Origin of the sequence: Phycicoccus sp. 3266, assembly GCF_031456495.1 — a bacterium.
Taxonomy (GTDB): Bacteria; Actinomycetota; Actinomycetes; order Actinomycetales; family Dermatophilaceae; genus Pedococcus.
In genome coordinates this window covers 1,814,427-1,871,233 of record NZ_JAVDUW010000001.1, presented here as the reverse complement: position 1 = coordinate 1,871,233, position 56,807 = coordinate 1,814,427, and the positions used below count along the sequence as shown (strand labels likewise).

The 56,807-nt window shown below is 73.6% G+C and carries 51 protein-coding genes and 2 tRNA genes (2 of these 53 cut by a window edge); 23 read left to right on the top strand and 30 right to left on the bottom strand.

Annotation, left to right across the window (positions count from 1 at the left end; all coding sequences use genetic code 11):
- Positions 1–857, bottom strand: the 5' portion of a protein-coding gene (gene folP / locus J2X64_RS08990; protein WP_310152625.1) for a dihydropteroate synthase. The gene continues 70 nt to the left of window position 1, outside the view; the window shows 857 of its 927 coding nt (coding positions 1–857); the start codon lies at positions 855–857; the stop codon falls past the left edge of the window.
- A 35-nt stretch (positions 858–892) separates the two neighbouring features.
- Here folP and J2X64_RS08985 point away from each other — a divergent pair, with 35 nt between their 5' ends.
- On the top strand, positions 893–2,119 hold the full coding sequence (locus tag J2X64_RS08985; protein WP_310152622.1) for an acyl-CoA dehydrogenase family protein: 1,227 nt from the start codon (positions 893–895) through the stop codon (positions 2,117–2,119).
- On the top strand, positions 2,116–3,153 hold the full coding sequence (locus J2X64_RS08980) for a phosphotransferase family protein (protein WP_310152620.1): 1,038 nt from the start codon (positions 2,116–2,118) through the stop codon (positions 3,151–3,153). The genes J2X64_RS08985 and J2X64_RS08980 overlap by 4 nt, the downstream gene beginning before the upstream one ends.
- Before the next feature lie 126 nt (positions 3,154–3,279).
- Here the strand turns inward: J2X64_RS08980 and J2X64_RS08975 are convergent, their stop codons facing one another.
- From J2X64_RS08975 to J2X64_RS08965, 3 genes are all read right to left on the bottom strand, one after another.
- Positions 3,280–4,665, bottom strand: coding sequence for an FAD-dependent oxidoreductase (locus J2X64_RS08975; RefSeq protein WP_310152616.1), 1,386 nt, complete (start codon positions 4,663–4,665; stop codon positions 3,280–3,282).
- 63 nt (positions 4,666–4,728) lie between these two features.
- Positions 4,729–6,099, bottom strand: a complete 1,371-nt coding sequence (locus J2X64_RS08970; RefSeq protein ID WP_310152614.1) for an aspartate aminotransferase family protein — start codon at positions 6,097–6,099, stop codon at positions 4,729–4,731.
- Entirely contained in the window at positions 6,099–7,589 is a 1,491-nt protein-coding gene (locus J2X64_RS08965) for a CoA-acylating methylmalonate-semialdehyde dehydrogenase (RefSeq protein WP_310152612.1), read from the bottom strand. The genes J2X64_RS08970 and J2X64_RS08965 overlap by 1 nt, the downstream gene beginning before the upstream one ends.
- 61 nt (positions 7,590–7,650) lie before the next feature.
- Between J2X64_RS08965 and J2X64_RS08960 the strand changes: the two genes are divergently transcribed.
- The 8 genes from J2X64_RS08960 (at position 7,651) to J2X64_RS08925 (ending at position 16,839) form a co-directional block, all read left to right on the top strand.
- Entirely contained in the window at positions 7,651–8,997 is a 1,347-nt protein-coding gene (locus J2X64_RS08960; protein WP_310152608.1) for an aminotransferase class I/II-fold pyridoxal phosphate-dependent enzyme, read from the top strand.
- Between the two features lie 300 nt (positions 8,998–9,297).
- Positions 9,298–9,384: transfer RNA gene (locus tag J2X64_RS08955), tRNA-Ser, on the top strand.
- A gap of 241 nt (positions 9,385–9,625) precedes the next feature.
- Positions 9,626–10,555, top strand: a complete 930-nt coding sequence (locus J2X64_RS08950; protein WP_310152605.1) for a DMT family transporter — start codon at positions 9,626–9,628, stop codon at positions 10,553–10,555.
- A 46-nt stretch (positions 10,556–10,601) separates the two neighbouring features.
- Positions 10,602–10,934, top strand: coding sequence for a YtxH domain-containing protein (locus J2X64_RS08945; protein ID WP_310152603.1), 333 nt, complete (start codon positions 10,602–10,604; stop codon positions 10,932–10,934).
- A gap of 529 nt (positions 10,935–11,463) precedes the next feature.
- A complete protein-coding gene (locus J2X64_RS08940; RefSeq protein ID WP_310152601.1) occupies positions 11,464–13,077 on the top strand; it encodes a S8/S53 family peptidase in 1,614 nt (537 codons plus the stop codon).
- Positions 13,077–13,667, top strand: coding sequence for a sigma-70 family RNA polymerase sigma factor (locus tag J2X64_RS08935; protein WP_310152599.1), 591 nt, complete (start codon positions 13,077–13,079; stop codon positions 13,665–13,667). The genes J2X64_RS08940 and J2X64_RS08935 overlap by 1 nt, the downstream gene beginning before the upstream one ends.
- Complete coding sequence (locus J2X64_RS08930; RefSeq protein WP_310152597.1) at positions 13,667–14,182, top strand: hypothetical protein; 516 nt, start codon at positions 13,667–13,669, stop codon at positions 14,180–14,182. Before J2X64_RS08935 ends, J2X64_RS08930 begins: the two co-directional genes overlap by 1 nt.
- Positions 14,183–14,211: 29 nt before the next feature.
- Complete coding sequence (locus tag J2X64_RS08925) at positions 14,212–16,839, top strand: CHAT domain-containing protein (protein ID WP_310152594.1); 2,628 nt, start codon at positions 14,212–14,214, stop codon at positions 16,837–16,839.
- Here the strand turns inward: J2X64_RS08925 and cysE are convergent.
- Together cysE and cysK are read right to left on the bottom strand one after the other, a co-directional pair.
- The gene (gene cysE, locus J2X64_RS08920; RefSeq protein WP_310152592.1) at positions 16,800–17,399 is read right to left on the bottom strand and encodes a serine O-acetyltransferase; all 600 of its coding nucleotides are present in this window, start codon (positions 17,397–17,399) and stop codon (positions 16,800–16,802) included. The two genes, J2X64_RS08925 and cysE, sit on opposite strands and share 40 nt — an antisense overlap.
- Positions 17,400–17,416: 17 nt before the next feature.
- Positions 17,417–18,343 carry a cysteine synthase A gene (gene cysK, locus J2X64_RS08915; RefSeq protein WP_310152590.1) on the bottom strand — a complete coding sequence of 309 codons (927 nt, stop codon included), beginning with the start codon at positions 18,341–18,343 and terminating at the stop codon, positions 17,417–17,419.
- Positions 18,344–18,507: 164 nt separating this feature from the next.
- Here cysK and J2X64_RS08910 point away from each other — a divergent pair, with 164 nt between their 5' ends.
- From J2X64_RS08910 to J2X64_RS08900, 3 genes are read left to right on the top strand one after another with little or no spacing between them, the layout of a single operon-like run.
- Positions 18,508–19,245, top strand: a complete 738-nt coding sequence (locus J2X64_RS08910; protein ID WP_310152586.1) for a hypothetical protein — start codon at positions 18,508–18,510, stop codon at positions 19,243–19,245.
- Positions 19,242–19,853: a sigma-70 family RNA polymerase sigma factor gene (locus J2X64_RS08905; protein ID WP_310152583.1), complete on the top strand. Its 612-nt coding sequence runs from the start codon at positions 19,242–19,244 to the stop codon at positions 19,851–19,853. Before J2X64_RS08910 ends, J2X64_RS08905 begins: the two co-directional genes overlap by 4 nt.
- A 10-nt stretch (positions 19,854–19,863) precedes the next feature.
- Positions 19,864–22,239 carry a (Fe-S)-binding protein gene (locus J2X64_RS08900; protein ID WP_310152580.1) on the top strand — a complete coding sequence of 792 codons (2,376 nt, stop codon included), beginning with the start codon at positions 19,864–19,866 and terminating at the stop codon, positions 22,237–22,239.
- Positions 22,240–22,368: 129 nt separating this feature from the next.
- Here J2X64_RS08900 and J2X64_RS08895 read toward each other — a convergent pair whose 3' ends face one another.
- The 6 genes from J2X64_RS08895 to J2X64_RS08870 form a co-directional block, all read right to left on the bottom strand.
- Positions 22,369–23,139 carry a lysophospholipid acyltransferase family protein gene (locus J2X64_RS08895; protein WP_310152577.1) on the bottom strand — a complete coding sequence of 257 codons (771 nt, stop codon included), beginning with the start codon at positions 23,137–23,139 and terminating at the stop codon, positions 22,369–22,371.
- Positions 23,140–23,242: 103 nt separating this feature from the next.
- Positions 23,243–25,669: a LuxR C-terminal-related transcriptional regulator gene (locus tag J2X64_RS08890; protein WP_310152575.1), complete on the bottom strand. Its 2,427-nt coding sequence runs from the start codon at positions 25,667–25,669 to the stop codon at positions 23,243–23,245.
- A gap of 241 nt (positions 25,670–25,910) precedes the next feature.
- The gene (locus J2X64_RS08885) at positions 25,911–26,843 is read right to left on the bottom strand and encodes an ABC transporter substrate-binding protein (RefSeq protein ID WP_310152572.1); all 933 of its coding nucleotides are present in this window, start codon (positions 26,841–26,843) and stop codon (positions 25,911–25,913) included.
- Between the two features lie 32 nt (positions 26,844–26,875).
- Positions 26,876–27,661: an ABC transporter permease gene (locus J2X64_RS08880; RefSeq protein WP_310152568.1), complete on the bottom strand. Its 786-nt coding sequence runs from the start codon at positions 27,659–27,661 to the stop codon at positions 26,876–26,878.
- Positions 27,658–28,305: an ABC transporter permease gene (locus tag J2X64_RS08875; RefSeq protein WP_310152559.1), complete on the bottom strand. Its 648-nt coding sequence runs from the start codon at positions 28,303–28,305 to the stop codon at positions 27,658–27,660. The genes J2X64_RS08880 and J2X64_RS08875 overlap by 4 nt, the downstream gene beginning before the upstream one ends.
- Positions 28,302–29,420 (bottom strand): ATP-binding cassette domain-containing protein, encoded by a 1,119-nt coding sequence (locus tag J2X64_RS08870; protein WP_310152557.1) that lies wholly within the window; start codon positions 29,418–29,420, stop codon positions 28,302–28,304. Before J2X64_RS08870 ends, J2X64_RS08875 begins: the two co-directional genes overlap by 4 nt.
- Before the next feature lie 99 nt (positions 29,421–29,519).
- Here J2X64_RS08870 and J2X64_RS08865 point away from each other — a divergent pair, with 99 nt between their 5' ends.
- On the top strand, positions 29,520–30,998 hold the full coding sequence (locus J2X64_RS08865; protein ID WP_310152554.1) for an aromatic amino acid ammonia-lyase: 1,479 nt from the start codon (positions 29,520–29,522) through the stop codon (positions 30,996–30,998).
- A 30-nt stretch (positions 30,999–31,028) separates the two neighbouring features.
- Here the strand turns inward: J2X64_RS08865 and J2X64_RS08860 are convergent, their stop codons facing one another.
- Together J2X64_RS08860 and dcd are read right to left on the bottom strand one after the other, a co-directional pair.
- Positions 31,029–31,655: an alpha/beta fold hydrolase gene (locus tag J2X64_RS08860; protein ID WP_310152549.1), complete on the bottom strand. Its 627-nt coding sequence runs from the start codon at positions 31,653–31,655 to the stop codon at positions 31,029–31,031.
- Between the two features lie 76 nt (positions 31,656–31,731).
- Positions 31,732–32,307, bottom strand: coding sequence for a dCTP deaminase (dcd, locus tag J2X64_RS08855; RefSeq protein ID WP_310152547.1), 576 nt, complete (start codon positions 32,305–32,307; stop codon positions 31,732–31,734).
- A gap of 95 nt (positions 32,308–32,402) precedes the next feature.
- On the opposite strand from dcd, the gene J2X64_RS08850 reads away from it, so the two are divergent.
- Both J2X64_RS08850 and J2X64_RS08845 read left to right on the top strand, forming a co-directional pair.
- Positions 32,403–32,473: transfer RNA gene (locus J2X64_RS08850), tRNA-Gly, on the top strand.
- 515 nt (positions 32,474–32,988) lie between these two features.
- Positions 32,989–33,819, top strand: coding sequence for a hypothetical protein (locus J2X64_RS08845; protein WP_310152545.1), 831 nt, complete (start codon positions 32,989–32,991; stop codon positions 33,817–33,819).
- Positions 33,820–33,976: 157 nt separating this feature from the next.
- Here J2X64_RS08845 and J2X64_RS08840 read toward each other — a convergent pair whose 3' ends face one another.
- From J2X64_RS08840 to J2X64_RS08830, 3 genes are read right to left on the bottom strand one after another with little or no spacing between them, the layout of a single operon-like run.
- Positions 33,977–34,516, bottom strand: a complete 540-nt coding sequence (locus J2X64_RS08840) for a hypothetical protein (protein WP_310152542.1) — start codon at positions 34,514–34,516, stop codon at positions 33,977–33,979.
- The gene (locus J2X64_RS08835; RefSeq protein ID WP_310152539.1) at positions 34,516–35,988 is read right to left on the bottom strand and encodes an SPFH domain-containing protein; all 1,473 of its coding nucleotides are present in this window, start codon (positions 35,986–35,988) and stop codon (positions 34,516–34,518) included. Before J2X64_RS08835 ends, J2X64_RS08840 begins: the two co-directional genes overlap by 1 nt.
- A gap of 30 nt (positions 35,989–36,018) precedes the next feature.
- Positions 36,019–36,528: an NfeD family protein gene (locus J2X64_RS08830; RefSeq protein WP_310152536.1), complete on the bottom strand. Its 510-nt coding sequence runs from the start codon at positions 36,526–36,528 to the stop codon at positions 36,019–36,021.
- Between the two features lie 286 nt (positions 36,529–36,814).
- Here J2X64_RS08830 and J2X64_RS08825 point away from each other — a divergent pair, with 286 nt between their 5' ends.
- The 3 genes from J2X64_RS08825 to J2X64_RS08815 are packed head-to-tail and all read left to right on the top strand — an operon-like array spanning position 36,815 to position 40,020.
- Entirely contained in the window at positions 36,815–37,465 is a 651-nt protein-coding gene (locus J2X64_RS08825) for a TetR/AcrR family transcriptional regulator (protein WP_310152534.1), read from the top strand.
- A gap of 24 nt (positions 37,466–37,489) precedes the next feature.
- Entirely contained in the window at positions 37,490–39,733 is a 2,244-nt protein-coding gene (locus J2X64_RS08820; protein WP_310152531.1) for an MMPL family transporter, read from the top strand.
- Positions 39,634–40,020 carry an MMPL family transporter gene (locus tag J2X64_RS08815; RefSeq protein ID WP_310152525.1) on the top strand — a complete coding sequence of 129 codons (387 nt, stop codon included), beginning with the start codon at positions 39,634–39,636 and terminating at the stop codon, positions 40,018–40,020. Before J2X64_RS08820 ends, J2X64_RS08815 begins: the two co-directional genes overlap by 100 nt.
- 104 nt (positions 40,021–40,124) lie before the next feature.
- On the opposite strand, the gene J2X64_RS08810 is transcribed toward J2X64_RS08815, so the two are convergent.
- The 4 genes from J2X64_RS08810 to J2X64_RS08795 all read right to left on the bottom strand — a co-directional run bounded on the left by J2X64_RS08810 (position 40,125) and on the right by J2X64_RS08795 (position 42,427).
- Positions 40,125–40,430, bottom strand: coding sequence for a hypothetical protein (locus tag J2X64_RS08810; protein WP_310152523.1), 306 nt, complete (start codon positions 40,428–40,430; stop codon positions 40,125–40,127).
- A 124-nt stretch (positions 40,431–40,554) separates the two neighbouring features.
- Positions 40,555–41,871, bottom strand: coding sequence for a hypothetical protein (locus J2X64_RS08805; protein ID WP_310152520.1), 1,317 nt, complete (start codon positions 41,869–41,871; stop codon positions 40,555–40,557).
- 138 nt (positions 41,872–42,009) lie between these two features.
- Positions 42,010–42,201, bottom strand: a complete 192-nt coding sequence (locus J2X64_RS08800; RefSeq protein WP_310152517.1) for a hypothetical protein — start codon at positions 42,199–42,201, stop codon at positions 42,010–42,012.
- 64 nt (positions 42,202–42,265) lie between these two features.
- Complete coding sequence (locus J2X64_RS08795) at positions 42,266–42,427, bottom strand: hypothetical protein (protein ID WP_310152514.1); 162 nt, start codon at positions 42,425–42,427, stop codon at positions 42,266–42,268.
- Between the two features lie 326 nt (positions 42,428–42,753).
- Here J2X64_RS08795 and J2X64_RS08790 point away from each other — a divergent pair, with 326 nt between their 5' ends.
- Positions 42,754–44,001, top strand: a complete 1,248-nt coding sequence (locus J2X64_RS08790; RefSeq protein WP_310152511.1) for a GH12 family glycosyl hydrolase domain-containing protein — start codon at positions 42,754–42,756, stop codon at positions 43,999–44,001.
- A gap of 274 nt (positions 44,002–44,275) precedes the next feature.
- Positions 44,276–44,770: a hypothetical protein gene (locus tag J2X64_RS08785; RefSeq protein ID WP_310152509.1), complete on the top strand. Its 495-nt coding sequence runs from the start codon at positions 44,276–44,278 to the stop codon at positions 44,768–44,770.
- Between the two features lie 18 nt (positions 44,771–44,788).
- Here the strand turns inward: J2X64_RS08785 and J2X64_RS08780 are convergent, their stop codons facing one another.
- From J2X64_RS08780 to J2X64_RS08765, 4 genes are all read right to left on the bottom strand, one after another.
- Entirely contained in the window at positions 44,789–46,423 is a 1,635-nt protein-coding gene (locus J2X64_RS08780) for a cell wall-binding repeat-containing protein (RefSeq protein WP_310152505.1), read from the bottom strand.
- A 171-nt stretch (positions 46,424–46,594) separates the two neighbouring features.
- The gene (locus J2X64_RS08775; RefSeq protein WP_310152503.1) at positions 46,595–47,269 is read right to left on the bottom strand and encodes a uridine kinase; all 675 of its coding nucleotides are present in this window, start codon (positions 47,267–47,269) and stop codon (positions 46,595–46,597) included.
- Positions 47,254–47,844, bottom strand: coding sequence for a DUF6584 family protein (locus J2X64_RS08770; protein WP_310152501.1), 591 nt, complete (start codon positions 47,842–47,844; stop codon positions 47,254–47,256). The genes J2X64_RS08775 and J2X64_RS08770 overlap by 16 nt, the downstream gene beginning before the upstream one ends.
- A gap of 81 nt (positions 47,845–47,925) precedes the next feature.
- Positions 47,926–48,555 carry a heme-binding protein gene (locus J2X64_RS08765; protein ID WP_310152498.1) on the bottom strand — a complete coding sequence of 210 codons (630 nt, stop codon included), beginning with the start codon at positions 48,553–48,555 and terminating at the stop codon, positions 47,926–47,928.
- A gap of 178 nt (positions 48,556–48,733) precedes the next feature.
- Here J2X64_RS08765 and J2X64_RS08760 point away from each other — a divergent pair, with 178 nt between their 5' ends.
- Positions 48,734–50,611: an acyl-CoA dehydrogenase gene (locus J2X64_RS08760; RefSeq protein WP_310152496.1), complete on the top strand. Its 1,878-nt coding sequence runs from the start codon at positions 48,734–48,736 to the stop codon at positions 50,609–50,611.
- 89 nt (positions 50,612–50,700) lie between these two features.
- Here the strand turns inward: J2X64_RS08760 and J2X64_RS08755 are convergent, their stop codons facing one another.
- From J2X64_RS08755 to J2X64_RS08745, 3 genes are all read right to left on the bottom strand, one after another.
- A complete protein-coding gene (locus J2X64_RS08755; protein ID WP_310152493.1) occupies positions 50,701–51,471 on the bottom strand; it encodes a CHAP domain-containing protein in 771 nt (256 codons plus the stop codon).
- A gap of 255 nt (positions 51,472–51,726) precedes the next feature.
- Positions 51,727–51,996, bottom strand: coding sequence for a DUF6458 family protein (locus tag J2X64_RS08750; RefSeq protein ID WP_310152490.1), 270 nt, complete (start codon positions 51,994–51,996; stop codon positions 51,727–51,729).
- A gap of 244 nt (positions 51,997–52,240) precedes the next feature.
- The gene (locus tag J2X64_RS08745) at positions 52,241–54,121 is read right to left on the bottom strand and encodes an NHL domain-containing thioredoxin family protein (RefSeq protein ID WP_310152487.1); all 1,881 of its coding nucleotides are present in this window, start codon (positions 54,119–54,121) and stop codon (positions 52,241–52,243) included.
- 170 nt (positions 54,122–54,291) lie between these two features.
- On the opposite strand from J2X64_RS08745, the gene J2X64_RS08740 reads away from it, so the two are divergent.
- Positions 54,292–54,528, top strand: a complete 237-nt coding sequence (locus J2X64_RS08740; protein ID WP_310152485.1) for a hypothetical protein — start codon at positions 54,292–54,294, stop codon at positions 54,526–54,528.
- 80 nt (positions 54,529–54,608) lie between these two features.
- Here J2X64_RS08740 and J2X64_RS08735 read toward each other — a convergent pair whose 3' ends face one another.
- Both J2X64_RS08735 and J2X64_RS08730 read right to left on the bottom strand, forming a co-directional pair.
- Positions 54,609–55,418 (bottom strand): carbon-nitrogen family hydrolase, encoded by an 810-nt coding sequence (locus J2X64_RS08735; RefSeq protein WP_310152483.1) that lies wholly within the window; start codon positions 55,416–55,418, stop codon positions 54,609–54,611.
- Positions 55,415–56,807, bottom strand: partial view of a cytochrome c oxidase assembly protein gene (locus tag J2X64_RS08730; protein ID WP_310152481.1) — the 3' portion only. It continues 602 nt past the right edge of the window; 1,393 of the gene's 1,995 nt are visible here — the last part of the coding sequence; the start codon falls outside the window, past its right edge; it ends in the stop codon at positions 55,415–55,417. The genes J2X64_RS08735 and J2X64_RS08730 overlap by 4 nt, the downstream gene beginning before the upstream one ends.

Genomic DNA, 56,807 nt, shown 5'->3' with positions numbered 1-56,807 from the left:
CGGGTCGCGCGGACGTCGTGCGCGCGGAACACGGTCGCGCCCAGCCACGCCGCGACGGCCGTGGACGCGAGCGTGCCCTCGAGCCGCTCGTCGGGCTCGAGCCCCAGCGACTCCCCCACGAAGTCCTTGCGCGACAGCGCCTGCAGGATCGGGAAGCCGAGGGCCGCGATGTCGGCCGTGTGCCGCAACACCTCCAGCGAGTGCGCGGTCGTCTTGCCGAAGTCCAGCGTGGGGTCCACGAGGATCCGCTCAGCGGGTATGCCGGCCTGCTGGGCGGTGCGTGCCCCGGCGGCCAGGGTCCGCAGCACGTCGCGGACGACGTCGAGTGGGTCCGGCCCGTAGGTCACCTTGACCGGGTCGGTCCGCGGCGGGAGGCCGCCGGTGTGGGACACCACGACACCGGCGCCGATCCGCGCGGCGACACCGACCAGCTCGGGGTCGTGGCCCGCCCAGGTGTCGTTGACCAGGTCGATGCCCACGGCCCCGGCCTCCCGCGCGACCTCCGAGCGCCACGTGTCCAGCGACAGCGCCAGGTGGGGGTAGGTCTCGCGCGCGTGCGCGAGAAAGGGAAGGACACGGTCGACCTCCTGGGCCGCGCTGACGTGCTCACCCTCCTGGCCGGCCCGGACACCGCCGACGTCGACGATGTCGGCCCCGGCGGCGACGTGGGCGTCGAGGGCACGCTTGGCCGAGTCGAGGTCGGCGTGCCGGTTGCCGGCGAAGAACGAGTCGCTCGTGCGGTTGATGATGCCCATGACCGCCGGCGAGCCGGCGTCGAACGTGCGGCCACGCAGGACGAGCGGGGGCGTGCGCGGCAGGACCAGCGGCTGCGGCTCGGGGGACGTCACGCCGGCCATCCTCGCACCCGCACCCGGGTGGGTAGGGTCGGCTCGTGGCCTTCGACTTCAGCATCAGCCCCGCCCTGGAGGAACAGCGCCGCCGGGTCGCCGAGTTCGTGGCGACCGAGGTGGTCCCGCTGGAGCAGCGGGTGTTCCGTGACGGCATGACCGACGACCTGCGGCGCGACCTGCAGGGGCGGGCGAAGGCGGCGGGGGTGTTCGCCCCGCAGGCGCCAGGCGAGCACGGCGGCGGTGGCTTCCGGTTCGACGAGTCCGCGGTGCTGCTCGAGGAGGCCGGCTACTCGCTCCTCGGCCCGCTCGCGCTGAACTGCGCCGCCCCCGACGAGGGCAACATCCACCTGATCCACCTGACGGGCACCCCCGAGCAGCACGCGGCATACCTGCACCCGCTCGTGTCCGGCGAGGTCCGGTCCTGCTTCTCGATGACCGAGCCGCCGCCCGGCGCCGGCTCGGACCCGTCCGCGCTGCGCACCACCGCCCGACGGGTCGACGGCGGATGGGTCCTCGACGGCGACAAGTGGCTCATCACCGGCGCCGACGGCGCGGCGTTCTCGATCGTCATGGCACGCAACACCGGTGAGGACGCCCCCGAGGGCGCGACGATGTTCCTCGTCGACGCCGACAACCCCGGGTTCGTCGTCGGTGACCACATCGACACCATCGACGCGACCGGGATCGGCGGGCACTGCCGCGTCACCATCCGGGACTGCTTCGTCCCCGACGACCGGGTGCTCGGCGAGCCCGGTCGCGGCTTCCAGAGCGCCCAGGTGCGGCTCGCCCCCGCCCGCCTCACCCACTGCATGCGCTGGCTCGGCGCGGCCCGCCGTGCCCACGACATCGCGCTCGAGCGGGCCGTTGGGCGCGAGCTGTTCGGGTCGCGGCTGGCGGACCTCGGCATGGCGCAGGCGCTCATCGCGGAGAACGAGATCGACCTCGACGCCGCCCGCACCGTCGTCCGGCACGCGGCCTGGCAGATCGCGGAGGGGTCGCGCAGCAGCGAGGAGTCCTCCCGCGCCAAGGTGTTCGTGAGCGAGGCGGTCTGCCGCGTCGTCGACCGCGCGGTGCAGCTGGCCGGCGGCATGGGCACCTCCGAGGAGCTCGTCCTCGGCCGGATCTACCGCGACATCCGCTCGTTCCGGATCTACGACGGCGCCACCGAGGTGCACAAGATGTCCATCGCCCGGCGCGCTGCCAAGCGGGCCGCCGAGCGGCTCGCCGCCCGCGGTGAGTCGGTCGGGCGCGAGGGCTCCGGCGCGTGAGCGTGCCCGAGGAGGTCCGCGGCATACCCCGCGCGTCGTTCACGGCGTGGGCGGCGCAGGTGCTGCCCGGCCTCGGCGAGGACTGGCGCGCCGAGGTCATCTCCGGCGGCCTGTCCAACATCACCTACCGCGTCACCGGCGCCGACCGCACCGTCATCGTGCGGCGGCCACCGATGGGCAAGCTGCTCCCGAGCGCGCACGACATGGCGCGCGAGCACCGGGTGCTGGCCGCCCTGCAGGACACCGCGGTCCCCGTGCCCGAGGTGCTGGCGCTGTGCGAGGACCCGGAGGTCGTCGGGGCGCCGTTCTACGTCATGGCCGAGGTCACCGGCGACGTGCACCGCGAGCCGGAGGAGGCGGCCGGCCTGACCGAGGAGCAGCGCGACGCGTGGAGTGACGCGCTCGTGGCGGTCCTCGCCGAGATCCACGCGGTCGACCTCGACGCGACCGGCCTGCGCGACTTCGGCCGCCCGTCGGGCTACCTCGAGCGCCAGCTGCGCCGCTGGTCCGGCCAGTGGGAGGCCAGCCGCACCCGCGAGCTGCCCGCGATGGACGAGCTCGTGCGCCGGCTCGAGGCCGGGCGGCCGCAGGAGGGCGAGGTGACGCTCGTCCACGGCGACTACCGGCACGACAACACCCTCGTGCGAGTCGGCCCCGCGGGCCGGCCGGAGGTCGCAGCGGTGGTCGACTGGGAGCTGAGCACGCTGGGCGACCCGCTCGCCGACCTCGCCACCTGGCTCACCTACTGGACCGGCCGCGACGCCGAGGGACGGCCGCTCATCGTGGGAGCGGGGGTCCCGGCGATGCCCGGCTTCCCCTCCGCGGAGGAGCTCGCCCGCCGGTATGCCGCGGCCACCGGGCGCGACGTGTCGCACCTGGACTGGTACCGCGCCTTCACCGACTTCCGGCTCGCCGTCATCGCCGAGGGAGTGCACGCGCGCTACCTCGCCGGCGCCGCGAGCGGTCCCGGGTACGACCGTGCCGGCGCCTCGGTGCCGCTGATCGTCGACCGCGCCCTGTCCCACCTGGCCTGACCCAGCCGCTCGGCCGGGCACTCGGCATTGGGGGCCTGAGCGCACGCAGATCCGCGCGCTCAGGCACCCAAAGCCCGGAGAAGCCCGGAGCGACCCGAAGAAGCGCGGCCGGCCGGGCCGTGGCGGTCAGGAGTCGAAGCCGAGGCCGGCGGCGTCGAGGGCGCGCAGCCACAGGTTGCGGCGTCCCTGCCGCTCGTCGGCGCGGGCGAGTGACCAGCGGGTCAGCTCGATCCCGGCCCAGGCGAAGGGTTCCGGCGGGAACGGCATCGGCATCTCGCGCACCATCTGCAGCCGCGTGCGCTCGGTGGTCCGCGCGTCGAGCAGGTCGAGCATGACCTGCGCGCCGAAGCGGGTCGCACCGACGCCGAGCCCGGTGTACCCGAGGGCGTAGGCGACCCGGCCGTCGAGGGCCGAGCCGTAGAAGGCGCAGAACCGCGTGCACGTGTCGATGGCGCCGCCCCAGCGGTGGGTGAAGCGCAGGCCCTCGAGCTGCGGGAACGTCTCGAAGAAGTGGCCTGCAAGGCGGTCGAAGGTCTCGGGCCGCTGGTCCAGCGAGGGCGCCAGCCGGCGGCCGTAGTGGTAGATCGCGTCGTAGCCGCCCCACAGGATCCGGTTGTCGTCGGTCAGCCGGTAGTAGTGGAACTGGTTGTTCATGTCGCCGACACCGGCACGGCTGGCCCACCCGATCGACGCGAGCTGCTGGTCGCTGAGCGGCTCGGTCATGAGGACGTAGTCGTAGACCGGCACGGTGTGCAGCCGCACCCGGCGCAGCAGGGACGGAAAAGCGTTGGTGCCCAAAGCGACCCGACCTGCGCGGACGACGTGCCCGGTCGACGTCGCGACCTCCACCCCGGCCCCGTGGCTCCGCAGCCCGGTCGCCCTGGTGCCCTCGACGATGCGGACCCCGAGCGACTCAGCAGCCCGGGCCAGGCCCCACGCGAGCCGGGCGGGGTCGACCATCGCGGTCTCGTCGCGGTCCCAGACGCCGGCGACGTACGTCGGTGAGTCCAGGTGGGCACGCACGGCGTCGCGGTCGAGGAACTCGCCCGGCTCGTCGGCCAGCCAGTCGACCTGGTGCGGCTCGGTGGCCACGGTCAGCGCGCCCGACCGCCGGAAGTCGCACTCGATCCCGTACCGGCCGACGGTGGCCTCGATGCCGTCGAGGTTGTCGCGGCCGAGGCGGCGCAGGGCGTCCATCTCCTGCGGCCACCGGGCGCGGCCGTTCGCCTCGCCGTGGGTGAGGCTGGCGGCGCAGAACCCGCCGTTGCGACCCGAGGCGGCCCACCCGACCGACCCGGCCTCGAGGACGACGACGTCCCGGGACGGGTCGGCCTCCTTCGCCAGCAGCGCCGTCCAGAGGCCGCTGTAGCCCGCGCCCACCACGAGCAGGTCGGTGTCGACCGACCCGTCGAGCGGCGGCCGCGGCGCGGGACGGTCCGGGCGGTCGAGCCAGAAGACGGACGGCGCGGAGTCGGCGAGCGCGGGGTGGACCGGCCGGGGCTCAGCAGGCACGGTCGACCCCGTGGCCGGCCGGGCACCCGGGCGTCGTGCGGCGCATCGCGGTGCTCCTCGGGGTCAGGCGTCGGCGCCGGTGTAGTGCCGGTCCGCCACCGCGAGCGCCTCGTCCAGGATCGCCAGGCCCTCGCGCACCTCGTCCGCCGTCGTCGTGCACGGCGGGACGACGTGGGTCCGGTTGAAGTGCGTGAACGGCCACAGGCCGCGTTCCTTGCACGCGGCGGCGAAGTCGTTCATCGGCTTGGCGTCGGCCCCACCGGCGTTGAACGGCACGAGCGGCTCACGGGTGGCGCGGTCACGCACGAGCTCCACCGCCCAGAACGCGCCCAGCCCACGGACCTCGCCGACCGACGGGTGCCGCTCGGCCAGCTCGCGCAGCCCGGGGCCGATGACGTCGGCGCCCAGGGAGCGCGCGTGCTCGACGATGCCCTCCTCGCGGAACACCTCGATCGAGGCGACCGCCGACGCACAGGCCAGCGGGTGGCCCGAGTACGTCAGGCCGCCGGGGAACGGGCGGGAGTCGAACGTCTGGGCCACGCGCTCGGAGATGACCACGCCGCCCAGCGGGACGTAGCCGCTGTTGACGCCCTTGGCGAAGGTGATGAGGTCCGGCGTGACGCCCCAGTGGTCCACGGCGAACCACTCGCCGCAGCGGGCGAACCCGGCCATGACCTCGTCCGCGATCATCACGATCCCGTGCGCGTCGCAGATCTCGCGCACGCCGGCGAGGTAGCCCGGCGGCGGCACGAGGATGCCGTTGGTGCCGACGACCGTCTCGAGGATGATCGCCGCGACCGTGTGCGGCCCCTCGACCATGAGCAGGTCGCGCAGGTGCTGCAGCGCCCGCTGCGACTCCTCCTCCTCGGTGGTCGCGTGGAACGCCGAGCGGTAGAGGTACGGGCCCCAGTAGCGCACCACACCCGGCATACCGGGCTCGGAGGGCCAGCGACGCGGATCCCCTGTCAGGGCAATGGAACCCGCGGTCGCACCGTGGTAGCTGCGGTACGCGGCGAGCACCTTGTTGCGGCCGGTGTGCAGACGCGCCATGCGGATCGCGTTCTCGTTCGCCTCGGCACCACCGTTGGTGAAGAACACCCGGTTGAGGTCGCCCGGCGCGATCTCGGCGATGAGCCGGGCCGCCTCCGAGCGGGCGTCGTTGGCGAAGGCCGGGCTGATCGTCGTGAGCCGGGCGGCCTGCTCCTGGATCGCGGCGACGAGCTTGGGGTGCTGGTAGCCGATGTTGACGTTGACGAGCTGGCTGGAGAAGTCGAGGTACCGCTTGCCCGAGTAGTCGGTGAAGTACGAGCCCTGGGCGGACGCGATCGGCAGCGGGTCGATGAGCGCCTGCGCCGACCAGGAGTGGAAGACGTGCGCACGGTCGTCCCGCCGGACCCGCTCCTCCGACGCGGTCGTCAAGACGTCGAGGCTCATCAGCGGGTCCTGGGGAAGCCGAGGTCGACCGAGGACGTGGCCGGGTCGGGCCAGCGCGAGGTGACGACCTTGCCGCGGGTGTAGAAGCTGATGCCCTCGGGCCCGTACATGTGCGTGTCGCCGAAGAGCGAGTCCTTCCAGCCGCCGAACGAGTAGTACGCGACCGGCACGGGGATCGGCACGTTGATGCCGACCATGCCGACCTGCACGTCGTACTGGAACTGCCGGGCCACGCCGCCGTCGCGGGTGAAGATGGCGGTGCCGTTGGCGTACTGGTTGGAGTTGATGAGCTCCAGGCCCTCCTCGTAGGTGTCCACCCGGACCACCGAGAGGACCGGCCCGAAGATCTCGTCGGTGTAGACGGTCATCTCCGGCTGCACGTGGTCGAGCAGCGTGGTGCCGAGGAAGAAGCCCTCCTGCGGGTGCTCGCCGGTGCGGCCGTCGACGACGACGCTCGCGCCCGCCGCCTCGCCCGCGTCGACGTAGCCGGCCACCTTGTCGCGGTGCTCGGCGGTGATGAGCGGCCCCATGTCGGTGTCGGGGTCCGCGCCGTCGCCCACGGTGAGCTTGGGCAGCCGGGCGGCGATGGCGTCGACGAGCGGCTGCGCGACGTCACCGACCGCGACCGCGACGGAGAGCGCCATGCACCGCTCGCCGGCAGCGCCGTATGCCGCGGAGACCACCGCGTCGGCCGCCATGTCGACGTCGGCGTCGGGCAGGACCAGGGCGTGGTTCTTCGCGCCGCCGAGGGCCTGCACCCGCTTGCCGTTCGCCGTGCCGCGCTCGTAGATGTACTTGGCGATCGGGGTCGAGCCGACGAAGCTCACGGCCGACACGTCCGGGTGGTCGAGCAGCGCGTCGACGGCGAGCTTGTCGCCCTGGACGACGGTGAAGACGCCGTCGGGCAGGCCGGCCTCCTTCCACAGCTCGGCGAGGAACAGCGCGGCCGAGGGGTCCTTCTCGCTCGGCTTGAGGACGAACGCGTTGCCGCACGCGATCGCGTTGGCGCACATCCACAGCGGCACCATCGCCGGGAAGTTGAACGGCGTGATGCCGGCGACCACACCGAGCGGCTGGCGGATCGAGTACACGTCGACCCCAGTCGACGCCTGCTCGCTGTAGCCGCCCTTGAGCAGGTTGGGCACCCCGGTCGCGAACTCGACGTTCTCGAGGCCGCGCGCGATCTCCCCCGCCGCGTCCGAGAGCACCTTGCCGTGCTCGGCCGTGATGATCGCGGCCAGCTCGTCGGTGCGGGAGTGCAGCAGCTCGCGCATCGCGAACAGCACGGCCGAGCGCTGCGACAGCGAGGAGTGCCTCCACTCCCGGGCCGCGGCGAGGGCGCTCGCGACGGCCGTGCCGACCTCCTCCACGGAGGCGAGGTCGACCTCGCCCGACGTCTCGCCGGTGGCCGGGTTGTACACGGGGGATGTCCGGCCGGAGGTGCCCTCGTGGCGCCGGCCGTCGACCCAGTGGGGGATGCGCGTGGTCATGCCGCCCACGATACGAACCACTCGCTGGTCACACAATACGTCGATTGCTACGGTACAAAGCGTGACCGCCGTCCTGTCCGCCCTCGAGGAGCGCCTCGAGGACCCCACTGCCAAGGGGCTGGCGCACGCCGTCTCCGCCGCCGTCCGCGACGGCGTCCTGCGCGCGGGCGACAGGCTGCCGCCCATCCGCGTCGTCGCCACCGAGCTGGCGATGTCGCCGACCACCGTCAGCGCCGCGTGGGGGCTGCTCACCCGGTCGGGCACCGTCGCCACCGACGGCCGCCGCGGCACGCGCGTGCTCGAGCAGGGCGTCCCGGGCGCCGGCGGCCGGTACCGCACGGCGCTGGACCGGCACACGGCATTCGCCCTCGACCTGTCCACCGGCGTCCCCGACCCGGCGCTGCTGCCCGACCTCGGCGCCGCCCTGCGCAGCCTGCCTGCGACGCCCGCCACCGGCAGCTACCTCGACGACCCGGTGCTGCCTGCGCTCGCCGAGGTGCTGCGCGCGGACTGGCCGTACGACGCCGACGAGCTCACCGTCGCGGACGGGGCGATGGACGCGATCGACCTCGTCGTGCGGACGACGCTGCGCTTCGGTGACCGGGTCGTCGTCGAGGACCCCGGTTTCCCGCCGCTGCTCGACCTGCTCGAGTCGGTCGGAGCGCAGGTCGTGGGCGTGCCCGTCGACGACGAGGGGCTCGACCCCGACGCGCTTGCCGCCGCCCTGCGCGACGGCGCGCGGGACGTCTTCCTCCAGCCGCGCGCCCAGAACCCCACCGGCGTCGGGACCAGCGAGCGCCGGGCGCGGGCGCTGGCCCGGCTGCTCGAGGGCTCGGATGCGCTCGTGGTCGAGGACGACTCGGCATACGGGCTGTGCACCAGGCCCCTCGTCAGCCTGGGGCGCTGGCTCCCGGGCTCGACCGTGCACGTCCGGTCGTACTCCAAGGCGTACGGGCCGGACCTGCGGCTCGCCGCGATGAGCGCGCCGCCGGAGGTGCACCGTGCGGTGACCGCGCGCCGCCAGCTCGGTCAGGGGTGGTCCAGCCGGCTGCTCCAGCAGGTGCTCGTCCAGCTCCTCACCGGCGCCGGCGAGGAGGTGGCCGGGGCCGCGAGAACGTATGCCGCGCGGCGGGCCGCGCTCGTGACCGCCCTGCGCGAGCGCGGGGTCGAGGTCGGCGGCTCCGAGGGGCTCAACGTGTGGGTGCCCGTCGGCGACGAGACCGCCGCGGTCGTGCGGCTGGCCAGCCAGGGCATCGGCGTCGCACCCGGGCGGCCGTTCCGGGTCGGGGCCACCGGGGAGGCGGGGCACGTGCGTGTGACCGTCGGGCTCGTGGACTCCGGCGTGCCGGAGCTGGCCGACGCCCTGTCCGCAGCCGCCCGGTCGACCGGCTGGCGGGGCGGGCGCTGAGTCCTCGGCCCGGGCCGTGAGGGGGCCTCATCGGTGAGGAAAGCGGGGCTCGTGGCCGCGTCGGTCGAGGTCTCCCGGCCCCGGACGGCACGAAGGCCGGGCTGCAGGGTTGCCCGGCCTTCGGCCATCCACCCGAAGGTGGACGACTGTGTTCCCCGGTCCTCAACGCTAGAGGGCGGTCACAGTGGACGACTCCCACAATTGTTGTACCCACTCGCGCCCCGACGCACGTGAAGCGGGGGATGTCCCCGGGAGCCGTCGCACGCCACCTCCACCCGGTGCGGCACAATCGCTGCCGAAGGAGGGCTCGCATAGTGGCCTAGTGCGGCGGTCTTGAAAACCGCTATGGCGGCGACGTCATCGTGGGTTCGAATCCCACGCCCTCCGCGCGCAGGGTTCGGGCGGGCCGAGGTACGAGGCCCGTCCGGTTCCTGCGCATCGAGCAGGCGGGATTCGGGAGGAGCGGCGAGGAACGAGCCGCGACGGTTCCCACGCCCTCCGCCAAGCTGCCGCCGGGAGGCGGAGCGTCCTCGCGCAGCAGGCGGGGGCGGGGATGAAGGGGAGCGAGCTCGCGAGGCACGAGCGAGCCCGCGGAGTCCCACGACCTCCGCCAAGGTAGCGTCGGCGCGTGTCCCTGGCCGTGGCCCTGCCGTGCGCCGTGCTGTCGGCCGTCGCGTACGGCACCTCGACGGCGGTGCAGCACCGTGCCGCGCACCGGGGTACGGGACGGGCCGACGCGCGCGGGGTCCTGCGCCTGCTGCGCGACCCGCGCTGGCTGGCCTCGGTGGGCGGAGACACCCTCGGCCTCGTGCTGCAGGTCGTCGCCCTCGCGACCGGGCCGGTGCTCGTGGTGCAGCCGCTGCTCGTCCTCGCCGTCCCGGTGGCGCTGCCGGTCGGCCGCCTCCTCGGCGGACCTGCTCCCGGCTGGCGCGACTACGTCGCCTGCGGTGGGATCCTCGCCGCCCTCGCCGCCTTCTTCGCCCTCGTCGGCGACCCCGGCCACGCCCGCCCGCTGCCGGCCGCCGAGGCCGCGTGGGCCGTGGCGATCGCCGCGGTGGTCGGCGCCGTGCTGATGCTCGCCGTCCGCCGCGCGTCCGCGACGGCCCGGGCGGCGGTGTACGGCGCGGTGGCCGGTGCCGGGTTCGGCCTCGTCGGCGTGCTGCTCGACGCCGTGGCCGGTCGCTGGCAGCGGGCCGGACTGCCCGGACTCGCGGAGGCGGACGGCTGGGTGCCGCTGCTGGCCCTGCTGCTCACGGGGGCAGCCGCGCTCGTCCTGACGCAGGTCTCGTTCCAGGTCGGCGCCCTCGGCGCGAGCTTCCCGGCCAACGAGGTCGCCGCACCGGTCGTGGCCGTCGTCCTCGCGGCCGCCCTGCTGCACGAACGGCTCCCGGTCACGCCGGGGCACCTCGCGGCATACCTGCTCTGCGTGGCCGTGCTCGCAGCCGGCACCGTCCAGCTGGCCCGCGGGATGTCCTCCCCCATACCCGAGGCCGGACCGGAGCCCGCGACCGGACCCGGGCCCACCACGCACCCCGACGATCGCTCGACGAGCCCCTGACCAGCGCCTTTGTTAGGGTCGAACGATCCCTACAGGAGGCTCCACCATGGCAAAGCTGTCCTTCCTCGCTGGTCTCGCGGCGGGCTACGTGCTCGGCGCCAAGGCCGGCCAGAAGCGCTACGAGCAGATCAAGGGCAAGGCAACCCAGGTCTGGTCCAGTGACCCGGTCCAGTCGAAGGTCGACACGGTCGTCCAGACGGTCAAGGACCAGGCACCCGTCGTCGCCGCCAAGGTCGGCGACGCCGCCAAGACCGCAGGCTCGGCCGCGCGCGAGCGCGTGACGGGCGAGCACCTGCCGGAGACGCTGCACCGCGGCACCGACGGCCGGCTGCACGCCGACACCACGGGCTTCGGCCCGGGGCCCGGCAAGCTCCCCTAGCCCGGGACACCCCCGGCAGGCAGACGGGAGCGGCGCGACCCACCCCTGGAGTCGCGCCGCTCCTGCGTCCCCTCACCGTGCGGCACCCTCGAGCCGCACGCCGTCCTGCTCTAGCGGCGCCGCCGGGCGGGCCCGACCGGGCGCGTGCTGGGAACCCCCGACCAGCACCTTCCACGACCGAACCCACCCGACGACGTGCCCCGAGGGGCGTGGCGGTGACGCGTTCCCGACGCCGACCGCCGGGACCAGTGACACCCCTGTTGCCACCGGTCCAGCATCGGACGACCACCCCGGACCTTCATGCCCCTGCACGACATCCCGGGCGTCCTTCCTGTGTTCCCGCCTCGTCCCCCGACCAGGCTGACGAACGGAAAGAGCAGTCCGGGCCGGCCCTGATACACCCCTGCCGGAAAAAGTTGCCGAGCTCTCGCGGGTATCACCCGGACCTCGCCGTTCTCCTGTCAGGTGACGCGATCGCTCACTACGCTGACCGTGCACCAGCGCGGTCCGCACCAGGCCAGGAGAACCGATGACCGCAGACGTCCCGCCCCCGCAGGGGAGCCCCGGGCGCATCCCCCGCGTGGCCGTGCCCCGCTCGGCCGAGCGCCGCCTCGACGTGCGCGTGCTCGACCCGGCCAAGGCCGTTCGCCTCGACGGCGACGACGCGCTCAGCCCGACGATCTACAGCGGCAACCGGCTCATCGTCCCGGGTCTGCTCAACCGGTCCGGCGACGGCCCGATCCGCGCCCTGAGCGAGATCGCCGAGCGCCTGGGGTATGCCGCGGTGCCGCGCCGCGACGAGCAGCTCGAGGCGCTGCTCGACCGGTACGAGCTCGGCGACGAGGCGGACGCCGTCGCGGCCACCGTGGTGGAGTTCCGGCCGCTGCCGGACCGCCCGGTCGAGGCCCCCGACGCGTGGCTGATCCTGCAGACGTTGCGGGCCGAGGACCCTGCGGCCGCCGAGGGCGTCAGCCTGAGCCACATCATGACCGCCTCCGGGTACGGCGACGGCGTGGGCTACGGCGACGGCGTCGGCTACGGAGACGGTGTCGGGTACGGAGACGGCGTCGGCTACGGAGACGGCGTGGGCTACGGCGACGGCGTCGGGTACGGCGACGGGGTCCAGCTCCCCGGCGGCGGGCCCTCGGCCCGGCGACCGGTCGTCTGGGCCGCCCCCGACCCGCGGCCCCGTCGCGTCAAGGACGGCCCGGTCGTGGCGCTGCTCGACACCGGCATCGGCCGGCACGACTGGTTCCGTCACGGCGTCGTCCGCGACGTCGAGGTCGACGGCATCCCCATCGGCCTGCGCTTCACGCCCGAGGACGACCCGGAGCTCACCGGCTGCACCCTCGACCGCGTCAACGGCGTCCTCGACAGGTGCGCCGGGCACGGCACGTTCATCGCCGGGGTCGTCCGGCAGCACTGCCCCTCGGCGACGTTGCTGGTCGTCCCCGTCATGTACGGCGACGGCGTCGCGGACGAGGCCTTCCTCGTCGAGACCCTCCAGCTGCTGTGGGTCCGCCAGGTCCTGACCCACCGGGGCAAGCACGAGGGCCCACTCATCGACGTGCTGTCGCTCTCGCTCGGCTACTACCACGAGACCCCCGGCGCCTTCGACGACGAGCCGGCGTTCCTCTCGGTCCTGCGTGCGCTCGCCGCGACGGGCGTGGCGATCACCGCGGCCGCGGGCAACGGCGGCACCGACCACCCGTTCTACCCGGCGGCGTTCGCGCTCGCCGGTGGGTTCGAGGTGCCGCTCGCCAGCGTCGGCGCCCTCAACCCCGATGCCCGCTCGGTCGCCGTGTTCTCCAACACCGGCCGCTGGGTGCGGGCGTACCGCTGCGGCACCGCCGTCGTCAGCACCATGCCGGTGACCTTCGACGGCAGCCTGCGCGGCTCGATCTACCACCACCCGAGCCCCAACCCGCCGCGCGGCGCGTCCAAGCCCGACGGCTACCGGCTCGGCTTCGGGATGTGGAGCGGCACCTCGTTCGCCGCGCCCGCCCTGGCCGGCGAGTATGCCGCGCAGCTCGCCGCGAGCGGCGCGCACCCGCAGGCGGCTCCCGACCCCGATGCGCGCCGGAAGCACCTCGCCGAGGTCGTCGAGAAGGTTCTCGCCGAGACGGTCGGGGGTGGGGAGTGATGCAGGCGGAGGGTGGTACGCGCAGCCTCGCCGAGGAGGCGGCGGCGGCGTTCACGGCATACCGCGACGGGCACGCGGAGGCGATGGGGACCCTGGTCGACGCACTCACCCCGCTGCTCTGGCACACCGCACGGGCCCAGGGGCTCGGGGCCGCGCAGGCCGAGGACGTCGTGCAGAACACCTGGCTCCAGCTGCTCCAGCACCAGCACGGCATCACCGAGCCGGGCGGCGTGCTCAAGTGGCTCCTCACGACCACGCGGCGCGAGGCGTGGGCGAGCAGCCGCAAGACGCGACGCGAGGACTTCCGCGAGGACCTGACCGACGCGGGCGAGTCGGCCGGCAGCGGCTCCGACGAGACCCTCGACGTCGTGCTGCGCAGCCAGGACCAGGGCCTGCTGTGGCGGCACTTCAAGGAGCTGCCCGAGCGGTGCCAGGCCCTGCTGCGGGTCATCGCGCTGGCGGAGCGCCCCGACTACGCCCAGGTCGCGCAGGCGCTGGGCATGCCGGTGGGGAGCATCGGCCCGACGCGGGGTCGGTGCCTCGCCAAGCTGCGGAACGCCCTCGTGGGCGACCCGGGATGGGCGGCGTGATGAGTCCGATGGACCAGGACCCCGTGACCGGCCCCGTCGACGGCGAGGACGGCGCGCTCGACGACCTCGACCTGCGCGCCCTCGCGACGCTGCGGACCGTGTGGCAGGCGAGCGACCCGGTGCCGAGCGGGCTGGCCGACCGGGCGAAGTTCGCGATGAGCGTGGCGGCCCTCGAGGCCGAGGTCGCCGAGATCACCACGACGACGGCAGAGCTGGCCGGGGTGCGCACGACCGCGTACGACCGCGCCGGCACCGTGACGTTCTCCAGCGACCGGCTCAGCGCCATGATCACCATCGAGGTGGTCGACGGCACGAGCGCCCGGATCAGCGGCTGGGTGACGACCGGCCCCACGGCGGTCGAGCTCCGGGAGCGCTCGGGCACGCAGGAGACCACCACCGACGAGGCCGGGCGGTTCACCTTCGCCGCGGTCGAGCGCGGCCTGGTGCACCTCGTCATGCGGCGCCTCGACGAGCCCGACGGCAAGCCGGTCATCACGCCGGCGATCGAGGTCTAGGACCTGCCATCGAGGTAGCCGACCCCCGCGTGCTGCAGCTGCTCGAGCAGGGCCGCCACCTCAACTCGATCGGTCGCTTCCGCGACGCCGAGCGCTGCCTGCGCCGGGCGCTTCGGCTCGCCGAAGGCCTCTCCGGCGAGGCCCGCGAGCTCGCCCGGGGTCGGGTGCTCATCACCCTGGCGTGGTCGACGGTCGCGCTGCACGGCCGTGACCGCGCGCTCGCCCTGCTCGAGGACGTCCGCACCTCCACCATGTCGCCCCGGCTGCTCGCCCTCACCGGGGTGCAGGAGGCAGTCGTGCAGGTGGCCTGCCAGGACTGGCGCGGCGCGCTCGCCGCCCTGGCCCGGGTCGAGCGGCCGGACGAGCTCCTCACCCCGCGCGAGCAGGTCTCGGCGCTGCTCAACGGCGGCCTGGCCCACCTGTCGCTGCTCGAGCTGGACCCCGCACGCGAGGAGCTCGAGCGGGCCCTGGCGATCGCCGTCGCCGAGGGGGTGCCCGAGCAGGAGTTCAAGGCGCGCCACAACCTCGGCTGCCTCGCCTTCTACGCAGGCCGACTGCCCGAGGCCATCACCCTCATGCGCGAGGCCGACGCCATGGAGGCACCGGTCGGGCGGGTCCGGGCGCAGCACGACCTGGCCCTCGTCCTGCTCGAGGCCGGCCTGCTCGACCAGGCGCGCGAGACCCTCGCGCGGGCGCTCGGCGAGGCCCTGGCCGAGGGCCACCGGCTCGAGGAGGCGGACCTGCGGGTCGACCTCGCGACCTGCGCGCTGCTGCGCGACGCCCCGGCCGCGGCCCGCGAGCACCTGGGCGCGGCCGTGACGGCCTACCGGGCGCGTGGGGCGACCGACCGGCAGCGGTATGCCGCGCTGCTGCGGTCCTCGGTCGACCTCGCCGAGGGCGTCGTCCCTCGGGGGCTCAACCGGGTGGTCGCCCCGTGGCACGAGGTCGCGCGGCCGGTGCTTCCGGACGAGCGGCTCGCGGCCCGGGTGGAGGTGGAGGCGGCCCTGCTGCGCGGTGACGTCCACGCGGCAGGCACGGCGGTCGGCCGGCTCGAGGGCCGCGTGCGGCAGGGGCTGGCCGCCGACATGCACGAGCGGCTGCTGGTCGCGAGGGTCGCCGTGGCGCAGGGCGACCGGGCGCGTGCCCGCCGCACCGTCCGGACCGCCCTGCAGCGGCTCACCGACCGGGTCGCGCCCACGCAGAGCCTGGAGATCCGCTCGGCCCTGGCACTGCACGGCCAGCGGCTGGCCGACTTCGACGTCACCGACGCGCTCGCCGACGGCACCGTGGGCCGGGTGTTCGACTCGGTCGAGCGCTGGCGCGCCGTCTCGCACCGGCTCGCGCCGGTGACGGTGCCCACCGACTCCCGGGCGGCGTCCCTGCTGGCGGAGCTGCGGCAGGCCCGGCGCGAGGCGGCGGACAGCGCCGACGGCAGCGACGCGGCACGACTTCGTTCCCGGGCGGCCGACCTCGAGTGGCAGGTCAGCCAGCTCGACTGGGCCACGGCCGAGGACCGCGGCGCCGCAGGCGGGGGCGCACCCACGGCATACGGCACGGCTCGGCGGCTGCTGCACGACCGGGGTGAGCAGGCGGTCGTGATGTTCGCGCACGACGGCGGGCAGCACGCGCTGGTGGTGGGCGCGAGGTCGTCGTCCGTGCACCACCTCGGTCCCGCTGCCCGGGCGGCGGAGCTGGCCGACCGGCTCTCTCGCGACCTGCGGGCGCACGCGTTCGCCGGCCCGCACCCCGCCCTGCAGGCGGCCGTCGGCCGCGCCGTCGAGGAGTCGCTGGGCGCCCTGGGCGACCTGCTGCTCGGCCCACTCCCGCTCGAGGACGGGCCGGTCGTGGTGGTGCCCGGCCTGACGCTGCGCTCGGTGCCGTGGGGCATGCTGCCGTCGCTGGCGGGCCGGGCGGTGACCGTCGCGCCGTCGGTGACCCGATGGTCGGCGCCGCTGCTGGAGGACGGCCCTGGGCCGGAGGGGACGTTCACCGTCACCGCGCTCACCGGTCCGCGCCTGCGCCGTGCCGACGTCGAGGCCGGGCGCGTGGGCGAGCACTGGGACGCCGCGGGTGTGCAGTCACGTGTCGTCCTGCAGGCGGAGAGCGGTGACGTGCGCGGCGCTCTGGGCGCCGACGGCCTGGTGCACGTGGCTGCACACGGGACGCACGAGCCGCAGAGCCCGTGGTTCTCCTCGCTGCACATGGCCGACGGGCCGGTCTTCGCGCACGAGCTCCCACGCCCGGCGGCACCGCGGCACGTCGTGCTGTCGGCCTGCGACGTGGGACGGATCGACCCGCGACCGGGCGACGAGCCGCTCGGGCTCACCGCGGCGCTCCTCGGCCTGGGCGTGCGCAGCGTGGTCGCCGCCGTGGCACCGGTCAGCGACGAGGTCGCCGCCACCGCGATGGAGGCGTACCACGCCGGCCTGGCGTCAGGCCGGTCCGCGTCGGCAGCGCTCGCCGCCGTGGTGGCGCAGGAGCCGGCAGCCGGCGCGTTCTGCCTCTACGGCACCGACTGGCAGCCGCCGACGGGCACGGACACGTCCCGTGCGACCGGTGACGGCGCAGCGGGAACCGAGGAGGCGCGCCCGGGAGTCGCGGGCCGCCGGTTCGGCGCTCAGATCCAGAGCGCCGGGTCGCGGAACATCGCCTCGTAGGGGTCCTCGCGGCCCTGCGGGAAGCGGATGGTCGCCGGCACGCCGGTCGCGATCGCCCCGGCCGGGACGTCCTTGACCACCACGGAGTTCGCGCCGATCTGCGCGTCGTCGCCGATGTAGACCGGACCGAGGACCCGGGCGCCGGCGCCGATGGTCACGCGTGAGCCGACCGTCGGGTGGCGCTTGACCTTCTCCAGCGACCGGCCGCCCAGGGTGACGCCGTGGTAGATCATGACGTCGTCGCCGACCTCGGCGGTCTCGCCGATGACGACGCCCATGCCGTGGTCGATGAAGAAGCGCCGGCCGATGACGGCGGCCGGGTGGATCTCGACGCCCGTCACGGAGCGGACGGCCGTCATGAGCAGCCGGGCCGCGGGCTTCCAGGCGCCGCCGCGCAGCCACATGCGGTGGGCGAGGCGGTAGGCCCAGACGGCGTGCAGGCCGGGCGAGTTCAGCGCGAGGTCGAACCGCGAGGCAGCTGCGGGGTCGCGCGCCACCGCGGCGTCGAGGTCGTCGACGACGCGGTGGCGGGCGCGGCGGGCGTACAGGGCGAGGGTCACGAAGGAAGCGCCGCCGATCAGTCGAGCAGGTCGGAGAAGAGGATGGTGGACAGGTACCGCTCGCCGAAGCTGGGGATGATCACGACGATCGTCTTGCCGGCGTTCTCGGGGCGGCGGGCGACCTGGTCGGCGGCGGCGAGCGCGGCACCGGACGAGAGGCCGACGAGCAGGCCCTCCTCCTTGGCGGCCCGGCGGGCCCACTCGACCGAGGTCTCGGCGTTGATGTCGATGACCTCGTCGTAGATGTCGCGGTCGAGGATCTCGGGCACGAAGTTGGCGCCGAGGCCCTGGATCTTGTGCGGGCCGGGCTCGCCACCGTTGAGGATCGGCGACTCGGCCGGCTCGACGGCGATCATCTGCACCCCGTGCTTGCGGGCCTTGAGCACCTGGCCGACACCGGTGATGGTGCCGCCGGTGCCGATGCCCGCGACGACGATGTCGACCTGGCCGTCGGTGTCCTTCCAGATCTCCTCGGCCGTGGTCTTGCGGTGGATCTCCGGGTTCGCGGCGTTGGCGAACTGGCGGGCCAGGATGCCGCCACGCTCGGCGGCGATCTCCTCGGACTTGGCGACAGCGCCCTTCATGCCCAGGGCACCCTCGGTGAGGACGAGCTCGGCGCCGTACGCGCGCAGCAGGGCGCGGCGCTCCTTGCTCATCGTCTCCGGCATGGTGAGGACGACGTTGTAGCCGCGGGCCGCGCCGACCATGGCCAGCGCGATGCCGGTGTTGCCCGACGTGGCCTCGACGATCGTGCCGCCCGGCTTGAGCTCGCCCGACGCCTCCGCCGCGTCGACGATCGAGACGCCGATGCGGTCCTTGACCGAGCTCGCCGGGTTGTAGAACTCCAGCTTCGCCGCCACGGTCGCGTCGCTGTCGATGAGGCGGTTGATCCGGACCAGCGGGGTGTTGCCGATGAGCTGGGTCACGTCGTCGTAGATGGGCATGTGCCGTCCTTGTCGGTATGCCGCGTGCTCCGGGTGCGCGCGGGCGCGGGCGTTCGCTGTCTCGCCAAGTGCAGCGAATCTGGCGTTATGCATATTCCAACAGACGGTTATCGAACCCCGCAACGCCGGGACGCCCGTCGTGGGACCCCTGTCACACTTCGGGCGTGGGCGGACAGTACGGGGGCATGGACACCACCACGCCCGCAGACGGCGATGCCCTGGGCGCCCTGCTCACCGCAGCAGCCCCGACCCTGCCCGAGCTCGACCCCGACCGCACCTCCGGCCTGGCCCTCGCCGTCGCGGCCGAGGTGGTCGCGGCCGACCGGACCCTGCGTGGTCGGGTCCGGGGCCTGCGGCGCCGGCACCCGGCGGCTGCCGTCGCGACGGCGGCGGCGATCGTCCTGGTGCCGAGCGGCGCCTGGGCGGCCCAGCACTTCCTCGCGCAGACCGGGACGTACGGCAACCCCGCGCTGAACCCGGGCATGGAGGACGGCTCGGAGCGGATCGACACGTGCGCCAGGGACTTCGCGGCATACGTGGCGACGCTCGCCCCGACCGACGTCCCGGCGCCGCCCGGCCACCAGTGGGCGGAGTACGCCCAGCAGCAGGCGCGCTCGTACGCCTCGGACGGCACGTGCGCCCCCGGGGTCCGCGGCACGGTCCAGGAGACCAGCCTGCGGGTGGGCATGCTGTCCAGCGCCAGCGGCGACTGGGGGTGCACCCTCGTCCGGGCGACCCGGGACCGTGACGCCGCGGTCACGGCCGAGGCCCGCCGGGCGATGGAGGGCCTCGACGCCGAGGCCCGCCGGATCAGCCCGCAGGAGGGCAGTGTCGGCACCTGGGAGCCGGACCGCTTCCTGGCCGTCAGCCGCGACCCGGAGTTCGTCGGGTGCGACCGGTGACGGGGCGGACGCCCGGCGAGCGCCGGCTGGAGGAGCTCGCCGCCGCCCACGGGCCGCGGGTCCTGGCCTACCTCGCCCGCCGCACCAGCCCGGCCGAGGACGCCGCCGACGTGCTCCAGGAGGTCCTCACCACCGCGTGGCGCCGCATGACCGACGCCCCCGACGACCCGGACCACGCCCTCGCGTGGATGCTGGCGATCGCGCGCCGGACCCTCGCCAACCACCGTCGCGGCCAGGCGCGCCGGCACGACGCGACCGCACGGCTGCGCGCCGAGCTGGCGGGGAACCGGGTGACGGCGCCCGCGACGGCGCCGGCGGACGACGCCGCGGTCGACACCGTGCGGGCGGCGCTGCTCCGCCTCGGTCCCGACGACCGGGAGGTGCTCGCGCTGGCGTACTGGGACGGGCTCACCGGCGAACAGGTGGCCGTCGTGCTGGGGGTCAGCCCCACCTCGGCCCGCAAGCGACTCCAGCGCGCCCGCGAGCGGCTGCGCCGGGTGCTCGACGCCGGGCCCGTGGAGCCGCCCGGCGGGCGGGTGCCGGAGGCGTCCGACACCATGGTGCGGCACGGGTCACAACGAGGTGAGCGGGCGCTTACCGGCCAGTAGAGTGGCGCGCATGTCTGCACTCCAGATCGTCGCGCTCGTGGTCTGCGGGGTCGTCACGCTCGTCGCGGTGGCCCTCTTCGCCCGGGTCGTCGGCCAGTTCCTCGCGGTCTTCCGCCTCGGCCAGCCGGCTCCCGGCCGCACCGACGACAAGGCCACCCGCACCCGCACCCTGCTGCGGGAGTTCCTCGGCCACACGAGGATGTCGCGGCTGCCGGTCGTGGCGGTGGCGCACTGGTTCACGATGATCAGCTTCGGGGTGCTGTTCTTCACGCTGGTCAACGCCTTCGGCCAGCTCGCGAACCCCGAGTTCGCGCTCCCGCTGATCGGCCACTTCTTCCTCTACGAGTGGGTCACCGACGTCTTTGCCTTCGGCGGCTTCATCGGCATCGTGGTGCTGATGGCGATCCGCCAGAAGAACCACCCGCGCAGCGCCGCCGGCGAGGGCGGGCGCCGCAGCCGGTTCTTCGGGTCGACGTTCTGGCAGGCCTACTACGTCGAGCTCACCATCCTCGGCGTCACGATCTGCATCGGCCTGCTCCGCGCGCTGGAGTGGACCCTGGCCCGCCAGCTCGGCACCGGCCAGGACACTGCGCTGCACTTCCCGCTCACCGGCTGGATCGGCAACGCCTTCACCGGCCTGTCCACCGACACGGTGGAGAACCTCATCGTCGTCATCGCTGCGGTCAAGATCCTCATCTCGTTCGCGTGGATGATCACCATCTCGCTGCAGCCGACGATGGGCGTGGCCTGGCACCGCTTCCTGGCGTTCTTCAACATCTTCCTCAAGCGCCACGCCGACGGGCGCACCTCCCTCGGTGAGCTCCAGCCGCTGCTGGTCAAGGGCGAGCCGGTCGACTTCGAGAACATCGAGGAGCTCGACGAGGACGCTGCGCTCGGCGTCGGCAAGGTCGAGGACTTCACCTGGAAGGGCCTGCTCGACTTCACGACCTGCACCGAGTGCGGCCGCTGCCAGTCCCAGTGCCCCGCGTGGAACACCGACAAGCCGCTGTCGCCCAAGCTGCTCGTCATGACGCTGCGCGACCACGCACACGCCAAGGCGCCGTGGCTGCTCGCGTCCGAGGACGCCCGCGGCGAGCTGCCCGAGTCCCTGTCGGCCCTCGCCGAGGTGCCGCTCATCGGTGAGACCGGGTATGCCGAGAAGGCCGGCGACGGCGCGCTGGGCACCCACGGCGTGGGCGGCGGCGTCGGCGCGCTCGCGGCATACAACCCGCACGGTCCGGACGCGGTCATCGACCAGGACGTCCTGTGGTCGTGCACCACCTGCGGCGCCTGCGTCGAGCAGTGCCCGGTCGACATCGAGCACGTCGACGCGATCGTCGACATGCGCCGCTACCAGAATCTCATCGAGAGCGCGTTCCCCAACGAGCTCGGCGGCCTGTTCAAGAACCTCGAGAACAAGGGCAACCCGTGGGGCATGGCCGCCCGGGCCCGGCTCGACTGGGCCAAGGACCTGCCGTTCGAGGTCAAGATCCTCGGCCAGGACGTCGACTCCGCCGACGACGTGGACTACCTGTTCTGGGTCGGCTGCGCCGGCGCCTACGAGGACCGGGCCAAGAAGACGACCCGCGCGGTGGCCGAGCTGCTCGACCAGGCCGGGGTCACGTTCGCGATCCTCGGCGACGGCGAGTCCTGCACCGGTGACTCCGCCCGCCGGGCCGGCAACGAGTTCCTCTTCCAGATGCTCGCCCAGCAGAACGTCGAGACCCTCAACGAGGTCGGCGCGACCAAGATCGTCGTCACCTGCGCGCACTGCTTCAACACGATCAAGAACGAGTACCCCCAGCTCGGTGGCAAGTACGAGGTGGTCCACCACACCCAGCTGCTCAACCGGCTCGTCCGCGAGAAGAAGCTCGTCCCGGTCGCCCGCCCGGCCGAGGCGCCGGCGAAGTCCTCCACCAAGGACGTCGCCTCCACCGCGGCCACGGTGACCTACCACGACCCGTGCTACCTCGGCCGCCACAACGGCGTGTACGCGCCGCCGCGCGAGCTCATCGGCGCCCTGCCCGGCGTCGAGCTCACCGAGATGGAGCGCAGCAGGGAGAAGTCGTTCTGCTGCGGCGCCGGTGGTGCGCGCATGTGGATGGAGGAGAAGCTCGGCACGCGGATCAACACCAACCGCACCGAGGAGGCCCTCGGCACCGGCGCCCAGCGCATCGCCATCGGCTGCCCGTTCTGCCGCGTGATGATGTCGGACGGCCTCACCGCCGCCCAGTCCGAGGGCCGGGGCGAGGACGTCGAGGTCGTCGACGTGGCGCAGATGCTGCTCGCGGCCGTCAAGCGCGGCGATGGCGGCCAGCCGGCCGACGCCGAGGCGCAGGAGCCCACGCCGGACCCCGAGCCCGAGCCGGAGCCCCAGCCGGCCTGACCGGTGTTGCACGAACCTCTGCTAGCAGAGGCTCGTGCACTCAGCAGAGGTTGCACCTTGCGCTGAGTCGCCCAACCTCTGCTAGCAGAGGGTGAGCCCAGGGTCCGAGCGGTATGCCGTGGCGGCGGGTCAGCGGCCGGCCCGTCCGGCGTCCGCCCGGAGGCGCGCTTCCTCGTCGAGGAGGCGCGCCTCCTGCGATGCCGGCGCAGCCCCTCCCCGGGAGGCGGGCCACCACCAGGCGGTGCCCGGCTCGGCCGGCGGCTGCGGGTAGGTGTCGAGCAGGTGCTCGACCATCTCGACCAGGGTGGCGTGCAGCCGGTCGGTGAGCGCCTCGGCGTCCTCGCCGGGGCGTGGCACGAGCGGCTCACCGACGAGGACCGTGACCGCGGTGCCGCGGCGCAGGCTCCAGCGGCCACCGACCGTGAACACGCGGTGGACGCCCCAGTGCGCGACCGGGACCAGCGGGGCGCCGGTCGCGAGCGCGAGGTATGCCGCGCCCCGCCTGACGTCGGCGCGGTCCTTGACGACGAACGCGCGGCCGATGGTCGCCTCGGGGTAGATGCCGACTACCTCGCCCCGGCGCAGGGCGCGCAGGGCGTGGCGTGCGGCGACAGCGCCGTGGGCCCGGTCGACCGCGATGTGGTGCATGCCGCGCATGAGCTGCCCGGACACCGGGGCGTCGAAGACCGACTGCTTCGCCATGAACCGCACGAGCCGCCCGCGCACCGTCGCCGCGAGGCCGACCACCATGAAGTCGATGAAGCTGCTGTGGTTGGCGGCCACGACGACCGGTCCGGTGGCCGGGAGCCGGTCGGCCCCGCGCACGTCGATCCGCAGGCCGAGCGCCCGGAACAGGCCACGGCACGCCGCGATCACGAGACGGTAGGTCAGGTCGCGCACACCCCGGATTCGGAGCGGACGGCCGCACGGCCTGCCCGACGGCCCGGCCAGCCCGGCACGGCACGGGCGCCCCACCCTGGCGGCACGGGACTGCCCGGTCCGTTCAGGCGACCTCGGCCATGAGCGCCGCGAGCTTGGCCCGAGAGGCGATCTCGAGCTTGCGGTAGATGTGCGACAGGTGCGCGTCGACCGTGCGCGGCGAGACGAAGAGGTGGGTCGCGATCTGCCGGCTCGTCAGTCCCTCGGCGACCAGCTCCGCCACCGCACGCTCGGCCTTGGTGAGCGCGTCCAGCGGCGTGACGACCTCGGTCGTCGAGGCGGCGAAGAGGGCGGTGACCGCCGCGACGCCCTCCGGGGTCAGCTGCTGGTCCACCACCCAGCCGGCCGGGCAGTCGCGCACCGCGCCCGCGGCATACGCGACGCCGGGGCGGTCGCGGCCGACCGCCTGGCGCGGGACCCGCAGCGCGGCCGCGGCACCCGCGACGTGGCGGTGCGCGGGGTTGGCGTTCCGGCGCAGCAGACCGGCCAGCCCGTCGAGGGCGTCCGCCGCCCGCAGCGGGAGCGGCACCTGGCCGGCCCGCCGCAGGGCCGACAGGTACGACGCCTGGGCCTGGCCGGGCTCGCCCAGCTCCATGAGGGCGTCGCCCACGAGCAGGCGCGCCTCGACCGCGTCGCGACCCAGGTTGCTGCTGTCGGCGAGGACGACGATGTCGGCCGCCCGGCCCGCCGCCTGGGCGGTCTCGCCGGCGGCGAGCAGCTCGCGCACCTCCTGCAGCTGCACGACGAGACGGACGGCCCAGGGCAGCCCGTCCGGCTCGACCTCGGTGCCGGGCTCGCCGGTCACCAGCCGGTGCACCGTGTCCGCGAGCAGCGCGATGCGGTCCTCGTGGATCTCGCGGGCCCGCTCGCGGGCGACGCGGGCGAGGGACTCGGCCTCCACCAGGCGGCCCTGCTCCCACGCGACCTTCGCCTGCAGCACCCGGGCGGCGAGCGCGATCCACAGCTCGTCCGGCGGAGGCGCGTCGACGACCAGCGCGGCGAGCCGCTCCGCCTCGTCCCACTCGCCGGTGGACACGCAGACGTCCATGAGGGTGCGGCGGACCTGGCGGACGACGTACGGATCGGCCTGGCCGAGCTCGAGCGTGCGCTCGGCGTCGGCGCGGGCCTCGGCGAGCTTGCCGGCGTCGAGGTGCATCTCCGCGCGGATGGCGGCGGTGCGGGCGACCTCGAGGTCGCGGTCCTGGGGGTCGAGCGCCTGGGCGTGCTGCTCGGCGCGCTCCAGCAGGCGCAGCCCCTCGTAGGTGCCGCGCGCCTCCGAGGCGCAGATGCCGGCGCGGCGGGCGAGCTGGGAGCCGACGAGGGGCGGGCCGTCGCCGCTGTCGAGGACCGACTCGAGCAGGTCGACCGCCTCGCGGACCCGCATGGCCGTGTACAGCGTCGAGAACGCCCGGTTGGCCAGCTCGTACCCGAGGGCCCGCGTCGCGTCCTGCGCGCAGGCGTACCGCACGGCCATCGCCAGCAGGTCGAGCTCGGCGAGCCACGGCTCGTTCGCCGCTCCGGAGAAGAAGTCGCGCGGGAGCACCGCGTCGGCCCAGGTGACCAGCCCCTCGAACGCGCCCACCTCGTCGTCGGTCTCGGCGGCGAGGGCCCGCCCGACCTCGCGCAGCGGCGCGAGCATCGCGAACCGGCCGTCGGCGTGGACCTCCACGAGGCTGCGCCGCGACAGTGCCGAGGCGAGCTGGACCGCCTGCGCCCGTGAGACGCCGCAACCGTGCGCGATGACGTCGAGGCCCACGGGCCGCCCGATCACGGCGAGCCGGCGGAAGCACCGCTGCTGCTCCTCGTCGAGCAGGGCGTAGGAGGCCCGGACCGCCTCGTCCATCGATCCCACGGGGGCAACGTCGCTGACGCCGACGAGGGCGATCTGCACCGCGAGCTGCTCCAGCAGGAGCGGGAGGCCGCCGCTGGCGGTGATGAGGCGCCGGATCGTGGGGCCGTGGGTGTCGAGGTCGACGAGGTGGCCGCCGGCTGCCGCCACCCGGGCCAGCAGCAGCTCGACCGCGGGGCCCTCGAGCTCGCCGGTCGCCTTCGGGGCCGGCAGCGGCTGCAGCCGGAGCACCCGCTCGTGCGGGCGGCCGGCGACGGTCTGCGCGGTGCACAGCAGCCGCCAGGTGTCGGTCTCCTCGACCAGGTCCTGCAGCAGGGCGCCCAGGCCGTCCACCGCGTCGACGCCGTCGAGCACGAGCAGGACGTCCCGGCCGTCGAGGGCCCGCTTGAGCGCCATGGTCTCCGAGTCGCCGGGCGCCACCTCGGCCGACAACGCGGTCAGGCAGGCGGCCACCAGGCTGGCGCGTGAGCTGTGGGCGTGGGCGGTCACCCAGAGCGACCCCGGGACGGCGGCGGCCGCGTGCCGGGCGACGAGGGTCTTGCCACAGCCGGGCGCCCCGGTCACGGTCACCCAGCGGTGCTCCTCGACCAGCTGCCGGACGCGGTCGATGACCTCGTCACGGCCCACGCAGGGAGTCAGCACCCGTTCAGGCTACCGACGTCGTTCGCCCGTATCGGTGGTTTCACCGATGCCCTCGGCGGCACGGTCCCGGCAGTCTTGTCCACGCACGGCTCGCGGGACGGGCACGGGATGCGTGGAGGGGCGCATCCCAGGTCCGTCCGGCGCAGGCGGGACGGGGCCCCGCCGCACAGAGGCCGGGTGCGGACTCGGGGGGAGTCCACACCCGGCCTCGTCGTGCGTGCCGGTGTCCTGGCCTGTCAGGTCAGCCGAGGCCGTTCTTGCCGAGGAACTCCTTGGCCACCGCCGACGCGTCCTTCTTGTCGACGACGACCTCCTTGAGGAGGGCGGCCAGGGTCGCGGTGTCGAGCTTGGCCGAGACCGCGTTGAGCGCCCCGGCGATGGTGTCGTTGCTCTTGCTCTTGGTGATGAGCGGGACGACGTTCTGCGCGGCATACATGCTCTTGGGGTCCTCGAGCGCCACGAGGTCGTTGGCCGCGATGTTCGGGTCCGTGGTGAACAGGTCACCCGCGTCGATCTGGCCGTTCTTGAGGGCGGCGAGGGTGAGCGGGCCACCGGCGTCGAGCGGGCGGAACGACTTGAACTCCAGGCCGTAGATCTTCTTGAACCCGGGCAGGCCGGTGAGGCGGGTCTTCCACTCCGGCGGCCCACCGACCGTGAGGTCCTGGCTCTTGCCCTTGAGGTCGGCGATCGACTTCACGCCGAGCTGGTCGGCCTTGGACTTCTTCATGACCAGGGCGTCCTTGTCCTCGGCCGCCGACTTGTCGAGCACGGTCAGCGTCGCGGGGAGGGAGGACTTGAGCTCGGTGTAGACGCCATCGGCGTCGGTGGCCTTGGCGTTCTTGTTGAAGTACTGGGTCAGGACGCCGGTGTACTCGGGGATGAGGTCGATCGACCCGTCCTGCAGCGCCGGGATGTAGGCCTCGCGCGCACCGATGTTGAGCCGCTTGGTCACCTTGACGCCCTTGGCCTCGAGGGCACCGGCATAGATCTCGGCGAGCAGGGCGCTCTCGGGGAAGTCTGCGGACCCGACCGTGATGCCGCTGCTCGAGCCGCCACCGGCGGAGCTGCTGCTGGTCTTGGTCGCGAGCGGGTCGCCACCGGAGCTGCCACAGGCGGCCGTCCCCAGCAGCGCGGCCACGGTGGCCACGGTCACGGTCATTCTGGTCAGCTTCACTGGTCGTGCCTCTCGGTTCGGTCGACAGGTCGTCAACTGGCTTGGGCGTCCACGGTACGCCGCGGCTCGCGAATCTCTACATCCTGTGGGGTATTTCCGCGCTGGGCGAACCGGCGCCGCCCCCGGCGGCCGCCACCCGTGCCTCGACCCGTGAGCCCGGGCGAGACGACGTAGCGCTGGACGACGGCGAGGACCAGGTCGACCACCAGAGCGAGCACGGCCACCAGCAGGGCACCGCCGGCCATCTGCGGGTAGTCGCGCACCTTCTGGCCGTCGATGAGGAACCGGCCGAGGCCGCCCGTGCCCGCCACGGCGGCCAGGGTCGCGGTGGCGATCACCTGGAGGGTCGCGGAGCGGAAGCCGGAGAAGATCAGCGGCATCGCGTTGGGGACCTCGACCTTGGCCAGCACCTGGCCACCGGTCATGCCCATGCCGCGCGCAGCGTCACGGGCCGCGGGGTCGACACCCTCGACCCCGGCATACGCCCCCGCCATGATCGGGGGGATCGCGAGGACGACGAGCACGATGAGGCACGGCACGAGGAACGCCGAGTCGCCCGAGAGCCGGGGGAACAGCCACAGCACCATGAGGTAGAGCAGGCCCAGGCTCGGGATCGCGCGGGCGGCGCCGGCGAGGCCGACGACGAGGAAGCGGCCGCGACCGGTGTGCCCGACGGCCAGACCGGCGGGGATGGCGATGAGGGCGGCGACGAGCAGCGAGAAGCCCGAGTACCAGAGGTGGGAGAGCGTCTGGCCGGGTATGCCGTCCGGCCCGGACCAGTTCGTCGGGTCGGTGAGCCAGGTGAGGACGCCGTTCATGCCCGGGCTCCTGTCGCGCGGGTCCACGGGGTCAGCACGCGGGCCGCCGTGACGATGACCCCGTCGAAGAGCAGGGCGAGCGCGACGCAGCCGAGGATGCCGACGACGAGCGGGTCGTAGAAGTCGCGGTTGAAGCCGTCGCTGAAGAGCAGGCCGAGCTGCTGCACCCCGATGACCGTGGCGACGCTGACGATGCTGACGTTGCTGACGGCGGCCACGCGCAGGCCGGCGGCGATGACCGGGACCGCCAGCGGCAGCTCGACGGCGAAGAAGCGCTTGCCGCGGGTGTAGCCCATCGCGGTCGCGGCGTTCTCGACGTCGTCCGGCACGGCACCGAGGCCGTCGGCCACGGTCCGCACGAGCAGCGCCACCGTGTAGAGCGACAGGGCGACGATGACGTTGACCGGGCTCAGGATCCCGTAGCCGGTGACGAGCGGCAGGATCACGAAGAGCGCGAGGCTGGGGATCGTGTACAGGAGTCCGAAGCCCGCGGTGAAGGGGGCGTAGAGCCAGGTGAAGCGCCGGGCCAGCCAGCCCAGGGGCAGGGCGAGGACCAGTCCCACCACGAGCGGGATGCCCGCGAGGTAGGCGTGCTGCACGGCGAGGTCGAGGACGTCGCCGACGTGGTCGAGGAACCAGGTCATGCGACCGGGGCCCCGGGGCGGTCGCGGTCCTCCAGCTCGGGCCGGTCGGCGTCCTCGATCGCGGTGAGCACCTCGTGCGCCCGCACGGTGCCGACGAGGGAGCCGGAGTCGTCGACGATGACGCCGCGGCGGCTCGGGCTGGACAGGGCCGCGTCGAGGGACGAGCGCAGCGGGCCGCTGGCCCGGGCCACGGTGCCACCGCGGTGCAGGTGCTCGCTGGTGACCTCGCCGTCGACCCGCCGGGGCTCGACCCAGCCGAGCGGGTGGTTGCGCTCGTCGACGACGAGCAGCCAGTCCGCGTCGATGCCCTTGGTCGACTCCCCGACGGTGATGGTGCGCTCGGGACGCAGCGGCAGCTTCGGGGTCGGTTGGAACGACAGCGCCCGGTAGCCGCGGTCCCGGCCCACGAAGTCCGCGACGAAGTCGTTGACCGGGTGGGCGAGCAGGTAGGCCGGTTCGGCGATCTGCGCGAGGTGGCCGCCCACCTGGAGCACGGCCACCTGGTCCCCGAGCTTGATCGCCTCGTCGATGTCGTGGGTGACGAAGACGATGGTCTTGCCGAGCTCGCCCTGCAGCCTCAGGAACTCGTCCTGCAGCTGCTCGCGCACGACCGGGTCGACGGCGCTGAACGGCTCGTCCATGAGCATCACCGGCGGGTCGGCGGCGAGCGCCCGGGCGACACCGACGCGCTGCTGCTGGCCGCCGGAGAGCTGGGCTGGGTACCGCCTGGCGAAGGCCGGGTCGAGGCCGACCCGCTCGAGCAGCTCCATCGAGCGCTTCTCGGTCTCGCGCCTGTCGCGGCCGAGCAGTCGCGGGACGGTGCCGATGTTGTCCAGGACCGTGCGGTGCGGGAACAGCCCCGCGTGCTGGATGACGTACCCGATGCCGCGTCGGAGCTCGGACTCCTTCATCCGAGCCGTGTCGCGACCGTCGAGCGAGATCGTGCCCGAGGTGGGCCGGATCATCCGGTTGATCATCCGCAGGGAGGTCGTCTTGCCGCAGCCGGACGGCCCGACCAGCACGGTGATCTTGCCGGTGGGCGCCTCGAAGCTCAGGTTGTCGACGGCGACTGTGCCATCGGGGTACTCCTTGGTCACGCCGTCGAAGACGATCATGCCGATCAACTTAACGCCTGTCGGTGACACCCGCCGATCCCGCGGACCGACCCCGAAACCTGTCCTGCGCAGGGTTGCCCGGCCGCGATACTGGGGCCTGTGGCACAGACCGTCGACCTCACCGGCGCGGACCTCGACCTCGAGGGCATCGCCGTCCTCGCCCGCGGAGCGGCGGTGGCAGCGCACCCGGACGCCGTCGCCCGGGCCGCCCGCGCCCACCGCGACGCGGCCGTGGTCGCCGAGCGGCGCGAGGTGTACGGCCACACGACGGGCGTCGGTGCCGCGCGGGAGGAGCTGACCGGTTCGGACGAGGAGCACGGCCTGCGGCTGCTGCGCACGCACGCCGCCGGATGGGGCGACCAGCTGCCCGAGCCGGTCGTGCGCGCGGCCCTGGCGATCCGGGCCAACCAGCTGCTCGCGGCCGGGTCGGGCGCGCGGACCGAGCTCGCGGTGGCCCTGGCCGACCTCGCGGGTATGCCGGCGGAGGACCTCCCCGTCGTGCACCGTCACGGTTCGCTCGGCACCGCCGACCTGACGGCTCTCGCGGAGGTCGGCCTCACCCTGTTGGGCGAGCGCGACCGCGTGGGCGGCAGGAGGAGGAAGGTCCTGCACCTCGACGCCGGCGACGCGCTCCCCCTGCTGTCCTCCAACGCCTTCGCGCTCGCGGAGTCCGCCCTGGCGACCCGCTCGGTGGCCCGCACCGCCCGCGCTGCCAGCACCGTCTGCGCCCTCACCTTCGTCGCCCTGCGCGGCAACCCCGAGGCGTTCAGCGAGGCCGCGGCCCACGCGACCCCCTTCCCCGGGGCCGCCGAGGTCGCCGGGCACGTGCGTGCCCTCGTCACCGGCCAGCCGGGTCGCCCCGCGTACATCCAGGACTTCTTCGGCCTGCGCACCTGGCCGCAGGTCCACGGGCCGCTGCTCGACTGGTCGGCGAACCTGCGCACCGTCGTCGAGACGGCCGTGAACACCGCCTCCGAGAACCCCGTCTTCACCCCCGGCCCGGACGGTCCGCAGGTCGCGCACCACGGCGGCTTCCACGCGGCATACCTCGCCCTCGGGGCGGACTCGACCCTGCTGGCGCTCGCGCGCTCGTCCGCCGCGGTGCAGTCCCGGGTCGCGCACCTGCTCACCGGCCGTGAGGGGCTGCCCCTCTTCCTCGCGGACGAGACGTCGGGGTCGTCGGGCCTGCTCATCGCCGAGTACGTCGCCGCGTCGGCGGTGTCGGTCGTGCGCCAGGCCGCGGCGGCACCGTCGGCGGTGCAGACCGCCCAGGTCTCGGCCGGCATCGAGGACGACGCGTCGTTCGCGGCCGCCGCCGCGGAGCGGCTCACCCGCGCGGCGCAGGCGTACCGGCGGCTGGTGGCGGTCGAGCTCGTGTGCGCCGTGCGGGCGCTGCGGCAGTCGGGCACCCGACCGGTCGGCGCGCTCGCCGAGGCGCTGGCGCGCTGCGACCAGCTGCCGAAGGACCTCGGTGACCGTGACCTGGCCGGCGACTTCGAGGTGGCCGAGCGGGTGCTCGAGGGGTATGCCGCGGAGCCGGTGCCCGTCACCGGCTCCGTTCCGGGGGCCCACGGCTAGGACTGGGCGGCCTGCGTCTGGGCTCCGGACCTAGGCCTGGGGCCGGGTCAGGTGGGTCGCGAGGAACTCGGCGGACTCGCGGTGCCAGCGGCCGGGCTGGCGCAGCATCCCGTGGACGTCGCCGTGCACGTCGCGGTAGATGACGTCGGCGCCCATGGCGGCCATGGCGTCGGCCATCGCGCGCGAGCGCCGCGGCGAGGTGATCCGGTCCCGGGTGCCGTGCATGAAGAGCACGTGAAGGCCGCGGTGCCAGCGGGCGCGGTCCTGGGCCTCGACCCAGGGTGCGAGGGCCGCGATGGCGCGGACCCGCTCGTCGCCGGCGAGGTGGAGGGCCACCCGACCGCCCATCGAGTGGCCGAGGAGGCCGACCGGCACACCCGGGTGCCGGGCCTCGATCTGCTCGAGCGCCAGCAACGTGTCCATGAGGGGGCTGGCCTCGTCGGCGTTCCAGCCGCGCACGGCATACCGGATCGAGGCCACGGCCACGCGCCCGCGCCCGGCGCGCGCGACGGCCCGCTCGAACGGCCGCATCCGCCAGACGGCGGCCTGCCAGTCGCGGACGGCGTCGTGGCCGTGCTCACGACCTCCGTGCAGGACGAGGACGACGGCGTCGGGCTGGGCGAGCTCGGTGGGCCACAGCAGGCGGGAAGCGGGCATGGGACTCCTGGGTCGGGACGGGCACGACGGATTCGCCGTCGGCCTCCCGGTGGATTGGTCGGTCCGACCCTGCCGGTCAGACCTTGCTCGTGGAGAAGTTCTTGAACGAGCGGCTCGCCGTCGGGCCGCGCTGGCCCTGGTAGTGCGAGCCGTACTTGGCCGAGCCGTAGGGGTTGTCGACCGGGCTGGAGAGGCGGAAGAAGCAGAGCTGGCCGATCTTCATGCCCGGCCACAGCTTGATCGGCAGGGTGGCGACGTTGCTCAGCTCGAGGGTGACGTGGCCGGTGAAGCCGGGGTCGACGAAGCCGGCCGTCGCGTGGGTGAGCAGGCCGAGGCGGCCCAGGCTCGACTTGCCCTCGACCCGAGCCGCGACGTCGTCCGGCAGGGTGACGGTCTCGTAGATGGAGCCGAGGACGAACTCGCCCGGGTGCAGGACGAACGGCTCGCCGTCCGAGACCTCGACGAGACGGGTCAGGTCGGGCTGGTCCTCGGCCGGGTCGATGTACGGGTACTTGTGGTTGTCGAACAGCCGGAAGTACCTGTCGAGGCGCACGTCGACGCTGCTCGGCTGCACCATCTCGGGGTCCCAGGGGTCGAGGACGACCCGCCCGGCGTCGATCTCGGCGATGATGTCGCGGTCGCTCAGCAGCACGGGGGAAGAGTAACGCGAGGGGTGTGCCGGGGGCGGTCGGTCCGGCCCGCGGCGTCGGTTAGACTCCTGCCGCACCGCCGGTTCCGGCGGTGCACGCCGATGTAGCTCAATGGTAGAGCGCCAGCTTCCCAAGCTGGACACGCGGGTTCGATTCCCGTCATCGGCTCAGACGCGAGGAACCCCCGAACACGCTTTTCGTTCGGGGGTTCCTCGCGTCTGACTCGGTAGGCACGGCGGGAATCGGGAGGAGCCCCTCGGCGCGAAGCGCCCCCGGCGACGGCTCCCGTCATCGGCGGACGCAACGGGTGAGCGGGCGCCCACCTCGCGGGTGCGAGGCGGGCCGCCTCGGGTGTGCCCAGCGGTTGCACGGCGGACGCGACGGGCGAGTGGCCGCCAGCGTCGACGGCACGAGGGGCCTCATCGGACGGGACCCGGAGCCAGTCCCCGTCACAGCGCGAAGCGGAATCCAACGGGCGAAACCGCCCACACCGCCTTGACGATTGCGTTACTCAACGGCATACGCAGGCCATCACAAGGTAGCAGCGGGCGACGGCGCTGGTCACGCCCCAGATGCCCGACGACGCACCGATCAGTTCTCCGTACCGTCCAACGCGGGCATCGGAACGCATCCGGCAACGGGGCCGGCTCCGCCTCACCGGCCCGGGACAGAAAGGGAGCACGATGTCACGACCCAACTGGCGAGCACCCCTGGTGGCGCTCGGCTCGACCGTCCTGCTGGTGACCGGCGCCCAGGTCGTCGCGGCGCAGCCGTCGGCGGTCTCGGCCACCACCCCGACCGTCATCAACGCCTGCTACCAGAAGAACCAGGGGATGCTGCGGCTCCTGGTGGGCAGCGAGGGGTGCCGGCCGTCCGAGGTCGCCATCAGCTGGAACCAGCAGGGGATCCAGGGCCCCGCAGGTCCCCAGGGACCTGCCGGACCCAAGGGTGACACCGGTGCGACCGGTGCCACGGGCGCGACCGGACCCGCCGGCCCGGCCGGCCCCGTCGGACCTGCTGGCCCCAAGGGTGACACGGGCGCCACCGGACCGCAGGGTCCCTCCGGCATCAGCGGACTGGCCGGGAAGTCCTGCCCGGCAGGGCAGTTCGTGACCGGTTTCTCGGCCGCGGGTGCGCTCGTCTGCGGCGGGACGACACCTCCGCCGCCCACCTGCTCGGCGACGACGCTGACCAACACCACCACGAGCATCAAGGACAATGACTTCGACTCGCACTGGCCGGGTGGCGTCGTCACCCTGGGCACCGCCTCCTGCAACGTCACCCTGGCTCGGCCGTCGGGCAGCATCGTGCTCGTCGGGCTCCTCGGCGACGCCTGGCGGATCACCGGGAAGACGGGCTTCGCAAACGCGACGCTCACGGTCAACCTGCCCCAGTGCAACTCGCCGGCGGCCATCCCGAACGTCACCGCGAACCGGCCCTCCTGCTCCTCTGCCTACACCGGGATCCTCGGCGGCAGCCCGTCGACGGCCTCGGCCTCCATCGCCGCCAACTGACGGCCCCACCCCACGACACGCATCCCCACACCCCCACCCGAGGGGGCCGGTTCACCGAACCGGCCCCCTCGGCCTGTGGTTCAGCCGCTCGTGGTCCAGCGGTCCGTGGTGCTGCGGGCTGGTGGTGCGTCGGGGACACCCCCGCGCTGCGCCGCCGTCAGGACGTGACGGCGTGGACGGTGCCGCGTATGCCGGCCGCCTGCAGCTCCTCGCGCAGGATCCGCCGGAACGTCGTGGCCATGGGCTCCTCGATCGAGCCCTTGCAGTCGACGTACAGCTCGACCCCCTCGGCGGTCACCTTCGGGTCCGAGACGTAGTTGGGCGTGTAGAGGTCGTTCGCGGCGGCCGACTCGATGCCCGCCTCGTCGTGGTACTCCGTGCCCCGCTCGTCCACCAGCATGAAGCGGGCGCCGGCCGCATTGAGGGCGCGGACGACCTTCTCCCGGCCGGAGTCGCTGACGACACGGAGCACCTCGTTCGACGTGCCGACGTCCTCGCGGTAGGCGAAGACGTCCGCGTCGATGACCAGTCCCTCACCGCGGTCGGCCTGGACCACCGTCGGGGCGGTGCCCCTCGGCTCGGCGAGCAGCCGCACCTCGCACCCCGAGAGGGCGAGGACGGCGACCGCGAGCACGGCGACGGTGCCCACGGCCCTCGAGCGGGCGGACGTGACCACCTTCGTCGACACCAAGGCCATCAGGCGCCCGTGCTGCCGTCCGCGGACCCGTCTGCCAGCGCGCCCGCGACGAGGGCGCCGGTGGCCGCGCCGGCAGCCGCGGCGCTTGAGCCGTTGCGCCCGGCGATCCCGTCCATCAGGCCGTTGAGGTCGACCCCGGTGGCGTCGCGCAGCATCGTCTGCAGCTGGGCGAAGTTGTTCGTCACCGTCTTGGGCAGCGCCCCGGCGCCGTCGGTCGACACCACCGTCAGCTTGTCGATCGCCGCCATGGGCGAGGCCAGCTCGCGCGCGACCTGCGGCAGCACCTCGACGAGCATCTGCATCTTCGCGGCCTCGCCGTACTTGCCGAGGGCGTCGGCCTTGGCCTCCATGGTGCGCGCCTCGGCCTGGCCCCGGGCCAGGGTGGCCGCCGCCTCCGCCTCGCCCTCGAGCTTGGTCGCCGCGGCGATCGCCGCACGGCGGTCGCGCTCGGCCTCACCGGTGAGCTTCGCGGTCTCGGCCTGGGCCTGTGCCTGCGCGACCTTGGTGTACTTGTCGGCGGCAGCGTTCTGCTCCGTGGTGAAGCGGGCGGCCTCGGCGTCCTGCTGCGCGGCATACCGCTTGGCGTCGGCGGGCTTGCGCACCTCGGTGTCGAGCTGGCGCTCGGTGAGCTCGGCCTGGCGCTCGGCGACGAGGCTCTGCGCGGTGAGCACCTCCTGCTGCTTGGCCGCGGAGGCGAGGGGGCCGGCGGCGGCCGCGTTCGCCTGCGCCGCCTCGGTCTCGGCCTTGATCTGCGCCTCGCGGAGTGCGAAGTCGCGCCGGGCGACGAGGACCTCCTGCTGCGCGGCGAGCTGGCGCTGCTCGGCGTTGCGGGTCGCGTCGGCCTCGGCGATCTTGGCGTCCTGCTCGACCCGGGCCGCCTCGGGGCGGCCGAGGTTGCGCAGGTAGTCGGTGTCGTCGTTGATGTCGAGCACCTGGAAGTTGTCGAGGGTCAGGCCCTGCCCGGTGAGGGCGTGCTCGGTGACCTCCGCGACCTGGGCGCCGAGCGCGGCGCGGTCGCGGATGATCTCCTCCACGGTCAGGGTGCCGACGATGCTGCGCAGGGCACCGGACAGGGTGCGCTCGGTGAAGGCCGTGATGGCGCCCTGCTGGTTGCCGAACCGCTGGGCGGCGGCGCGGACCGCCTCCTCGGTGCCGCCGACCTTGACGATCGCGATGCCGTCCACGGTGAGCTTGATGTTGTTCTTGGACACGGCGTTCGGGACGCGCAGCTCGATCTCGCGGCTGGACAGGTCCATCACCGACATCTTCTGCACGACGGGCAGGACGAAGACGCCGGCACCGATGACGACCTTCTGCCCGGCGAGGTCCTCGCCGCTGCTCTTGCGGCCGGTGATGAGCAGGGCCTCGTTGGGCTTGGCGACCTTGTAGCGCGAGACGACCGCGAGGACCGAGATGATGACGAGCGCGACCAGGGCGACGACGCCGAGGACGACGGGGCTGAGACCGAACACGTGGGGCTCCGTTCTGGGTGGTGAGAGGTGTCAGAGGGCGCGGACGCGCACGGACGAGCTGGACAGGGAGTCTGTGACGAGGACGTCGGACCCCACGGCGATCGCGCCGGACTCCGAGCGCGCGTTGTACTTCTGGCGGTGGCCGCCGACGCGGACGAGCACCTCGCCGTAGGCGCCGTCCGCGATGGCGCTCACGACGACGCCGCGGGCCCCGACGAGGTCGTCGGCGCCGGGGGCGCGGTCGGTCGGCGTGTTCTTCACGACCTTGGTGGTCAGGCCGCCCACGGCGCCCATGGCCGCGCCGGCGACGACGCCGACGACGACGGCGAGCAGCAGCGAGGCGCCCATGCCCATGGCGATGCCGCCGACGATGCCGAATGCCGCCGCGAAGCCGGCGACCGCTGCGGTGGAGAGGAACCCGCCGGTGAAGTCGACCCCGTCGAGGACTCCGTCCAGCAGCTCGCCGAAGACGAAGGTGAGCAGGAACAGGGCGACGCCCACGCCGCCGACGATCCAGAACGCGAGCACTGTGGTCCTCACCGGGTAGAGGCCGCAGCATCGGGCTGGCGGCCGTGGAGTCGTTGTGACGTCAGGGATCCCGCCCGCGTTCCACGGCACGAACCCGGCCCGCGCACCGCGCGTCTCCCCCACGCCCGACGCCCTGCCTGCCCTTCACCTCAGGCGGCGTCGGTGCAGACCGTACGCGGTCGGCGGCCCTGCGCGCAGGCAAATGCGCACACTTCGGGCGCCGCGAACCGGTGGGGCAGGACCGATCGCGACCGGCAACAATTTGCACCCGGTGCAACTAGGTTCCTACGCTCTCCGCGTGACCACCACCTCCGTCGACGGGCGCAGCGTCCTGCGCGCCGAGCGGCGGCAGGCCATCCTCACCGCGGCCCGCGAGCTCGTCGCGTCCGCCTCCACGGCCCACATCACCGTGGAGCAGGTCGCCGAACGGGCCGGGGTGTCGCGGCGCACGGTGTTCAACCACTTCGGCTCCTTCGACGCCCTGCTCGTGGCCGTGTGCGAGGACGTCCTCGCCCAGGTCACCGCGCAGGTCCTCGACGACGTCGCGCGGCGCACGCGCAGGACAGCCGCCACCGGGCACGACCCGAACGCCTCGCTCGACGCCCTGTGCGAGGCCGTGCGTGGCGCTGACCTGCCGACGGCGATGGTGTCGATCGACCGCCTGATCGGCGGCCTCGGCGGTGACGAGACCCGCGTCGAGGCGATCTCGCAGTCCGCGCTGGACCAGGTCGGTCGGCGCATCGCCGCCGAGGTGCTGCGCGCCGACCCCGGACTCGACCCGCTCACCCTCGACCTCACCGTCGCGTTCCTCATGAACGGCGTCGGGGTCCTCGCCCACCGCTGGCTCGAGCAGTCGGGTGCCCGGCTGACGCCGGCCACGCGCGGCGCCTGGACCCGGTCCATGTCGCGCCTGCTCCGGCAGATCCGCTCCGGCTACACCACCGCCTGACCCGAGAAGGAAGACCGAACACCCATGGCTGAGCTCCTCTACCGCGTCGGCCGGTTCGCCGCGCGTCGCCACTGGACCGTCCTGGGCCTGTGGCTGCTGGCCCTCCTCGTCGGGCTGGGGACGTTCCTGGGCTTCTCGGGACCGGTCAGCTCGGCCATCACCATCCCGGGCACCCCGACCAGCGCCGTTGCCGCGCAGCTCGCCCGGGACTTCCCGGACGCCAGCGGCGGCTCGGGGAGCCTGGCCGTCACCACGACGGACGGCACCCCGTTCACCGCCGCACAGAAGTCCGGTGTCGCCCGGCTCCTCGGACAGGTCGACACGGTCCACGGGGTGCGCAGCACGACCGATCCGTTCGCCACGCAGGGGCAGCTCGACCGCGGCGCCGCGCAGCTCGCCGCAGGTCGCACCCAGCTGGACCAGGGGCGTACGGCCCTCGCCCAGGGTGAGCGGAAGCTGGCCGAGCAGCAGCGCCAGCTCGACCAGCAGCGTGCCGCGGCCACCGCGGCGGGGGCCCCGGCGAGCGTCACCGCCCGGCTCGACGCCGCCCAGACCCAGCTGGATGCCGGTCGCAAGCAGCTGGCGGCGCAGCGTGCAACGCTCGAGGCCAAGGCGACGCAGCTCGCGGACGGTGCCCGGGTCGCCGACCTCGCCTCCGGGTTCCGCTTCGTCTCCGAGGACGGTTCGGCGGCCATCGCCCCGGTGTCGTTCGACCTGCCCACCAACGAGGTGCCGACCGAGACCAAGACGGCGATCGAGACGCTCGTGGCGCGGGCCGGGATCGACGGCGTCGCCGTCTACCCGTCGCAGGACATCTCGCAGACGGTCCCGTCGGTCCTCGGCCCCGGGGAGGTCGCCGGTGTCCTGGTGGCGGCCCTGGTCCTGGTCCTCATGCTTGGGACGCTCATCGGGGCGGCGCTCCCCCTGGCCAGCGCCCTGCTCGGCGTCGGCGTGGCGACCCTGGCCGCGATGTCGTTCTCGGGGCTGGTGGACTTCCAGTCGGTGACGCCGGTGCTCGGGGTGATGCTCGGCCTCGCCGTCGGCATCGACTACTCGCTGTTCATCCTCAACCGGCACCGGACCCAGCTGCGCCACGGGATGGGTCTGCACGAGTCGATCGGCGTGGCCAACGGGACCTCCGGCAACGCCGTCGTCTTCGCCGGCGCCACCGTCATGGTCGCGCTGCTCGCCCTCAACATCACCGGCATACCGTTCCTGGGCCTCATGGGCACGGTGGGCGCGGGCGCGGTGTTCGTGGCCATCGTCGTCGCCACCACCTTCACGCCCGCGATGCTGTCGCTGGTGGGTATGCGGATCCTGCGCCGCCGCGAGCGGGCCCACCTCCTCGGGACGGCCGGCGCCGCGGGCGGTCACCGGCCCGCGCAGCCGCCGGTCCGCCCGATGCGCACCAGCCGGGCCGTGCTGACCCTGCTGGTCGGAGTCGCTGCCCTCGCGGTCGTCGCCCTCCCCGCCCTCCAGATGCGGCTCGGCCTGCCCGACGGGTCGAGCCAGCCCCGCGAGACCGCGCCGTACAAGGCCTACGCGCTGCAGGCGGAGCGGTTCGGCGACGGGTACAACGGCCCGCTGCTCGTCGTGGCAGACCTGCCCCGCCCCGTCGCCCGGGACGCTGTCACCGCGGAGCAGGCGGCCGTGGGGCGCGCCATCCGCGACGCTGGTGACGTGGTCGCCGTCGTGCCCGTCAGCGCCTCGCGGGCCCGTGACGCGCTCGCCTTCCAGGTCATCCCCAAGGGCGGCCCGAACAGCGAGTCGACCGCGACGCTGGTCCAGTCACTGCGCGACCTCCAGCCGCGGTCCACCGACGGTGGCCGGGTCACGCTCGGAGTCGCCGGCAACGCCAGCGCCAACATCGACGTCTCGCAGAAGCTGTCCGACGCCCTCCCGCTCTACCTGGTCCTCGTGGTGGGGCTGTCGCTGCTCATCCTCGTCCTGGTGTTCCGCTCCCTGCTGGTGCCCCTGACGGCCACCCTCGGCTTCGTGCTCTCCCTGCTGGCGTCGTTCGGCGGCCTCACGGCGATCTTCCAGCTGGGGTGGCTCTCGAGCCTCTTCGGCGTGCACGACCCGGGGCCGATCCTGAGCTTCCTGCCGATCATCGAGACGGGCATCCTCTTCGGCCTGGCCATGGACTACCAGCTTTCCTCGTCTCCGGCATGCGCGAGGCCTGGGCGCGCGGGGCCCCGCCGCGGGTGGCTGTGCAGCGCGGTGTGCACGCGGGCCGGGCCGTCGTCACGGCGGCGGCGATCATCATGACCTCGGTCTTCGCCGGCTTCATCTTCTCCCACGACGCGACCATCAAGCCGATCGGCTTCGGGCTCGCCTTCGGGGTCCTGCTCGACGCCTTCGTCGTCCGGCTGGTGCTCGTCCCGGCCATCATGCACCTGCTCGGCGGGGCGGCCTGGTGGCTCCCGCGGTGGCTCGACCGCCTCCTGCCCGACGTCGACGTGGAGGGCGCCCGGCTCGAGCGCGAGCACCCGCTGCCCGACGCCGACCCGTCGGCCGACGAGGACCCGGACCTCGTGGCCCGCGCCCGCGGCTGACCAGCGCTGCGTCCCGCGGCGGGCCGATGTCCCGTGGCGTGGCCGACCAGCGCCCGCGACCGACCAGTGCCCGGGGCTGACCCGATCCCGCGACCGACCGGGGCTCAGAGTCCCCAGCCGTGCGAGCGCAGGGACAGCTGGTCGCTCGTGGCCCGCAGCTGGTCGGTGTGGAGCTCGACGCGGGCCGGGTGCGTCCCGCCGGGCACCTCGAACACGCCGTACACGTAGGGGTACGACGGTGGGCCCTCGGCCTCGAGCGACCGCAGCACCGATTCCCTCGGGACGCGCCCCGGTGCCCCCACGGACCCGGCGGTCGGGCGCCTGTGGGCGGTGGCGAGGGCCGCGTTGATCTCCCGCACCTGGTGCAGCTCCCGGGTGTGCGTGGTCGGGGCCAGCGTGTGCTGCCTCATCGCGTCCCCCTCTGTGCTCGTGCGGTCGGTCGCCAGGTCGGCGGGCGGTCGCCAGGGCCCAGCGTGCGCCGGGACAGCATGCGGCAGCAGGGCCAGAAGTCCTCGCCGAACCGGACCGGACGGGTCAGGCCTCGTCGGAACCCTGGACCGCGGACACGGTCAGCAGCGTGAGCGCGGCCGTCCACGCCAGCGGCGCGACCGAGGCGGGGCGGCCGTCGTGGAGCACCTTCTCGGGGAGGGAGCCCGCCTCGGTCCGGTGGCGGTCGAGCCACTCCAGCAGGCGGGTGGCGCGCTCGACCTCGCCGTCCTGCGCGTGGACGAGCGCGAAGAGGGCGGTCTGCGGCGTCCAGCTCACGCCGTCGGCCCGCCAGTCCTCCCCGGGCGCGAGGCCTCCGGCCGGGCGCTGGAGCGCGGCCTCGGCGCGGTCGAGCGCGGCCCGCACCGGGGCCGACGGCGCGTACACGGCATACGGGGGGAAGAGGAAGGCCACCGAGGCGTCGAGGGCACGGCCACCGAGCTCGCGGCCGTACCCGGTCACGCCGAAGCGCTCGGACACCACGCGCGAGACCGCGTCGGCCGCGACGCCGACCCGGTCCGCCCCGGCGTGGTCGCCCAGGACGTCGAGCAGGCGGAAGGCGTGCGAGAGCCCGGCCCACACCGGGGCGGCGATCCCCAGGGTCAGCACGTCGGTCGGCAGCTCCCAGTAGTCGGGGGTCGCCGGCGGCAGCCCGTCCGGCCCGAGGTTGTCCACGAGCACGGACGCGCTGCGCCGCACCAGCGGCTCGAGCCCGCGCAGGACCCGCTCGGCGTCGGCACCTGGCTCGTCGAGCATCGAGGACACCGCCCAGAGCGCCCACGCGGCGTCGTCGAACTGGCGGGGGCGGCGGTCCGGGGAGCGCCGGGTGCTTGCGTCGTACCGCGCCTCGAACCAGCCGTCCGCCCCCTGCACCTCCTGCAGGAAGTGAAGCTGCGCCACCCCCTCGTCGAGGAACCCACAGCGGGCCAGCGCGACGGCGACGTGCGCGCAGTCGCGCGGCCAGACGTACCGCCACGGCGAGGTCCAGCCGGCCACGGTCGCCGGGAGCCCGTGGGTGAGCACCCGCAGGTCGAGCAGCGCCGTCCGGGTGATGCCGGACCACCGGCCGGGCTCCCGCGTCCAGGCGGCGGCCGACCCGAGGAACTCCGCCTCGGCGTGGACGAGCCGCGCGGGGTAGCGGTCGGTGCGCAGCACCCGGGTGCCCTCGACGAGCAGGTCGGCGCGCCCCACCGGGACGGGGGTGCGGGCTCCGGCCTCGCCGAGGGCGACGGTCTCGGAGTACAGCGGCAGCTCCCGGCGGTCGGCCGGTCCGCGCGCCTCGAGCAGGCCGAACGAGGCGGCGGCCGCCGCACCGACGCCGCCGGCCAGCACCGCGCGCCGCGGCACGATCCCTGCAGGGCCCACCCGTGCAGGCTATGCCGGGTCGGTCCCGTTTCCGAGGGCCTTTCCCACGCCTGTCCCGTATGCCGGTCGGCCGGCTGGCACCGTCAGCCCGGCAGTGCCCGCGGGTGCGCACCGCGCAACGGCTGCGCCGTGCTGGGCTCAGGCGGTGTGGCGCAGCACCTGTGGGGCGACGGACTCGGCGGGCAGGAGGAAGACGGCTGCGTCGCAGACCGAGCAGCACAGACCGGGGTGGCCCTCGTCGTCCACGGGCAGGAGCAGCTGCTCGGCGCCACAGTCCTCGCACCAGGCCTGGACCGCGTGCAGCAGGAGCACGTCAGCGAGCGGTTCCATGCCACGAGCGTGGCATGGACTGCCGGGGCCGCTGCGGACCCACGCCGGACCGCGTGGACCGCGGTCAGTCCTCCTGGCGGGTCCGCGTGGACGCCTCCGTGGAACGGTCCGTGAAGACCAGGTCGGGGACGACCGGCTCGTCCACCCCGGGCGGCGCCGGGACGTCCGGCGTCACGGGCGGGAAGGTGGTCCCATCGGGCTGCAGGTGCGACTCGTAGGTCTCCATGAGTCTCTCCGTTTCCTCGGCTCACCCTCCACCCTGCCCCGGGCGCACGACCGGCGCCACCCCTGTGACCTGCGGTGATGCTGTGGATCGACTCAAGGGAAGGGCGACGGAGCGCGCGGGTGCGGTGGTTTCCGCGCGACTGCGTCGGGTCGTCGGCAGCGGTCGCGCACCCCGGTGTCGGGCGCGCTCGACACGCGGGCCTGATTTGCCCGATCGACCCCGGATGTGGTGCCCTCGGGTGTCGCGCCATCGGGCGCCTCGTGGAGCAGGGCCCGTGGCCGGCCGTTGGGGCCCAGACAGTTTCGTCGACCCCTCCTGGAGGACCTGTGAAGTTCCGACCCCCGCTCCTGCCTGCCGTCGCGGTCACCGCCGTGGCGCTCGTCGCCGCCCTCGCGGTGCACGACACCGTCAGGACGTCCGACCAACAGCTCACCGGGGCCGTCAAGGTCGTGGCGACCACCGGTGACGCCACGTCGGTCACGTCCGGCGGCGCCGTCCTCGGGGGATCGGTGTCCGCTGCGCCCGGCTCGGCGCCCACGGCCACGTTCCAGTTCGGCACGTCCACGGCATACGGCTCGTCCGCGGCCGCGACGACGTCGGGCAAGGGACGCACCACGATGGCATCGGCGACGCTGGGCAGCCTGGCGAGCGGGACCACGTACCACTACCGCCTCGTCGCGAAGACCTCGGCGGGGACGGCCTTCGGCGCGGACCGCACGTTCACGACGACCCCGCAGCCGTCGACCACCTCCACCACGACCACGACGACGTCGTCCCCGACCACGTCCCCGACGGCGACGCAGACGAGCACGAGCAGCACGACCACGAGCAGCACGTCGACCGGCTCGACGACGACGCCCACCTCGTCGACGACGTCGAGCACCACGACGAGCGCGCCCGCGCCGGTGGGGTCGGTGTGCACGAACCCGTACTTCACCACCAGCGACCCCAACGGTGGCGTGACCGACGGCGGCTTCTACGTCCACAACAACCTGTGGAACGCCGCGAAGTACCCCGGCACCAAGGGCACCACCTCGGTCTGCTCGTTCCACTCCTGGAACCACACCGCGACCGCCAGCAACAGCTCGGGCACCGGTGAGGTCAAGACCTACCCCAACGTGCACAAGGACTACTCCGGACGCACCATCGCCAGCTTCCCCAAGCTGACCTCCTCCTTCGCCGCGACCTCCCCGAACGTGGGCATCTACGACGTCGCCTACGACCTGTGGCTCAACGGGGTCCCCAACGACGAGGTCATGATCTGGACCGACAACCACGGCCAGTACCCCGCCGGGAACCGGTTCGCCACCGGCGTCACCCTGGGCGGGCACACCTGGGACGTGTACGCCACCACCGGCAACGGGTACATCGCCTTCGTGCCCTCCGGCGGTGCCCGCCTGACCTCCGGCACCGTCGACATCAAGGCGATGCTGGACTACCTCGTGTCGCTGGGACGGGTCACGAACGGGTCCGCCGCGACCGTGGACCAGGTCTGCTACGGCGTCGAGGTCGTCGACACCGGCGGCTCGCCTGCCACCTGGCAGTTCACCAACTTCTCGCTCACGGACTCCTGAGGCACGTCCGGGAACTACCGAGGCGCGTCTCGGGGACTCTCCCGAGGCGCGTCTCGGGGACTCTCCCGAGGCGCGTCTCGGGGACTCTCCCGAGGCGCGTCTCGGGGACTACTGAGGCGCGTCTCGGGGACCACCGAGAAGCGTTCTCCCTACCCCATCGCGGACCGGTTCGGCTCGGCCCGCTGGTGGAGCGTCTTCGAGCCGTTCTGGTGATGGGCCACGCGGTCGTGCCGGTCGGACCATGGCTGGGGGACAGCCGTGAGAGGACGTTGACATGGGGATCAGGAACAGCAGCAGGGGCCTCCGCTTCGGCCTGACGGTCGCGGGGGCGGTCGCCGGCCTGGTGGCAGCGGGTGCGGCCCCCGCTGGCGCAGCTCCCACAGGGGCCGTGCCCGCGGGGGCCGTGCCCGCCCAGAAGGTCGCGCTGACGAGGACGAACCACAGCTGCGACGGCGTCAGGATCGACGGGGACCGCCCGACGCCGTTCGGCCAGGCAGTGGTCACGCGACCGGCATCGGGCAAGCTCGTGGTGTCCGTGTCGGTCACGGGTGCCAGCCCGGACACCACGTACGCGATCCGGGTCATCCAGCTCCTGCCGGGCGACGCGGACTGCCACGGCATCGCGGGGTACCTCACCACCGACTCGCTCGGCGGGGGTCGGGCGAGCGTGCAGGAACTCGTGCTGCCGGGGGCGTCCCAGGCCTGGGTGGACCTCAACGCCACCGACGACTTCACCAACTTCCTCGACAGCGACCCGGTCAGCTTCTGAGCGGGTCGCCGTCGCGGGTCAGCGGTCGGTGAGGGAGAAGCTCGTGAACTTCCAGGTGGCGGGGGATCCGCCGGTGCTCACGACCTCCACGCCGTAGCAGACCTGGTCGACCGTGGCCGACGACCCCCCGGACACGCGGCCCTTGGACACCAGCCAGGTGAGCATGGCCTTGATGTCGACGGTGCCGGAGGTCAGGCGGGCACCGCCGGAGGGCACGAAGGCGATGTACCCGTTGCCGGCGGTGGCGTACACGTCCCAGGTGTGCCCGCCCAGGGTGACGCCGGTGGCGAACCGGTTCCCGGCGGGGTACTGGCCGTGGTTGTCGGTCCAGATCATGACCTCGTCGTTGGGGACCCCGTTGAGCCACAGGTCGTAGGCGACGTCGTAGATGCCCACGTTCGGGGAGGTCGCGGCGAAGGAGGAGGTCAGCTTGGGGAAGCTGGCGATGGTGCGTCCGGAGTAGTCCTTGTGCACGTTGGGGTAGGTCTTGACCTCACCGGTGCCCGAGCTGTTGCTGGCGGTCGCGGTGTGGTTCCAGGAGTGGAACGAGCAGACCGAGGTGGTGCCCTTGGTGCCGGGGTACTTCGCGGCGTTCCACAGGTTGTTGTGGACGTAGAAGCCGCCGTCGGTCACGCCACCGTTGGGGTCGCTGGTGGTGAAGTACGGGTTCGTGCACACCGACCCCACCGGGGGCGGGGGCGTCGAGGAGCAGGAGGTCAGGGACGCGACGGCCGAGGACAGCGCGCCGGTGCCGCCGAGGAGCGTCACCCGGGTGGCCCCGAGCCGGGTGACCTCCGAGCGGACGCTCGCCGGGACGCAGCCCGCCTGGGAGAGCAGGACCGGGCCGGGCACGCCGGCCGCGACCGAGCCGCCGGACAGGGCGTCGGCGAAGTCCGCGCCCGTCGCGAGCAGCGCGCGAGGGGCCGACGAGAAGGCCGCCTTGGAGACCAGCGCCGACGTGTCGTACCGGTTGGCACCGGCGATCCGGGTGACCGGGGCGATCCCCGCCAGGCCCGAGGCCACCGAGGCGCTCACCGCGCCGGTGCCGCCGAGGACGGTGATGCGGGCGGGCCGCAGGCGCCGCAGCTCGGTGGCGGTGGCCGACGGCACCGAGGACGTGCCCACCAGCAGCACCGGCACGCGTTGCGCCCCTGCCGCCGCCGACCCCGACAGGGCGTCGGGGAAGTCGCCGCCCGTGGCGACGAAGACGTTCGCGACCCCCGCGGCATACGTGGACCTCGACAGCTGCGCCGCGGTGGCGAAGCGGTCGCTGCCCGCGACCCGGGTCACGCCCCCGCTGGTGAACCCGCGCAGGGCCGTCTCGACCGAGCCGGACACCGCGCCCGTGCCGCCGAGGACGACGATGCGGCGCGGCGCCAGCCGGGTCAGCTCGGTCCGCACCTCCGAAGGGATGCCGGTCGGCGTCACGAGCAGCAGTGGCGCGTGGTCGCGGCCGGCGACCGCGGCACCGGCCAGCCCGTCGGGGAACGAGGTCCCCGTCGCGACGTAGGCGACGGACACCCCCGCCGGGAAGGACACCGACGACAGCCTGGCCGCCGTGGCGTACCGGTTGGCCCCGGAGACCCGGTCCACCGTGGGCGTCGCCGCCTCGGCGGCGGCCCCGAGGGCCACCGACGCCACGAGTGCCAGCACGCCGACCGCACCCAACCGTGCCCGACCAGATGGGCGGGACCCTGCCGAACGAAGCCCGGGAGATACACGCATGACCTGCACCGTACTCCCGCACCCGCGCCCGTCGGGGCGGTTGCGGGCACCAACTCGCGGAGCGGGACGCGGCCGCGGGCGACCCTCCGGGACCCGGTCTCAGCGGGGCGCGACCGGGTCCACCACCAACGGATGCGACCAGTCGGAGTTGTCCACGACCACGTCGGCCCTGACCCAAGGAGTGCGGGCGGCGAAGTAGGTGCGCTGGGCCTCGACGTACCGGCGCAGCGCCAGGTGCGTGGGGTCGGCCGGGCTCCCGTCGCGAACGGCCATCCGCCTGGCCGTCTCCTCGAACGGCACCTGCAGCCAGACCACGTGGTCCAGGCAGCCCTCGAGCTCCTCGCGCTGGAGGAAGAGGCCGTCGAGGACGAGCACCGCGCCCGGCGGCGCCACGAGCCAGGCCTCCTCGAGCACGGCGTCCGTCGCCAGGTCGTGCCCGCGCGCCCGGTACCGGCGGGTGCCGCCCGGGCCGAGCGGCTCGAGGACCTCGGCCCGCAGCCGCCCGTAGTCGTAGGAGTCGAGCCAGAACCCCTCGGGGGAGTGCCGGCCGCGGGCATAGCGGAGCTCGCGCACCTGGTGCCAGTCGTCCGCGGACAGCTGCACCACCCTGCGGCCCAGCGCGCGCAGTGCGGCGGCCAGCTCGCCGGCGAGCACCGTCTTGCCGGCTCCGTCGACACCGTCCACGCCCACCCGGACGCAGTCCGCCCCGTCGCCGACAGGCACGCCCGCGGCGAGCTCGGCGACCAGCTCGGCCCGGGTCAGGGCACGAGCCACACGAGCACCGTGACGAAGCCGATCACCGCGCACACGACGAACAGACCCGCGAGCACCAGTGCCACGACGACCGCGGCGTCGAACCCGCCCGAGCCCTCCGGCTCCACGGCTGCGGTGGCCTCGACGCCCGGCGCCGGGACCGCGGCAGCGCGCCGCCGCAGGGCGTCCACCCGCTTGTTCCCCTCGTGCTCGCGCACCGGCGCGGGCAGGCTCAGCCACATCGCGGGGAAGTGGTCGGAGTACTGCTCGCGCCACGCGTCGACGGCCGCGTCGACGTCCTCGCCACGACGACCGGTGCCGAACCAGGCCGCACCGGCGGCGGGCAGGTCACGCATGGCGTACTGCACCTCCCCGAGCAGCTCGAGGGCCTCGGGGTCGTACGTCTCGGCGAGGTGGGCGACGAGCCGCTCGCGCGCGCGCCACTCCCGGCCGGCGGCGAGGTCGGCGCGCGCCTGCGCCAGGGTGCCGCCACCGCTCTTGTCGGCCTGCGGGCCCGCGCTGCCGGCGGCCGCGGAGGGGACCGACGCGGTGTCCCGGCCGGGAGGACCGGGCTGGCTGCGGGTGTCGTCACTCACCCCCGGAAGTATGCCGTCTGCAACGGCAGGCGCGTCGGCGGCGCCGCGAGCGCGCCGCCGGGTGCTCGGCGTGGGCGCTCCTCAGTCGTTCGTGCCGGCTCCCTCGGGCTCGACGACGTCCACGACGACCTCGTTGCGGCGCAGGAACCACGGCTTGAACGGCGGGTCGAAGCGCAGCCAGCGCGGCGCGCCCACCGGCGCCAGGCCGGCCTCCGACACGGCCTCGAGCAGCCGGTCGCGGTGCTTCTCGAACCCCGACTCGGTCCACCGGCCCGAGTACCCGATCGCAGCCGCGAGGGAAGGCGGGACCGTGCGCAGGCGGACCCGGTCGTCGGTCGGCTCCGGCGCCGTCTGCTCGGTCACGTCGGCGGGCAGGACGAAGGCGACGGTGAAGGACCGCTCCCCCGCTCCGCCCTCGCCCGAGGACCCGGCGTCCGGCACCTCCGCCTGCTCCTGCACCACCGGCGCGGTCATCGCCACGCGTTCCCCGCGCCCGGCCACCTGCTGCACGACGGGGGCGGTCATGGCGACCTTCGCCCTGGGCCGGTTGCCGCCGCTGATGTAGGCGAAGAGCGGTGCGAACGCGCGGTTGCCGGCGCCGCCGAGCGACCCGTGCACGGTGACCTCCGCCACCGCGTGGGCGGGGTAGCGCCGCAGCTCCACCCCGTCGGGCAGCCGGTCCACCACCTCGTACGACAGCTCCTCGGTCACGACACGACGCTACGCCCGCAGGACCCGGCCGGCCTCCGCTCGTGGTACCCCCGGCATCGTCCGAGCGGCTGAGGTCACTCCGTTCGGGGTTGCATTCGCTACTGGCGAGTAGCACCATGGAAGTTACCGGCTGGTAATGGCCGGAACACCGACGTTCCGAGCGTGGAGGTGCCCCGGGATGGGCCACTACAAGAGCAACCTGCGAGACCTCGAGTTCAACCTCTTCGAGGTCTTCGGCCGCGGCGAGGTGCTGGGCAGCGGCCCGTACGCCGAGGTCGACGCAGACACCGCCCGCGAGATGCTCAAGGAGGTCGCCCGGCTCTCCGAGAACGAGCTCGCCGCGTCCTTCGCCGACGCCGACCGCAACCCGCCGGTCTACGACCCCTCGACCTACTCGGTGACGATGCCCGAGTCGTTCACCAAGAGCTACCAGGCCTACGTCGACTCCGGCTTCTGGAACGTCGACGTGCCCGGCGAGCTCGACGGCACCGTCGTGCCGCCCAGCCTGAAGTGGGCCATGAACGAGATGGTGCTCGGCGCCAACCCGGCGATCGCGATGTTCGCGGCGTCCTACTCCTTCGGCAAGCTGCTCTACCTGCTCGGCAACGACGAGCAGAAGAAGCTGGCCCGCTGGATCATCGAGAAGGGCTGGCACTGCACGATGGTGCTCACCGAGCCCGACGCGGGCTCCGACGTGGGCGCCGGCCGCACCAAGGCCGTGCAGAACGAGGACGGCACCTGGAACGTCACCGGCGTCAAGCGGTTCATCACCTCGGCCGAGTCCGACATGACCGACAACGTCGTGCACTTCGTCCTCGCCCGCCCCGAGGGCGCCGGACCCGGCACCAAGGGCCTGTCGCTGTTCATCGTGCCGAAGTTCCACGTCGACCTCGCGACCGGAGAGCTGGGCGAGCGCAACGGCGCCTACGTCACCAACGTCGAGCACAAGATGGGCCTGAAGGTCTCCACCACGTGCGAGGTGACCTTCGGCGACAAGGAGCCCGCCATCGGCACCCTGCTCGGCGACACCCACGACGGCATCGCGCAGATGTTCCGGGTCATCGAGCACGCCCGCATGCTGGTGGGCACCAAGGCGATCTCGACGCTCTCCACGGCATACCTCAACGCGCTCGACTACGCCAAGCAGCGCGTCCAGGGCGCCGACCTGACCCAGCAGGGCGACAAGACCGCGCCGCGCGTCACCATCACCCACCACCCGGACGTGCGCCGCTCGCTGATGACCCAGAAGGCGTATGCCGAGGGCCTGCGTGCGCTCGTCATCTACACCGCGACCCAGCAGGACCTGGTCGACCAGGCGCTGCTCGAGGCCGGCGGGGAGGAGCTCGCCAAGGGCAGCCCGGCGGAGCTCGCGGAGCGCGTCAACGACCTGCTGCTGCCGATCGTCAAGGGCGTGGGCTCCGAGCGCGCCTGGGTGCTCCTCGGCCAGGAGTCGCTGCAGACCCTCGGCGGGTCCGGCTTCCTGCAGGACTACCCGATCGAGCAGTACATCCGCGACGCCAAGATCGACACCCTCTACGAGGGCACGACGGCGATCCAGGGCCTGGACTTCTTCTTCCGCAAGATCATCAAGGACAAGGCCCAGGCGCTCACCCACATCGCGATGCAGGTGCAGGAGTTCGCCAAGGACCTCGGCACCGACGGCGGTGCGCTCGACCGCGAGCGCGAGCTGCTCGGGCAGGCGCTCGAGAACGTCCAGGGCATCCTCGGGTTCATGGTCGGCGAGCTCATGAAGTCCGACCCCCGCCAGGAGGGCGGCGACCTCGCCAACCTCTACAAGGTCGGCCAGAACACGACCCGCCTGCTCCTCGGCGCCGGCGACCTCGTCATCGGCTGGCTCCTGCTGCGCCAGGCCGAGGTCGCGAACCGCGCCCTGCAGTCGGGCGAGGTCTCCGCGAAGGACCGTGACTTCTACGAGGGCAAGGTCGCCGCGGCGTCATTCTTCGCGCGCACCGTCCTGCCGAAGCTCGCTGCCGAGCGGGCCATCGCCGAGGCCACGGACAACGCGCTGATGGACGTGCCCGAGAGCGCCTTCTGACGCATCCCGCACCACGGCGAAGGGCCGGACACCTCCTGCGAGGTGTCCGGCCCTTCGTCCGTGCGTCCCTTAGTCCGTCCGGGCCCAGGTCACCCCTTGAAGCGGATGAAGTCCGTGAAGCCGTCGGCGTCGGTGCCGCGGTGCGCCTTGCGGTAGCTGTAGGTGTCGGCGCGCACGTGGTTGTACTCCTCCACCATGAAGGTGCCGTCGGCGTTGACCTTCGCGACGTATGCCACGTGGCCGTAGGTGCCGCTGCTGCGGACCGCGACGTCCCCGACGTGCGGGGTCTTCGAGACGGGGATGCCGGCCGCGCGGGCGGCGTCGTCCCAGTGCTCGGCGTTGCCCCAGTGCTGGCCCTTGTAGGAGTTGGAGAACCGGATGCCGAGGTTGTGGTTGACCCGCCACGCGGCGAAGGACGTGCACTGGCCCTTGTAGAAGTTCCACGGGTCGACGCCGGTCCCCTGGCCGCGGTAGGGGTAGTCGTCCTTGACGCCGCTGGGCGTGGACGAGCTGCCGCCGCACAGGGGCGCGACCCGGCCGTCGGACCCGGTGTAGATGTAGGCGTCCGCGACGAACCGGCCGCTGCCGATCTTGTCCCACCAGCTCGAGGTGCCGTACGGGCCGCTGACCGTGGTGCCACGGGTCTGGCAGGTGATGTCCACCCGCGTGCCCTTGGCCAGGCTGCCCACCGCGCGGTAGGTCGTGCCCGGGCCGGAGCGGACCGTGAGGTTCGCGCCGGTGGTCTTGACGGTGCCGGTCGCCGCCTCGGCGAGGGCCGCTCCCCCGGCCACGACGCCGAGGCCGATCGCCGCGGCGACCGCCGCGCGCACCGGCTTCCGGGTGATGGTGCTCAGTCGCATCTCGTTCTCCTGCTTCGTCGTTCGGCTCGGCCTGCCCCTTTGCGGAACCGGCGCTGGCAGGAACGTTGGCAGCACGCCACGACGGCGTCGATGGGGAGGACTGCCCCCGCGAGCGCCGTGCGCACGGACCTGTGGCGGGGAGGACTGCCCTCGGCACGCTGGCAGCAAGGCGGCCGCCCGGACGCGACGAGGGCGGCACCACGCTCGGTGGTGCCGCCCTCGGTGGAGCGGGGACGGGCCGCTGGCCCGGTCGACTCAGAGACGGTCGTTGCGGTCGACGTCGACCTCGTCGACGCGGGTCCCGGTGGCCGGGTCCTGGTGGCTGACGCGCCGCGCGGAGTAGCCGCCGGCCGTGGTGCGCCGCGTGATGACGAGCGACAGGAGGATCGCCAGGATGCCGGCGACGATGCAGATCCAGCCGACGGCGTGGACGCTGAGCACACCGCCCAGGCTCGCGTCACCGGTGTAGGCGAACGTGATGATCGCGCCCACGACGAGCAGGAAGATCCCAAGTCCGATGTACATGCTCACTCCAGGGGTCCGGCGGGTCCAGGGTTGACCCGCTCCTTCGAGCGTAGTGCCGCACGAGCCGACCTGCAGGGATGCCGAGGCCCCCCAACTCGTGCGCGGACACGGAGGTCTGCTCACAGACGAGCGGACCACTGCGCGCAGATCTGCTCGCTGCGCAGGCACACGCGCGTCTGTGCGCAGACCTGCGGGCCGAGCCCGAGTCCCGGCGACTCGGTGTGCACCGGCTGACCGGGGTGGGTCAGGAGGTGCCGCGCAGGTCGAGCGTGAGCGCGTCGGGGGCCCCGTCGACGAGCACGACCGGGATGCCCCAGTCCTGCTGGTACAGGTGGCAGGCCGCGTGCTCGGGGACCTCACCGGTGACCGGGTCGCCGTCGCACGAGGCCGCCTGCACCGAGACGTGCAGGACGCCGTCGACGACCGAGGGGTCGAGGACGAGCTCGCGGGTCAGGCCTTGCGCGCTCCCGGCACCTTCGCGCAGCAGCGCCTCGGGCGTCGCCGACACCATGAGCCGGGTCGGGTCGCCCCACCGCTGGTCGAGCTTCTGGCCCGTCGGCGGGGTGAAGGTGACCTCGAGCCGGACCGCGCCGGGAGCCAGCTCGGTGCGCGGTCGCTGCGTCTGGTGGGCGAGGCCGTCGACCCGGGTCGCCTTGTCGGGCAAAGGGATCCGGACCAGCTCGTGCGCAGCGGACTCGACGACGACCAGCCGTGTCTCTCCGTCTTCCGTGCGCTCGACGACGGCGTCGGACGGCTCGCGCAGGCCGGTCGCCAGCGTCGTCACCTCACCGCTCACCGGGTCGAACCGGCGCACCGCGCCGTTGTAGGTGTCGCTGACCGCGACCGACCCGTCGGGAAGGACGGTGACGCCGAGCGGGTGCTGCAGCAGGGCCTGGTCCGCGGCGCCGTCCCGGTGGCCGAAGTCGAACAGCCCGGTCCCGACGTGCGTCGTCACGGTGAAGCCGTCGTCGGTGAGGTCGAGCGAGCGCAGGGCCGAGGTCTCGGAGTCGGCGACCCACAGGCGGGTCCCGTCGGCAGAGGCGGCGAGCCCCGACGGCTGGGCGAACCACGCCTCGTCGGCGACGCCGTCGCGGATGCCCTCGGCCGTCGTGCCGGCCAGCACGGCGACGGTGTTCTCGGCCGGGTCGGCGGCCAGGTGCAGCGCCCACAGCTGGTGGGTGCCGGCCATGGCGACGACCACACGGTCGATGAACCAGGCGACGTCCCACGGCGTCGACAGGTCCTGCCGCAGGGCCGGACCGCTGCCGGACCGCTCGCGCAGCTGACGGCCGGTGCCCGCGAGCACGGTCCACGCACCGTCCTCGAGTCGCAGACCCTTGACCTGGTGGTTGACCGAGTCCGCGACGACCACGTCGTAGCCCACGCGCTGCACCACGTCCGCGGGCAGCAGCAGCAGGCCCTGCGGCTCGTCCAGCCGCCCGGGGCCGTCACCCTCGTGGTCGGCGAAGCGTCGGCGCTCGGTCTGCAGGTCGGCCTCGAGGTGGACGACATCGTGGTGGGTCGTGTCCGAGACGAGGAACGACCCGTCGTCGAGGGCGACGGCCTTGCCGGGGAAGCGCAGGGCGGTCGACGGCGCCGGCGGCGGGGTGTACGGCGAGTCGCCCTCGCGCAGCGTCCCCTTCGCCCGGTGCTCCTCGACGAGCTCCTCGACGAGGACGGAGAGCCCGTGGGCGTGGCCCTCACCGGACATGGACGCGACGATGTAGCCCTCCGGGTCGACGACGACCAGGGTCGGCCAGGCGCGGGCGGTGTACGCCTGCCAGGTCACCAGGTCGGGGTCGTCGAGGACCGGGTGGTGCACGGCATACCGCTCCACGGCGGCGGCCAGGGCGTCGGGGTCCGCCTCGTGCTCGAACTTGGGCGAGTGGACCCCGACGAGCACGAGCGAGTCGGCGTACCTCTCCTCGAGCGGCCGCAGCTCGTCCAGGACGTGCAGGCAGTTCACGCAGCAGAACGTCCAGAAGTCGAGGACGACGACGCGCCCCCGCAGGTCGGCCAGCGACAACTCGCGGCCGCCGGTGTTCAGCCAGCCACGGCCCCGCAGCTCCGGCGCCCGGAGGCGGGTGCGGGTCACCACGGCCTGGTCCTGTGCGTCTCGTCCCAACGGTCGGTCCTTCTCTCGCGTGTTCGGTCACGGTCCGGCGCGGCGGCGTGCGCCTGTCGGTGCCCGGGGGTCTCATGGTGGTGACGCCAGGAGCCGTCACGGTGACGATTCGGCGACGACGGCAACCCGGCGCGGCCCTGTCTCGTCATCCCAGTCAGGAGGTGCCTTCGATGAAGCACAGGGGGACCAGCACCGCGACTCCGGTCGCACTCAGCACGGTCGACGCCGTGCACCGCCGCGACCACACCCACGCCACCGGGCAGGACTGCCACCCGCACGCCGTCGAGGTGATCGGCCTGGGGCACAGCGCGATGGTCGTGTGCCACGACTGCGGCTCCGACACGGCCTTCATGGACCTGCGCCGCGCCGACCTCGTGGCCGAGCGGCACCGGCGCATGACCGCCTGACGGCGCGCGACCAGGACCTGGAGCAGCACCCGGCGTCACGGGCACCGGCATCAAGGTCACCGGAGTCACGGGCACCGGATTCACAGCCGGCGGTCCCGCAGGACGGGGAACTGCTCGCGCCAGGCCGCCACAGCGTCGAGGTCGACGTCGACGCTGAGGACCTGCTCGTCCGCCCCGGCCATGGCGAGCGCCTCGCCCGCCGCGGAGACCACCTGGGAGTGCCCGCCCATCTCGGTGCCGGCGTGCGTGCCCGCCGTGTTGCACGCGACCACGACGCACTGGTCCTCGACCGCGCGGGCGTGCGCGAGCAGCGTCCAGTGGCGCACGCGTGCGGCCGGCCACGCGGCCGGGACGACGAAGAGGGTGGCGCCGGCGTCGACCTGCCGGCGGTACAGCTCGGGGAAGCGCAGGTCGTAGCAGGTCGACAGCCCGGCCCGCACGCTGCCGCCGTCGCGCAGCGGCAGGTCCACCACGACGACGTCCTCGCCCGCGTCGAGGAGCTTGGGCTCGCCCGCGCCGAAGCCGAAGCGGTGCACCTTGCGGTATGCCGCGAGCAGGCCCCCGTCGGGGCCGTAGACGAGCGAGGTGTTCCAGAGTCCGTGCCCGTCGGGACCGACCTCTCCGCCGCCGGGGCGCTCGATGATCGACCCGGCGTGGAGGACGACACCGGCGTCCCGGGCCGCGGCCGACATCGCCTGCCCGACGGGGCCGTCGACGGGCTCGGCCCGGTCCTGCCACTCGCGGTAGGCGAAGCCGCCCGGCGCCCACAGCTCCGGCAGCACGACGAGGTCGTGGCCCGCCTGCGCCCGCACCAGGGCGGCGACCCGCTCGACCCGCTCCGGGACCGGCTCGGCGTCGCCGTAGCCGACCTGCACGACCGCAACCCTCATCGCGAACCTCCTCGTCCACGCTCGCGCAGCTCCGCGAGGTGCGCGTTGTACGCCGCGAGCTCGGCGTCCCCGTCGCGGTCTGCCTGCCGGTCGCGGCGACGGCTCTCGGCACGGTCCGACCGCACCCAGGCGATGGCCACCATGAGCGTGAGCGCCACGGTCGGGACCTCGCCGATGCCCCAGGCGATGGCCCCGGCGCGGTGCTGGTCTCCCAGCGGGTCGGCCATCCACGGCAGCTTGAGGGTCTCGAAGAAGTCCGGCGCCAGGACGGTGGTGCTGCTCGTCATCACGACGCCGAAGAACGCGTGGAAGCTCATCGTCGCGAACAGCACGACGAGCAGCATCAGCGGCGGCCACTTCCTCGGGCCCGGGTCGACGCCGACGAGCACCCAGACGAACAGGTACCCGGTGAGCAGGAAGTGCAGCAGCATCAGCACGTGCCCGGTGTGGGTGCGCAGGGCCAGCTCGAACAGCGGCGAGTAGTAGAAGATCGCGAGGCTGAAGAAGAAGAGGGCGGCGGCCACCACGGGGTTGGACAGCACCCGCATCGCGCGGGAGTGCACGACCTGGAGCAGCAGCTCGCGCGGGCCCCAGGTCTTGTCGCGCCGGGCGGGGAGGGTGCGCAGCGCCAGCAGGATCGGCGCGCCGGGCACGAGCAGCAGCGGCACCAGCATCGCGACGACCATGTGCATCACCATGTGCATCGAGAAGAGCACGCGGCCGTACACGCCGGGGGCGCCGCACACGGCATACACGAACACGACCCAGCCGAGCACCCACAGGATGGTGCGGTGAACCGGCCAGGCGTCGCCGCGGCGGCGCAGCCGCACCACGCCGGCGAGGTAGAGGCCGACCGCGAGCACCGCCAGGGCGACCCAGATCCACTCGGTGCTCCAGGCGGTGACCCACGAGGCCCCGGTCAGCGCGGCGGGCTCGGGGTAGCCGGTGAGGATGAAGGACCGGCTGGCGGCGGGGACCACCGCGTCGGGGACGGGAGGTGCCGAGCGGGACAGCGCGACCGCCGTGCCGAACGCGATCCCCATCACGACCAGCTCGGCGAGGACGAGCCGGACGAAGGCAGCCGTCGAGCCCTCGCCGGCGAGCCGGGGCAGCAGGGCCCGGCGGTGCCGCCAGCCCGCCACGCCCAGGAGCACGAGCGCCAGGGTCTTGACGAGGACGAGGGCGCCGTAGCGCGTGCCGAGGTTTCCGAGGTCACCCACACGCAGGTAGGCGTTCTGGACGCCGGAGAGCGCGACGGCCACGAAGCACCACAGGGCCACCGCGGAGAACCGCGTGGCCGCGGCGGCCAGGTCGCGACCGAGCAGGGGCCGCAGCACGGCGAGCCCGAGCAGCCCGCCCACCCAGAGCGTGGCGGCGACGAGGTGCACG

Coding starts and splice junctions, on each gene's coding strand:
- J2X64_RS08750 (WP_310152490.1), bottom strand. CDS start 51,996: ATGTACATCGGACTTGGGATCTTCCTGCTCGTCGTGGGCGCGATCATC.
- cysK (WP_310152590.1), bottom strand. CDS start 18,343: ATGCCCATCTACGACGACGTGACCCAGCTCATCGGCAACACCCCGCTG.
- J2X64_RS08940 (WP_310152601.1), top strand. CDS start 11,464: ATGACCGCAGACGTCCCGCCCCCGCAGGGGAGCCCCGGGCGCATCCCC.
- J2X64_RS08945 (WP_310152603.1), top strand. CDS start 10,602: ATGGCAAAGCTGTCCTTCCTCGCTGGTCTCGCGGCGGGCTACGTGCTC.
- J2X64_RS08970 (WP_310152614.1), bottom strand. CDS start 6,099: ATGAGCCTCGACGTCTTGACGACCGCGTCGGAGGAGCGGGTCCGGCGG.
- J2X64_RS08740 (WP_310152485.1), top strand. CDS start 54,292: ATGAAGCACAGGGGGACCAGCACCGCGACTCCGGTCGCACTCAGCACG.
- J2X64_RS08840 (WP_310152542.1), bottom strand. CDS start 34,516: ATGGCCTTGGTGTCGACGAAGGTGGTCACGTCCGCCCGCTCGAGGGCC.
- J2X64_RS08755 (WP_310152493.1), bottom strand. CDS start 51,471: ATGCGACTGAGCACCATCACCCGGAAGCCGGTGCGCGCGGCGGTCGCC.
- J2X64_RS08930 (WP_310152597.1), top strand. CDS start 13,667: ATGAGTCCGATGGACCAGGACCCCGTGACCGGCCCCGTCGACGGCGAG.
- J2X64_RS08760 (WP_310152496.1), top strand. CDS start 48,734: ATGGGCCACTACAAGAGCAACCTGCGAGACCTCGAGTTCAACCTCTTC.
- J2X64_RS08795 (WP_310152514.1), bottom strand. CDS start 42,427: ATGGAGACCTACGAGTCGCACCTGCAGCCCGATGGGACCACCTTCCCG.
- J2X64_RS08875 (WP_310152559.1), bottom strand. CDS start 28,305: ATGACCTGGTTCCTCGACCACGTCGGCGACGTCCTCGACCTCGCCGTG.
- J2X64_RS08815 (WP_310152525.1), top strand. CDS start 39,634: ATGCGCGAGGCCTGGGCGCGCGGGGCCCCGCCGCGGGTGGCTGTGCAG.
- J2X64_RS08820 (WP_310152531.1), top strand. CDS start 37,490: ATGGCTGAGCTCCTCTACCGCGTCGGCCGGTTCGCCGCGCGTCGCCAC.
- J2X64_RS08860 (WP_310152549.1), bottom strand. CDS start 31,655: ATGCCCGCTTCCCGCCTGCTGTGGCCCACCGAGCTCGCCCAGCCCGAC.
- J2X64_RS08845 (WP_310152545.1), top strand. CDS start 32,989: ATGTCACGACCCAACTGGCGAGCACCCCTGGTGGCGCTCGGCTCGACC.
- J2X64_RS08810 (WP_310152523.1), bottom strand. CDS start 40,430: ATGAGGCAGCACACGCTGGCCCCGACCACGCACACCCGGGAGCTGCAC.
- J2X64_RS08870 (WP_310152557.1), bottom strand. CDS start 29,420: ATGATCGTCTTCGACGGCGTGACCAAGGAGTACCCCGATGGCACAGTC.
- J2X64_RS08800 (WP_310152517.1), bottom strand. CDS start 42,201: ATGGAACCGCTCGCTGACGTGCTCCTGCTGCACGCGGTCCAGGCCTGG.
- J2X64_RS08900 (WP_310152580.1), top strand. CDS start 19,864: ATGTCTGCACTCCAGATCGTCGCGCTCGTGGTCTGCGGGGTCGTCACG.
- J2X64_RS08880 (WP_310152568.1), bottom strand. CDS start 27,661: ATGAACGGCGTCCTCACCTGGCTCACCGACCCGACGAACTGGTCCGGG.
- J2X64_RS08965 (WP_310152612.1), bottom strand. CDS start 7,589: ATGACCACGCGCATCCCCCACTGGGTCGACGGCCGGCGCCACGAGGGC.
- J2X64_RS08785 (WP_310152509.1), top strand. CDS start 44,276: ATGGGGATCAGGAACAGCAGCAGGGGCCTCCGCTTCGGCCTGACGGTC.
- J2X64_RS08735 (WP_310152483.1), bottom strand. CDS start 55,418: ATGAGGGTTGCGGTCGTGCAGGTCGGCTACGGCGACGCCGAGCCGGTC.
- J2X64_RS08935 (WP_310152599.1), top strand. CDS start 13,077: ATGCAGGCGGAGGGTGGTACGCGCAGCCTCGCCGAGGAGGCGGCGGCG.